The sequence below is a fragment of the Shewanella sp. SW24 genome, from assembly GCF_025653395.1.
Lineage (GTDB): Bacteria > Pseudomonadota > Gammaproteobacteria > Enterobacterales > Shewanellaceae > Shewanella > Shewanella oncorhynchi.
Map to the genome: position 1 here is coordinate 57,672 of NZ_JAKKSH010000010.1, position 57,671 is coordinate 115,342.

The 57,671-nt window shown below is 46.6% G+C and carries 46 protein-coding genes, 1 tRNA gene, 2 pseudogenes and 1 riboswitch; of the genes and pseudogenes, 21 read left to right on the forward strand and 28 right to left on the reverse strand.

What is annotated here, in order from left to right; genetic code table 11:
- Window positions 1-144 precede the first annotated feature (144 nt).
- Window positions 145-930, forward strand: a complete 786-nt coding sequence (locus tag L5M17_RS10180) for a hypothetical protein (protein ID WP_263147274.1) — start codon at window positions 145-147, stop codon at window positions 928-930.
- 732 nt (window positions 931-1,662) lie between these two features.
- Window positions 1,663-4,284 (forward strand): PKD domain-containing protein, encoded by a 2,622-nt coding sequence (locus L5M17_RS10185; protein ID WP_263147102.1) that lies wholly within the window; start codon window positions 1,663-1,665, stop codon window positions 4,282-4,284.
- Between the two features lie 388 nt (window positions 4,285-4,672).
- On the opposite strand, the pseudogene L5M17_RS10190 reads toward L5M17_RS10185, so the two are convergent.
- Together L5M17_RS10190 and L5M17_RS10195 are read right to left on the reverse strand one after the other, a co-directional pair.
- Window positions 4,673-4,954, reverse strand: a pseudogene (locus L5M17_RS10190) (GIY-YIG nuclease family protein); the annotation flags it as partial.
- 11 nt (window positions 4,955-4,965) lie between these two features.
- Entirely contained in the window at window positions 4,966-7,101 is a 2,136-nt protein-coding gene (locus tag L5M17_RS10195; RefSeq protein WP_263147107.1) for a S9 family peptidase, read from the reverse strand.
- Window positions 7,102-7,281: 180 nt separating this feature from the next.
- Window positions 7,282-7,514: riboswitch (FMN riboswitch) on the forward strand.
- A gap of 188 nt (window positions 7,515-7,702) precedes the next feature.
- Between L5M17_RS10195 and ribB the strand changes: the two genes are divergently transcribed.
- Window positions 7,703-8,356, forward strand: a complete 654-nt coding sequence (gene ribB / locus L5M17_RS10200) for a 3,4-dihydroxy-2-butanone-4-phosphate synthase (RefSeq protein WP_263147110.1) — start codon at window positions 7,703-7,705, stop codon at window positions 8,354-8,356.
- 435 nt (window positions 8,357-8,791) lie between these two features.
- The gene (locus L5M17_RS10205) at window positions 8,792-12,016 is read left to right on the forward strand and encodes an EAL domain-containing protein (RefSeq protein ID WP_263147112.1); all 3,225 of its coding nucleotides are present in this window, start codon (window positions 8,792-8,794) and stop codon (window positions 12,014-12,016) included.
- Between the two features lie 72 nt (window positions 12,017-12,088).
- Here L5M17_RS10205 and ftnA read toward each other — a convergent pair whose 3' ends face one another.
- The gene (ftnA, locus tag L5M17_RS10210) at window positions 12,089-12,625 is read right to left on the reverse strand and encodes a non-heme ferritin (RefSeq protein ID WP_263147114.1); all 537 of its coding nucleotides are present in this window, start codon (window positions 12,623-12,625) and stop codon (window positions 12,089-12,091) included.
- A gap of 349 nt (window positions 12,626-12,974) precedes the next feature.
- Here ftnA and glp point away from each other — a divergent pair, with 349 nt between their 5' ends.
- The 4 genes from glp to L5M17_RS10230 all read left to right on the forward strand — a co-directional run bounded on the left by glp (window position 12,975) and on the right by L5M17_RS10230 (window position 16,063).
- Complete coding sequence (glp, locus tag L5M17_RS10215) at window positions 12,975-14,228, forward strand: gephyrin-like molybdotransferase Glp (protein WP_168826933.1); 1,254 nt, start codon at window positions 12,975-12,977, stop codon at window positions 14,226-14,228.
- 10 nt (window positions 14,229-14,238) lie between these two features.
- A complete protein-coding gene (gene moeB / locus L5M17_RS10220) occupies window positions 14,239-15,009 on the forward strand; it encodes a molybdopterin-synthase adenylyltransferase MoeB (protein ID WP_263147117.1) in 771 nt (256 codons plus the stop codon).
- Window positions 15,010-15,137: 128 nt separating this feature from the next.
- A complete protein-coding gene (locus tag L5M17_RS10225; RefSeq protein WP_168826929.1) occupies window positions 15,138-15,800 on the forward strand; it encodes a Bax inhibitor-1 family protein in 663 nt (220 codons plus the stop codon).
- Between the two features lie 17 nt (window positions 15,801-15,817).
- The gene (locus tag L5M17_RS10230) at window positions 15,818-16,063 is read left to right on the forward strand and encodes a DUF333 domain-containing protein (RefSeq protein ID WP_263147120.1); all 246 of its coding nucleotides are present in this window, start codon (window positions 15,818-15,820) and stop codon (window positions 16,061-16,063) included.
- Between the two features lie 86 nt (window positions 16,064-16,149).
- Here L5M17_RS10230 and rlmF read toward each other — a convergent pair whose 3' ends face one another.
- Complete coding sequence (gene rlmF, locus L5M17_RS10235; RefSeq protein ID WP_263147122.1) at window positions 16,150-17,250, reverse strand: 23S rRNA (adenine(1618)-N(6))-methyltransferase RlmF; 1,101 nt, start codon at window positions 17,248-17,250, stop codon at window positions 16,150-16,152.
- Window positions 17,251-17,308: 58 nt separating this feature from the next.
- Window positions 17,309-17,737 (reverse strand): flagellar basal body-associated protein FliL, encoded by a 429-nt coding sequence (locus L5M17_RS10240; RefSeq protein WP_105250969.1) that lies wholly within the window; start codon window positions 17,735-17,737, stop codon window positions 17,309-17,311.
- A gap of 170 nt (window positions 17,738-17,907) precedes the next feature.
- On the opposite strand from L5M17_RS10240, the gene L5M17_RS10245 reads away from it, so the two are divergent.
- Window positions 17,908-18,471 (forward strand): chorismate--pyruvate lyase family protein, encoded by a 564-nt coding sequence (locus L5M17_RS10245; RefSeq protein WP_263147124.1) that lies wholly within the window; start codon window positions 17,908-17,910, stop codon window positions 18,469-18,471.
- A 117-nt stretch (window positions 18,472-18,588) separates the two neighbouring features.
- Here the strand turns inward: L5M17_RS10245 and L5M17_RS10250 are convergent, their stop codons facing one another.
- Window positions 18,589-21,168: an immune inhibitor A domain-containing protein gene (locus L5M17_RS10250; protein ID WP_263147126.1), complete on the reverse strand. Its 2,580-nt coding sequence runs from the start codon at window positions 21,166-21,168 to the stop codon at window positions 18,589-18,591.
- Window positions 21,169-21,486: 318 nt separating this feature from the next.
- On the reverse strand, window positions 21,487-22,080 hold the full coding sequence (locus tag L5M17_RS10255) for a YhgN family NAAT transporter (RefSeq protein WP_011848195.1): 594 nt from the start codon (window positions 22,078-22,080) through the stop codon (window positions 21,487-21,489).
- Window positions 22,081-22,300: 220 nt separating this feature from the next.
- Here L5M17_RS10255 and L5M17_RS10260 point away from each other — a divergent pair, with 220 nt between their 5' ends.
- Both L5M17_RS10260 and L5M17_RS10265 read left to right on the forward strand, forming a co-directional pair.
- A complete protein-coding gene (locus L5M17_RS10260) occupies window positions 22,301-23,965 on the forward strand; it encodes a metal transporter (protein ID WP_263147276.1) in 1,665 nt (554 codons plus the stop codon).
- A 61-nt stretch (window positions 23,966-24,026) separates the two neighbouring features.
- On the forward strand, window positions 24,027-24,830 hold the full coding sequence (locus L5M17_RS10265; RefSeq protein WP_263147131.1) for an NRDE family protein: 804 nt from the start codon (window positions 24,027-24,029) through the stop codon (window positions 24,828-24,830).
- A 39-nt stretch (window positions 24,831-24,869) separates the two neighbouring features.
- Here L5M17_RS10265 and L5M17_RS10270 read toward each other — a convergent pair whose 3' ends face one another.
- Window positions 24,870-25,322, reverse strand: coding sequence for a YybH family protein (locus L5M17_RS10270; protein ID WP_105250965.1), 453 nt, complete (start codon window positions 25,320-25,322; stop codon window positions 24,870-24,872).
- 133 nt (window positions 25,323-25,455) lie between these two features.
- Between L5M17_RS10270 and L5M17_RS10275 the strand changes: the two genes are divergently transcribed.
- Both L5M17_RS10275 and L5M17_RS10280 read left to right on the forward strand, forming a co-directional pair.
- Window positions 25,456-26,019, forward strand: coding sequence for a lysophospholipid acyltransferase family protein (locus tag L5M17_RS10275; RefSeq protein ID WP_263147135.1), 564 nt, complete (start codon window positions 25,456-25,458; stop codon window positions 26,017-26,019).
- Between the two features lie 26 nt (window positions 26,020-26,045).
- Window positions 26,046-26,669: a LysE family translocator gene (locus tag L5M17_RS10280; protein ID WP_263147137.1), complete on the forward strand. Its 624-nt coding sequence runs from the start codon at window positions 26,046-26,048 to the stop codon at window positions 26,667-26,669.
- Here the strand turns inward: L5M17_RS10280 and L5M17_RS10285 are convergent.
- A complete protein-coding gene (locus tag L5M17_RS10285; RefSeq protein ID WP_263147138.1) occupies window positions 26,666-27,934 on the reverse strand; it encodes a mechanosensitive ion channel family protein in 1,269 nt (422 codons plus the stop codon). The genes L5M17_RS10280 and L5M17_RS10285 overlap by 4 nt on opposite strands.
- A 209-nt stretch (window positions 27,935-28,143) precedes the next feature.
- On the opposite strand from L5M17_RS10285, the gene L5M17_RS10290 reads away from it, so the two are divergent.
- Window positions 28,144-28,722, forward strand: a complete 579-nt coding sequence (locus L5M17_RS10290; protein WP_263147141.1) for an outer membrane protein — start codon at window positions 28,144-28,146, stop codon at window positions 28,720-28,722.
- A gap of 44 nt (window positions 28,723-28,766) precedes the next feature.
- Here L5M17_RS10290 and L5M17_RS10295 read toward each other — a convergent pair whose 3' ends face one another.
- Window positions 28,767-29,159 (reverse strand): DUF1090 domain-containing protein, encoded by a 393-nt coding sequence (locus tag L5M17_RS10295; protein WP_105250960.1) that lies wholly within the window; start codon window positions 29,157-29,159, stop codon window positions 28,767-28,769.
- A 215-nt stretch (window positions 29,160-29,374) separates the two neighbouring features.
- On the opposite strand from L5M17_RS10295, the gene L5M17_RS10300 reads away from it, so the two are divergent.
- Window positions 29,375-30,004: a DUF3157 family protein gene (locus L5M17_RS10300; RefSeq protein ID WP_263147143.1), complete on the forward strand. Its 630-nt coding sequence runs from the start codon at window positions 29,375-29,377 to the stop codon at window positions 30,002-30,004.
- A gap of 139 nt (window positions 30,005-30,143) precedes the next feature.
- Window positions 30,144-31,139, forward strand: a complete 996-nt coding sequence (locus tag L5M17_RS10305; RefSeq protein ID WP_219251715.1) for a DUF481 domain-containing protein — start codon at window positions 30,144-30,146, stop codon at window positions 31,137-31,139.
- A 3-nt stretch (window positions 31,140-31,142) separates the two neighbouring features.
- Here the strand turns inward: L5M17_RS10305 and L5M17_RS10310 are convergent, their stop codons facing one another.
- Both L5M17_RS10310 and L5M17_RS10315 read right to left on the reverse strand, forming a co-directional pair.
- Window positions 31,143-31,574, reverse strand: a complete 432-nt coding sequence (locus L5M17_RS10310; protein WP_113941252.1) for a VOC family protein — start codon at window positions 31,572-31,574, stop codon at window positions 31,143-31,145.
- Window positions 31,575-31,592: 18 nt separating this feature from the next.
- On the reverse strand, window positions 31,593-32,231 hold the full coding sequence (locus L5M17_RS10315; RefSeq protein ID WP_131524607.1) for an MliC family protein: 639 nt from the start codon (window positions 32,229-32,231) through the stop codon (window positions 31,593-31,595).
- A gap of 450 nt (window positions 32,232-32,681) precedes the next feature.
- Between L5M17_RS10315 and L5M17_RS10320 the strand changes: the two genes are divergently transcribed.
- The gene (locus tag L5M17_RS10320) at window positions 32,682-34,010 is read left to right on the forward strand and encodes a M48 family metallopeptidase (RefSeq protein WP_168826895.1); all 1,329 of its coding nucleotides are present in this window, start codon (window positions 32,682-32,684) and stop codon (window positions 34,008-34,010) included.
- 128 nt (window positions 34,011-34,138) lie between these two features.
- On the opposite strand, the gene yedF is transcribed toward L5M17_RS10320, so the two are convergent.
- From yedF to fdhD, 3 genes are all read right to left on the reverse strand, one after another.
- Window positions 34,139-34,372, reverse strand: a complete 234-nt coding sequence (gene yedF / locus L5M17_RS10325; RefSeq protein ID WP_107946196.1) for a sulfurtransferase-like selenium metabolism protein YedF — start codon at window positions 34,370-34,372, stop codon at window positions 34,139-34,141.
- Window positions 34,372-35,586 carry a selenium metabolism membrane protein YedE/FdhT gene (yedE, locus tag L5M17_RS10330; RefSeq protein ID WP_107946195.1) on the reverse strand — a complete coding sequence of 405 codons (1,215 nt, stop codon included), beginning with the start codon at window positions 35,584-35,586 and terminating at the stop codon, window positions 34,372-34,374. Before yedE ends, yedF begins: the two co-directional genes overlap by 1 nt.
- A 110-nt stretch (window positions 35,587-35,696) precedes the next feature.
- Window positions 35,697-36,533 carry a formate dehydrogenase accessory sulfurtransferase FdhD gene (gene fdhD, locus L5M17_RS10335; RefSeq protein ID WP_113941247.1) on the reverse strand — a complete coding sequence of 279 codons (837 nt, stop codon included), beginning with the start codon at window positions 36,531-36,533 and terminating at the stop codon, window positions 35,697-35,699.
- Window positions 36,534-36,674: 141 nt separating this feature from the next.
- On the opposite strand from fdhD, the gene L5M17_RS10340 reads away from it, so the two are divergent.
- Window positions 36,675-36,769 (forward strand) — tRNA-Sec (locus tag L5M17_RS10340).
- Window positions 36,770-36,838: 69 nt separating this feature from the next.
- On the opposite strand, the pseudogene selB reads toward L5M17_RS10340, so the two are convergent.
- The 9 genes and pseudogenes from selB to hutC form a co-directional block, all read right to left on the reverse strand.
- A pseudogene (gene selB, locus L5M17_RS23130) lies at window positions 36,839-38,686 on the reverse strand (selenocysteine-specific translation elongation factor); the annotation flags it as partial.
- A complete protein-coding gene (gene selA / locus L5M17_RS10345) occupies window positions 38,683-40,104 on the reverse strand; it encodes an L-seryl-tRNA(Sec) selenium transferase (protein WP_263147277.1) in 1,422 nt (473 codons plus the stop codon). The pseudogene selB and the gene selA, both read right to left, overlap by 4 nt.
- A gap of 96 nt (window positions 40,105-40,200) precedes the next feature.
- Window positions 40,201-41,106: a formate dehydrogenase accessory protein FdhE gene (gene fdhE / locus L5M17_RS10350; protein ID WP_263147150.1), complete on the reverse strand. Its 906-nt coding sequence runs from the start codon at window positions 41,104-41,106 to the stop codon at window positions 40,201-40,203.
- A complete protein-coding gene (locus L5M17_RS10355) occupies window positions 41,106-41,747 on the reverse strand; it encodes a formate dehydrogenase subunit gamma (protein ID WP_006084873.1) in 642 nt (213 codons plus the stop codon). Before L5M17_RS10355 ends, fdhE begins: the two co-directional genes overlap by 1 nt.
- Window positions 41,744-42,655: a formate dehydrogenase subunit beta gene (gene fdxH / locus L5M17_RS10360; protein WP_011982053.1), complete on the reverse strand. Its 912-nt coding sequence runs from the start codon at window positions 42,653-42,655 to the stop codon at window positions 41,744-41,746. Before fdxH ends, L5M17_RS10355 begins: the two co-directional genes overlap by 4 nt.
- A gap of 2 nt (window positions 42,656-42,657) precedes the next feature.
- Window positions 42,658-45,672 (reverse strand): formate dehydrogenase-N subunit alpha, encoded by a 3,015-nt coding sequence (gene fdnG, locus L5M17_RS10365; protein WP_173496974.1) that lies wholly within the window; start codon window positions 45,670-45,672, stop codon window positions 42,658-42,660.
- 675 nt (window positions 45,673-46,347) lie between these two features.
- Window positions 46,348-47,889, reverse strand: coding sequence for a histidine ammonia-lyase (gene hutH, locus L5M17_RS10370; protein ID WP_173242519.1), 1,542 nt, complete (start codon window positions 47,887-47,889; stop codon window positions 46,348-46,350).
- A gap of 52 nt (window positions 47,890-47,941) precedes the next feature.
- Window positions 47,942-49,609: a urocanate hydratase gene (gene hutU, locus L5M17_RS10375; RefSeq protein ID WP_263147154.1), complete on the reverse strand. Its 1,668-nt coding sequence runs from the start codon at window positions 49,607-49,609 to the stop codon at window positions 47,942-47,944.
- Window positions 49,610-49,764: 155 nt separating this feature from the next.
- Window positions 49,765-50,472: a histidine utilization repressor gene (gene hutC / locus L5M17_RS10380; protein ID WP_263147157.1), complete on the reverse strand. Its 708-nt coding sequence runs from the start codon at window positions 50,470-50,472 to the stop codon at window positions 49,765-49,767.
- 173 nt (window positions 50,473-50,645) lie between these two features.
- Between hutC and hutI the strand changes: the two genes are divergently transcribed.
- Window positions 50,646-51,872, forward strand: a complete 1,227-nt coding sequence (gene hutI, locus L5M17_RS10385; protein ID WP_263147160.1) for an imidazolonepropionase — start codon at window positions 50,646-50,648, stop codon at window positions 51,870-51,872.
- 111 nt (window positions 51,873-51,983) lie between these two features.
- On the opposite strand, the gene L5M17_RS10390 is transcribed toward hutI, so the two are convergent.
- From L5M17_RS10390 to L5M17_RS10400, 3 genes are all read right to left on the reverse strand, one after another.
- Window positions 51,984-52,736: a siderophore-interacting protein gene (locus L5M17_RS10390; protein ID WP_263147162.1), complete on the reverse strand. Its 753-nt coding sequence runs from the start codon at window positions 52,734-52,736 to the stop codon at window positions 51,984-51,986.
- Window positions 52,729-53,289: a MarR family winged helix-turn-helix transcriptional regulator gene (locus L5M17_RS10395; RefSeq protein ID WP_263147165.1), complete on the reverse strand. Its 561-nt coding sequence runs from the start codon at window positions 53,287-53,289 to the stop codon at window positions 52,729-52,731. The genes L5M17_RS10390 and L5M17_RS10395 overlap by 8 nt, the downstream gene beginning before the upstream one ends.
- A gap of 434 nt (window positions 53,290-53,723) precedes the next feature.
- Window positions 53,724-54,176, reverse strand: coding sequence for a hypothetical protein (locus tag L5M17_RS10400; protein WP_212600832.1), 453 nt, complete (start codon window positions 54,174-54,176; stop codon window positions 53,724-53,726).
- A 232-nt stretch (window positions 54,177-54,408) separates the two neighbouring features.
- On the opposite strand from L5M17_RS10400, the gene L5M17_RS10405 reads away from it, so the two are divergent.
- Window positions 54,409-55,299 carry a tyrosine-type recombinase/integrase gene (locus L5M17_RS10405; RefSeq protein ID WP_012088873.1) on the forward strand — a complete coding sequence of 297 codons (891 nt, stop codon included), beginning with the start codon at window positions 54,409-54,411 and terminating at the stop codon, window positions 55,297-55,299.
- A complete protein-coding gene (locus L5M17_RS10410; protein WP_263147172.1) occupies window positions 55,296-56,381 on the forward strand; it encodes an IS91 family transposase in 1,086 nt (361 codons plus the stop codon). The genes L5M17_RS10405 and L5M17_RS10410 overlap by 4 nt, the downstream gene beginning before the upstream one ends.
- A gap of 263 nt (window positions 56,382-56,644) precedes the next feature.
- Here L5M17_RS10410 and L5M17_RS10415 read toward each other — a convergent pair whose 3' ends face one another.
- Complete coding sequence (locus L5M17_RS10415; RefSeq protein WP_212600833.1) at window positions 56,645-57,094, reverse strand: hypothetical protein; 450 nt, start codon at window positions 57,092-57,094, stop codon at window positions 56,645-56,647.
- Window positions 57,095-57,671 lie beyond the last annotated feature (577 nt).

Here is a 57,671-nt window from a genome sequence, read left to right on the forward strand (position 1 = left end):
AGTGAACCTCTGACACTTTTCAGCTTAACCAATTGATTATAAATGAAACTTAAAATTGGCATGGGCTGTGCACTATCTTACCCATCGCAAGACGACTCAGCACTCACCCAAAAAATCGAGTGCCAGATAAACAAGGAAGCTAACATGTCACTACGCCCATTTTTATTCACCCTCGCTTTTATAGTGTTTTTTACTGCTGGGGTATCGCTCACTGGCTGCATTCTTAATGTGAACGCTGCAGGCATGCCAGACTTAGACCACCAACAACGCGAACTCACACTCGATAGCCAAGACTTACAAGGCCTGATTGCAGAAACTGGCGCAGGCAGTTTGGAAATTATCGGTGTCGAAGGCCTCAGCCAAATTAAACTCGTCGCCGACATCTATAGCAATAAGGACGGCAACGATGACAGCAAAGTCATTCTCACCCTTGAGAAAAAAGCCAATAAGGCCAAGCTCAAGGCCAACTTTGAGCAAGCAGATGCTAATAATAACTCGCCCTATATAGACCTAAAACTGCAAGTCCCTGCGAACTTTACACTGGATATTGATGACAGTTCAGGGTCTATTTTGATCAGCAAGATGACGTCAGACATGAACATCAAAGACGGTTCGGGTGAACTCACTATCAAAGGTGGTAACAATATCAACATAGAGGATGGCTCAGGTGATATTGAAATCAGCCAAATCAACGGCAGCCTAACCATTGAAGATGGCTCTGGTGCCATCAAGGTGACCGATATTCGCGGCAATATCGCAATTAATGACGGCTCGGGCAACATAGAGGTCGCCAATGTGAAAAGTGCAGTGACCATCACAGACGGCTCAGGCAACATTAATGTCTTTAACACTAAGGGATTAACGATTCTTGCGGCAGGTTCTGGCGATGTGACATTTAACAAAATCGACGGCCCAGTGAGCATGCAATAACGCGCCGTTTTACCCCTCTACTCCCAAAGGTTTTACCCACTTCCCGGCGTAGAGGCTGATGTTGCAACGGTTCCCAGCCAAGATGTCAGTCTTCTACCCACCCTTTGCAGTTATTGCAATTTTGCCGCGACTCCCTGGTAGCGGCATTTTTTTCATCGTCTGAGACTTTCTCAGCCTCAATTCAGGCCAGTCGTTGGTAACGTTTTACCTATTTGTTTTTACTAGAAAAATTTAGCAATGAGTATATAAATAAGGCATTATTTTGTTTGTTAATACGTTTTAAAAAAGTCAAAGTCGTGGGGCTTCACCCCACACCCGCCCAAGGAGGACTACTCGTCCTATCCTCCTTGGATGCTCCAAGACGCCCCTAGCGAAGTTACATGCATTAGTTACTAGCTTCGTGCTTATTCGAAAATCGCTAACGCTTCCGATGGTACATCCTGTACCCCGAAAGCTAACTCGGCATCCATGCCTCGCTCACGCGATTTTCTTCAACGCCCCTCAGCAACTTCGCAGGGGAGATGAACTTCTGAACCTCCGGTACAGGCTGTTAATCCTAAAAGAGTTTTCCAGCCCTATCATTCCTGGAAAAAAATTTAACAATGGGTGTCTCGTTTAAACGTTCTGTCCCACATATGCAACTGTGCAAGCAAGCCTTTTCGTGGTTAAATTATGAGTGTTAATAAATTTAAGATTTCGCAATGGAATCAACAATCAATAAGGAAGTTAATTATGAAGTCGACATTCCCAAAATTAGCAATTTTATTAGCTATTCTTAATATAACTGCGTGTGGCGGTGGTAGTTCTGGAGGAAATGAAGAAGTAACAACTCCTCCTGTAAACCAAGCTCCTGTAATAAGCTCAACAAGCTCTGTCGTTGATGAAGCAAATAGTACAGCTATTGAAAGAAACGATAATTTTACAGTCTTATTAACAATAACAGATAGTGATGGTGATTCTATATCTGGGACTGCCGAATTGGGCAATGTAGAAGTAAACCTTGAAGAATACTCTGGTGAGCTTAATTTCACCCACCAAGCTAGCTTTGTTGCACCTGAAGCAGGTGACTATAAAGTTTCAGTTAAAGCTAATGACAGCAAAGGAGCTTCAACAACATCTAATGTTGACTTAAGTGTTCTGCCAAACACCGAAGATGTTATCTCTCATTTAGAAAATAGCGTCAGCGGATTCGTCAGTGGCGGTAGCTACGAAGGTACTGAACTACTTGGTATTTCAACAAGTGCAAGTAATGTCAACATTGGTTACCTAGACACTCCACTAAATGACAAACAATTAGCTCAAAACGAATCCCCTTATGGCGTATGTGGCTCTTCTGTCCCACACAAGCTTTTAGAAGTTCAAAAAGATACTTCAGGAGTAACCGTACCTAGCTCAGATGTAGTATATCCAATGGAATGTTTTACCACCACTCAAGCAAAAAGCGTCAATAAAAAATTATTAAAAGCTCAAACAGCAATTTCAAGCTATTCAAGCGCGGCCTCCAACTTAGAATATACAGCTCAAAATATTACGTTAACAATTGAAACTACAGTAAATGGTACTACTGTCTCATCCGCATCAACAGGATCTGGAATCACATTAGAAGGAAACATGCATGATGTGATATGTGGCAATTACACCTTATCAAAAACAAACTCGACTTATTTGCTAAATGTGAATGACATAGTTAATGATATTGATGAACTGATTGATGATAACAATAAATTTACTCTGGAATGTTCACGAACCGTTGAATTTGAAGGTACAACGTTCAACTCTAGCCTGATTGGTAAGATTGCAGGCGAAAAAGTTATAATTGATGCATTAGTTCCTGTAGGGTCTATTAATGAAATATCTTTCTCAGTCCCTTATGATAATGGTGGATTAGATGTTGGCAATATCTGTGTTTCCACTACGGTTGAAGATAATAGCAGCTACGTATCAGAAGCGCTTGAACTAACTTCCAGTGATGGATTGGCTGAAAACATTGCTTTTGGACAAAAGAATGACGCAAATCAATACTGCCTAGAACTAACAAACATTGAGGGTAGTTATCATGTAACACAAACGGTTACTGATGGCTCAGACAATAGCGTAGTCAATCAATCACAGTCCTATCAAATAGTAAAAAATCAAGCACCCACATTTAGTGTTGAAGTACCAAACTCAATTTCATTGAATACCAATCAAGGCATTATAACTCTCATTAAACAGAGTGATGTATCCGATCCTGAGGGGCACACAGTTACTTTGAGTGGTCAAATCTCAATCGACACAGATCAAGCCGCAGGAGAATATGCCTTAACCGCTTATGCAACTGATCAATATGGCGCACAAACAGAAAAGAATATCACCGTTACTCTAGCAGATAATATTCCACCTACAGCGTTACCTGTTGCAGATGCAGGTCAGGACCAATCCATAAATACAGGTACTATTGTACAATTAGATGGTACTAGCAGCTATGATGGCGATGGCGATCAATTAACTTATATTTGGTCGTTAGACTCTAAGCCATTTACTAGTTTTGCATCTTTGAATAATGCAACAACAGCAACACCTAGTATTAAAGTAGATAAGGCTGGCGAGTACCTCATTTCACTTGTCGTTAATGATGGAACAGAAGACAGCGAACCATCTTCAATTACTCTTACGGTGGTTGAAGGTGTAAACCCAATATCAGAGAATATAGATTTAATCATTGTAGCTGGAAATAAATATCATGGTTTTTCTGGTACTAATTATGATGAGGTGTTGCAAGCTCAAACAACTGCTTGCTCGAATGTGGGAGCTTTAGATATTGATAAAGAGGGTATCCTTTACTCTGTAAGTACTTATCAACCGAATGGAATGCTAGCTGTAGATCCAAGCCAACCGCTATGTATCAAAAAAGGCCCTCAGCCTAATAAAATGCATGGCTTAGCAATCGATAGTAATGGAAAATTTTGGGGAACCTCAGAGCTAGAATATACTGACGATAACCGACAACATACTAAACTTTATCAGTTAGAAAAAGATGGAACCGTGTTAAGTGAACTTTCTTTAAGTGGTGAAGAAGATGTTATTTTTGGAATTGACTATTCATCAAATGGCACTTTATATGGCATCGGATTTACAAGCAGACAGCTAGTTACAATAAATACCGATACAGGTGTAACAACGTTTGTAGCCACTATTGCTCCAAAAATTAATGTGAATGATATTGATATCGACACCAATGATGTAATAAGAGTTTTAGATAATGCTACTGGTGACCTATATGAATTAAACCTAAATGGTGAGCAGTTAAATAGAACGAATATCCCGTCACTTTGTACATCATGTGGTTGGGTATCAATAGCCACTAATAAATAAAATATAATAAAGACTGATTTGCATGTTTTTCAAGCAAATCACGGACAACTCCGAAGCAACAGAATACACATCCCCTCGGAGTTGCCGCAGGGCATTTGCGTTCGTTGCGTGAGCGAGGCATGGATGCCGAGATAGCGTCAGTCGAATCAGGGACGAGCGTCTGACGCGATAGCATAAGGACGCTTAATGCCCAAGGGGCTTTCAACTCCGTTGGGGGCGTCATGGAGCATCCAAGGAGGATAGGACGAGCAGTCCTCCTTGGTCGGGTGTGGGGTGAAGCCCCACGACTTTGACTTTGCTTTAAAACGAAGAACACATTGAAGATAAAGCTAGATGTGAAAATGGAAAGACAGAACAATCTCAGTCAGCGTAACGTGCCACTAAAATTCTAGTGTTCAAGCACACAGCCCCCAGAATCAATCAACGCCAGCTTTTGACTACGGCTTAGCTTTTTAACTGCTATTTCACGGCGCAGTGCATCGCCGTGACTGCCAACCTGCTCTTGATACATCAGGGTTAACGGACCTTTACCGCGCAGATACTTAGCGGATTTGATGCCACCCGACTGATGCTCGCTAAAGCGTCGCGCCACGTTGGTGGTGACGCCTGTATATAAATGCCCGTTCGCGCAGCGGACTAAATACAAATACCAGAGGGCTGATCCAGTCACTTGCGAATGACCTACTTCGCCATACCTAACAGACTCAAGAAGAAGGCATATTCTTGGGCTGTGTCTTGGTACTGGCGATAACGGCCACTCTTACCGCCGTGGCCAGCTTCCATATCCACATTGAATAACAACACCTTATCGTCCATCTTGTACCACTTATTCTGTACATCGCGCAGTTTAGCGACCCACTTGGCGGGTTCAAAATACTGCACTTGGGAATCATGTAAGCCTGTCGTCACTAACATGTGTGGGTATTCTTGCTCGGTGACATTGTCGTAGGGCGAGTAACTCAACATGTAATCAAAGTAAGTTTTCTCGTTCGGATTGCCCCACTCGTCGTACTCATTGGTCGTCAACGGAATCGACTCGTCCAGCATAGTCGTCACCACATCAACAAAAGGTACATGGGCTGCAAGGGCGAAATACTTATCCGGAGCTTGGTTAGCAATCGCGCCCATTAGCAAACCACCCGCGCTGCCGCCAGAGGCGACAACCTTGTTTTTATCGCCATAACCTTGTGCCGTTAATGCCGTTGTCACGTCGATAAAATCATTGAAGGTGTTTTGCTTATTCAACAGCTTACCGTCGTCATACCAAGGGCGGCCGAGCATTTCTGAGCCGCGCACGTGGGCGATGGCATACACAAAGCCGCGATCGAGCAGACTGATAACGGATGAAGAAAAATCGGGTTCAACTGTGTAACCGTAAGATCCATAACCGTATTGATACAGAGGGTTAGTGCCGTCTTTCTTGAATTTATCTTTGCGATATACCAAAGAGACAGGCACTTTCGCGCCATCACGGGCGGTAATAAACACACGTTCGGCACGATATTGGCTGGCATCGAAGCCACCTAAGACTTGATCTTGTTTCAATAAATCACGTCTATCGGGATTCACTAGCGAATATTCGTATACGGCTTCTGGCGTTGTCAGGCTAGAGTAGAAAATGCGTAACTTATTGCTGTCTTGCTGGGCATTAACATCTAACCCCATCACATAGGCAGGTTCATCAAAGCTCAACTCGAAGGGCTTTTGACCATTGAGCGGCATCACTTTAATCCGCGTCAGGCCGTTTTCACGGGTCTGAATAATCAGATAATCCTTGAGCACTAACTCGTCTTCGATACGGGCATTGGGATTATGCGCAACCACTTCTTGCCACTTAGATTTGTCCGCCGCATCTTTGATGGCAACTTTCATCAAACGGAAGTTAGTCGCCTGCCAGTTGGTGAGAATGTAATAAGTATCACCCAGCTTAGACACACTGTATTCGTGACCTTCTTCCCGCGCTAACACTGGTTTGAATAAACCTAAAGGCTCGCTGGCGTCGAGAATAGACACTTCACTCGTCGTGGTGCTTTCTTGGAACAACACAATTTGCGACTCATCTAAGGTTTTACCAAGTGAAATATAAAATGAATCGTCTTGTTCTTCATACACTAAGACATCGCTCGATTGCTTAGTACCCAGCTCGTGGCGATACACTTGATAGCCCAGCAAGGTTTTTAGATCTTTGGCGATATAGAACACATGCTTGTTGTCGTTCGCCCACACTACGCGACCTTCGGTATTTTCAAGCACGTCGGTGATCATGTCGCCCGAAGCCAAGTCTTTAAAATAGATGTGATATACACGGCGGCTGAGGACGTCTTCGCCAAAGGCCAACATGGTTTCATCAGGGCTCACACTCGCGCCGCCTAAACCATAAAACTCATGGCCCTTAGCTCGCTCGTTAACGTCGAGCATCACTTGCTCAACACCATCGGCGCCCTTACGGCTGATCAGCGGATATTCGCTGCCCTCTTGGTATCTGTGATAGTAGCTGTGCTGATGCCATTGGTACGGCACACTCGACTCATCGGCGACTAAACGCTCTGTTAACTCTTTATAAAGGCCATCTTGCAGCGGCTTTAATGGTTTGAAATAAGCAGCGGTATAACGATTCTCAGCGTTGAGATAGGCCAACACTTTAGGATCTTTGCGCTCATCATCACGCAGCCAATAGTAATCATCGGTACGCGTTACGCTATGTAAAGTCATCACATGGGGAATTTTTTCAGCAACCGGGGCAGGTACTTGCCCTTTGGAGGTCGAACAAGCGGATAACAGCATAACAATACCTAAAGTGAGTAGCAGAGAGCGCATTTATACGTCCTTGTGACGTCCATAACGACCGTCGAAGAATGCGACGGCAAGTCAATTAGCTTATGTGTTCAGTATGATAGTGGTCAGGTGTGCACTAGCGCAAACATTGAACGCGAGAAGTTGCCATTCGCGGTAAATAAGAGCAACATAACCGCGTTTTTGAGCGCAAATGGCTCAAAAGCAAATTCTCAGGGCGGGGTGAAACTCCCCACCGGCGGTAAATGGGTAACGACTAAGTGATTATTTTGCTGAGCGACACCCAAAGCCCGCGAGCGCCCGAAATCACTTTCGGGGTCAGCAGATCTGGTGCCTTAGATTTTGCCTAGTGCAAAACTGACTATTCCAGAGCCGACGGTAATGGACTGTTTTGCTTTAATGGCGACAGTGCTGAGTCCGGATGGAAGAGAATGTAAGACAACATTGTGGTATCTCAGTGCAACGCGCTTGTGTATCTCAGTGTTAGCCTCATGTTTTGCAATAACTTCACACCAAGTGAAGTGATATTGCTACAGCAAAATCGAGCCTTTTGGTTTGATTACGTTGTATTTCTGCACGCCCTGATTCTGGATATTCCAATGTCGTTTATTTAAGGATATTAACCATGAATCAGTCTTTACTTGCTCCTTTTGGTACTGCTATCGAACGCGTTGAAGCGGGTCTTAATGCCCTGCGTCAAGGCCAAGGTGTGTTAGTTGTCGATGACGAAGATAGAGAAAACGAAGGCGATTTAATTTTCGCTGCCGAGACGCTGACTAACGCTCAAATGGCCATGCTCATCCGTGAATGTAGCGGTATTGTTTGCCTGTGTTTACCCGATGCAAAAGTCAAAGCCCTCGAGTTGCCCCCTATGGTGGAAAACAACTCGAGCCAATACGGCACGGCGTTTACTGTGAGTATTGAAGCTAAAGTCGGTGTGACGACTGGCGTTTCTGCTGCAGACCGCGTGACCACCATTAAAGCGGCGATTGCCGATGGCGCTAAGCCAAGTGATCTCGCTCGTCCTGGCCATGTGTATCCACTTCGCGCCCAACCGGGTGGGGTGTTGACCCGCCGTGGTCACACTGAAGGCACTATTGATTTAATGCAACTCGCGGGTTTAAAAGCCGCTGGCGTATTGTGTGAAGTCACTAACACCGATGGCACTATGGCGCGTTTGCCCGAAATTATTGCCTTCGGTGCGCTGCACAATATACCCGTATTAACGATTGAAGATATTGTCGTTTATCGCAAATCATTGCTGGCTAATGTCGGCTAGATAACATGCCAATCGCCTGAATCTAGGGCATTGATTTAAATAGAAGGACGTTTAGCTGCGGCAAGCGTCCTTTTTATTTAAGTAGATTTACCGTTAACAATCGCGTTCCACCTAATGCACTAAAAAAACCGATAAAAGGTAAAGTTAAACAAGTCATTCTTTCGAATGATGAAATACTGCTTCACATCACAGACAAGACAAATGCTTGTTTGATAGGTGCAAAATAGGTTAATAAAAATAGTCTCTTAGCATGATATATAACAATTTGCTTAATTTCGTGACCTAGATTAGATATCCATAAACTAAAGGTCGCGGTGGCTGGCCGCCTATGTTAAATATCCTCACCCTGTGCCTAGTCCTATTTGTAACTCGGATTCAACGTTATTACGTTGAATTTTCTTTTTCTGCCTAGGTGAACGAGTGGAGTGATCTTTAATGCCGTCAGCGCTACACCATCTCAGTTTGAAGCAAAAGCTCATTCTGTTTTCGTTAGTCCCATTATTAATGATGAGCTTTTTCATTCTGACGCGCATGCATGACTTGATAAAGGAATCACACTCGGCCAAGCACAACCATCTTGCGGTACAAACGACGGTACAAATCACTGAGCTACTCTATCAGTTGCAAAACGAATATGGTCTAAGTACAAATCAGCGACCAACCGATGAAGTGCTATTACAGCAACAAGCAACTAGGTCAAAAGCACTCGATGCGTTACTGAACAGTGAGCCTTTAGAGCATCTTCTGGAGGCGCTCGACCCTAAAAGTATTGAAGCAAACAAAATGAACGCATTGTTGGATGCGCTCAAACTTACAGGCAACAAACTCGCTAACGTTCACCAAAACCACACAGACGAAACACTGAGTCAGTTTACGGAACTCTATAATCAATTCCACACTCAGCTTTTGCAGCTCATTCAGTTATTACAGTTACAAACCAACGAAATCAGTCAGTCCCGTGCCTATACCGATCTATTGAACCTACTTATGGTGCAGGAGTTGGCCGTAAAAGAACGAAGTGCCATCAATCAATTACTGCTCAGCAAATCACTCAATATTAATGATTACCGCACCATAATCTCCTTCATGTATGAATATGAGCGAGCCGTGATGCACGCAAGTAATGCATCAATTTCCGATAGAAGGTCCTTACTACAAAACCTACAAGATTCACCAGAAAATCAACGCATTCTGCAAATCAGCAAGCAAATTGAACAACAAACTCGCATTAGCGCTCTGGCACAAAATATTAATGCCTACTTAGGTTACGGTGGCTTAATGGGCAGTTTTCAGGACTATTTGCTTAAGGGCGATGAGATTTCACTGCAAAAATTTAATGCAGCACTTGCGACGATTCATCTTAATTTGGATGAACTCAGTCACGAGACTCGTTCTCTACCCGAATTTAAGGCAGCGCTGAAAACCATTGAGGACAGCATAGATCAATACCAGTTCAGCATGGTCAAGTTGCAGCAACTGCAGCAGCAAGGTTTGCCGATGACGGAGATCAAAGCCATCGCGCAAGTCCCAGCCAGTGAGGACAAATTAAGCCAAGCGATGAGCCAACTATTAATGCCGCCACATCCAATTGATAGCCAGGAGTGGTGGGATCTCACCACTCAGCGTATCAATCAACTACATTTGCTGGCGCAAAATATCACCAAGAACATGGCGCAGCAGAGCGAATATCAACAAAACCACACCTTAATCTTACTCGGCTTATACTTGTTCTCGGCTTTGTTCACCGCGACCATCACACTTTGGCTTGGACAAAAGATCATCCGCAATTTTATGGATAAGATCACTAAGATTGCCAATGACATGCAGCAAATGGCAGCAGATCCACAGCTCAATATTAATATCCAAGTCTCAGGCACAGATGAACTCGCCCGCATGGCCAGCGCCATGAACCGTATGATTAGCGAACGGCAAAAAGCGAACCACGCCCTAAGCCGCGCTGCAGCTGTGTTTGACTATTCTGCCGAAGGCATAGTGGTGACAGATGCCGACAACCATATCGAACTGGTCAACCCCGCTTTTTGCCAGATCACGGGCTATTCATTGGAAGAAGTGAAAGGCCGCAGTCCCTCCCTACTCAGCTCTAGCCGTCATCCTAAGCACTTTTATACCGCCATGTGGGAGTCACTACAAAAAGAAGGGAAATGGGAGGGTGAAGTTTGGAATAAACGCAAAGATGGCCAAGTGTATCCCGAGTATCTAGCGATTACTGTGGTGCGAAATGAGCAAGGTAAAATAATCCAACATATTGGTTTATTTATGGATATAAGTAAGCGTAAGCAATATGAGCAGGATCTTTGGTATCAGGCCAACTTCGATGGATTAACTGGGCTGCCTAATCGTAAGCTGTTCAATGAACGACTGCAGCACGAAATCCATGTGGCGCAGCATGACTCTCGCAAGCTGGCTATCTTGCTGATTGATTTGGATCAATTCAAATATATCAATGATGTACAAGGCCATGCCACTGGCGACTTATTACTTAAAGATGTCGCAAAGCGCTTAGAAGGCATTGCGGGGAAAACCGATTTTATTGCACGTATCGGTGGCGACGAGTTTGTGCTTATCTTGCCACGGCTGACTAACGAACTCGCCATAGAACACATGGCAACCCGAATCATTGAAACCTTAGGTATGCCATTTAACTTAAATGACCGCGAGATCCAGATTTCGGCCAGCTTTGGTATTGGCGTCTATCCCGAAGATGGGTTAGATACTGGCTCACTCACCCGCAATACCGAAACCGCCATGTATCAAGCCAAAGATGCGGGACGGAACAATTTTAAATACTTCACCGCGGGTATGAATCAAGCCATGTTCGCCCGGATGGAGTTAGAACAACGTCTACGCCGTGCCGTGGCACAAAATGAATTTGCCCTGCATTATCAACCTATCGTGGATATGCAAACCGGAAGTGTCTGCAGCGTCGAAGCCCTTATCCGCTGGCAAGATCCCGAGCTTGGGTTGATCCCGCCGGATCAATTTATCCCATTAGCCGAAGAAACCGGACTGATAGAGCCTATGGGCGAATGGGTGCTCAACCAAGCCATGCATGACCTGAGGCAATGGCAGAAAAGTGGCTTAAATATCAATGTCGCGATTAATGTTTCCAGCCGCCAATGTATCAATACACGCGGTATGGGGTTCGACCAAGTGTTGCAAGAGTGCTTCAACCGCCACCACGTTAACCCACGAAATGTGCATATTGAGATCACTGAAAGCATGCTGATGGGCGATGCCAGCCATTGCTTGAGCACGCTCGAGTCTATTCGTCATTTAGGCTCGCAAATCTATATCGATGACTTTGGTACGGGTTATTCTTCCCTGAGTTATCTGAAAAAATTCCCGATTTCAGTGATTAAAATCGACCGCAGCTTTGTGGAAAATGCCCTCGAAAATAACTCGAACGCCAACTTAGTCAAAGCGATTGTCATGATGGGGCAAAGCCTAGAAATGGAGTTAGTTGCTGAAGGCATAGAAACCGAAGCACAGTGGCACTTCCTACGAGATTTAGGTTGTCACTTCGCTCAAGGGTATTTGATCTCCAAACCGCTCCCCTTCAACGAGATCACTCCCTTGCTACGCATCAAGCACACAGCACTGTTGAATGATGGCTATCAAGATAAATGCGTGAATATCTAAGCTTATAAAAAATAAAACGATAAAGAGCAAAAAAGCAGCCTAGGCTGCTTTTTTGTGGCAAATAAAACGGGCTTAAGCCTGTGTTTGGCTTTGACCGTTCATTATGCTTTCGCCACCTTTAGAGGCTAGCTTAGCTAAATCTTTATCAATAAAGAACAGTGCTTTACCATCTTCGCCCACTAAACGTATCTTATCGACAATCGACTTAAACAGCTTTTCTTCTTCATGCTGCTCAGCGACATACCATTGTAAGAAGTTAAAGGTTGAGTAATCTTGATTCGAAAATGCGGCATGGGCCAAGGCATTGATCTGACGGGTAATCAACTGCTCATGCTCATAGGTTAATTCAAACAACGCCAGTAAAGAATCGAACTGTGACTGCGGCGCCGCAATCGCACCTAACAAAGGTAAGCCACCGGTTTCACTCACATACGTGAACAGACGGCGCATATGGCCCATTTCTTCATCCGCGTGCTCACGCATAAACTTAGCTGCGCCTTCAAATCCCTGATCTTCACACCACGCACTCATTTGCAGGTATAAATTTGAGGAGAAGAACTCCATATTAATTTGTTCATTCAACTTTTCGATCATAGTTGCAGACAGCATAGTAAATCCTCTTTTGCATTCGAACTGAATCATGGGGGACATTGTCATCAAGGGGGTCGACAAAAGCAACAAAATTTACCTTTGGATTTCTTGCTAAGTTAATGATTCATTGATAAAAATGATTTTCATTTGTTCATCGACTCGCGTTCAACCCTCGAATTAGCGCAGTAAATTGTGTGACTTCTAGCGAGGTTATCGCCCAAAGTGGCAGAAAAAACTGACTGGCCTATCACAGAAACTCACATGCAAATCATAGCCATCCCAGATCACCGTGGCATAATAGCCAGTCATAATCAGGTGGAAATTCATTCAGCGTCATTACGACCCATTGCATATAAGGCAGACCCTAATGTCCGTAACAGCCGATCCTTGTTCGCAACCTAGCTTAATGCATCCAGATCAAGCTATTCCCCTTTTGCTCGAGCAAGTTAGCCCAGTGTCAGACACCGAAGTCGTATTGCTTCCCCATGCCCTTGGCCGCGTCCTAGCAGAAGATTTAGCTTCCTGCATCGACCTGCCGCCCTTTAACAACTCCTCTATGGACGGCTACGCCTTCCGTTTTGTCGACTTAAATACGCAAACCAATCAGACCGCATTGCGCCTTATCGGCAGTTCCTTCGCTGGCCATGGTTTTAAAGGTGAAGCCAAACCTAATACCTGCGTGCGGATCATGACAGGCGCGCCTGTGCCTACAGGTTATGACACAGTGCAAATGCAGGAAGAAGCCGAGGTTGAAGGAGAGATTATTCATATCCGCCACCCTAGGGCACAAGGTGCCAATGTGCGTTGCCGCGGTGAAGAACTCACTCAAGGTACTAAAGTGCTCAGTGCTGGCATTCAAATTGGTGCCGCCGAACTCGGGGTGTTAGCCACTATTGGCGTTAGCCAAGTGCGAGTTTATCGTCAGCTTAAAGTGGCCTTTTTCTCCACTGGCGATGAACTGCGTCCCGTTGGCAGCGAATTAGCCCTAGGACAAATTTACGATTCAAACCGTTACTCGATCCAAGGCTTACTCAGCCGCGCTAATGTGGAATGGCTCGATTTAGGCGTAATAGCCGATGATCCTGAAGCCATACGTCAGGCATTTCGCCATGCTGCCAGCCAAGCCGACATGGTATTAACCTCGGGTGGCGTGTCGGTCGGTGAAGCGGATTTCACTAAACAAATTCTTGATGAGGAAGGCAAAATTACCTTCTGGAAACTCGCCATCAAACCAGGCAAGCCCTTTGCCATGGGCCGTATCGGCAAAGCGATATTCTGTGGTTTACCGGGGAATCCCGTGTCTTCTATGGTGACGTTTTACAAACTCGTTTGGCCAATACTGAACAAGATGCAGGGGTTAACCCCAGTTGCACCTTTGATGTTAGACGCTACGCTCACCACGCCCGTGCGTAAACAACCAGGCCGCGTCGAATATCAACGGGGCGTTTTAAGCCGTAATGCACAAGGTAAACTTGAAGTTGCCATTACCGGTAGCCAAGGTTCTGGCATGTTGACTTCGATGAGCTTAGCAAACTGTTTCGTTTTATTAGAGCAATTCCAAGGTGATACTCCCGCTGGCACCCAAGTGACGGTCGAGCCATTTAACAGCGTGCTTTGCTAGGAAAATATCAATGAATGTGCCAGAAGATATTCTCAGCGACAGCGAACTCTTAAGATACAGCCGCCAAATATCCATCAAGGCTATGGATATCGACGGTCAAGAACACCTAAAACAAGCCAAAGTGCTGATGATAGGCGCTGGCGGTTTAGGCTGTGCTGCTAGCCAGTACCTGACAGTTGCGGGTATTGGTGAGCTGACACTGGTCGATTTTGATACAGTTGAATTATCCAACTTGCAGCGCCAAGTGCTGCATCAAGATGCCAATGTCGGCCAGCCTAAAGTCGAATCGGCTAAACAGAGCCTCATGCAGCTCAATCCCTTTATTAAGATCAATATTATCAATGCTGTATTAGATGATCATGAGATTGACGCCCTAGTCGCCGATCACGGCCTAGTGCTCGACTGTACCGATAATGTCAGTGTGCGCGAGCAACTTAATCTCAGCTGTTTTAAGCATAAAGTGCCCTTAGTGTCTGCCGCGGCAATTCGGATGGAAGGCATGGTCACTGTGTTCGATTATCACAACGAAACGCCTTGTTATCATTGCTTTAGCGCCCTATTTGGCGAGCAACAACTGAGCTGCGTTGAATCGGGCATCCTCGCACCCGTGGTCGGTATGATAGGTTGTTTGCAGGCGGTTGAAGCCATCAAAGTGATTACTGGCATGGGTAAAACCTTAGCAGGACGCATTTTGATGATCGATGCAATGACGATGGAGTTTCGCGAGATGAAGTTACCGAAACAAGCCCGCTGCAATGTTTGTGGCACTGAAGAGGCTTAGGTTGTTCTCGCTTGAAAAACGGCTTTATTTACACTAGCTTAATTGCCACCGCTTAATTTGCCGTCATATAGCTCAACACTGATGACGCTTAATGGCCCGTTAAAATAAGGAAATCACAAGGAAAACATATGGATTCGGAAAACAGTGTATTTGACCGCATGACCACAGACGACCCCATAGTTGGCGCAGGTATTTACAACCTCGTTATCGGCCTCACGCTGATTTGGGGTTTTGCCGTTAACTATTGGATGGTCACCAATATCGACCCAGAGGCGATTGCCAGTGTTAATCCTTGGATTTTCTTTATCGGCTATTTTGCCTCCTGTTTCTTTGGGATTTATCTGTTCCAAAAATCGACTAATCCCGTTGTCAGTTTTATTGGCTACAACTTTGTAGTCGTGCCCTTCGGCTTAATTATCAATATGGTGGTCAGTCAATACGATCCCGAATTGGTGACCGAAGCCATTCGTATCACAGGGCTAGTGACCATAGCCATGATGTGTTTAGGCACACTCTTCCCCGCCTTTTTCCAAAAAATTTCCGGCGCACTCACGATTGCTTTATTGCTCGTTATCGTCGTCGAACTGATTGAAGTGTTTATCTTTAATACTCACCACGGCATTTTAGATTGGATAGTCGTGCTGATTTTCTGCGGTTATATTGGTTATGACTGGGGACGGGCGAATCAAATCCCTAAAACCATAGATAATGCCATCGATAGCGCCGCCGCTTTGTATATGGATATCATCAACTTGTTCCTACGGATCCTGCGGATTTTAGGGCGAAAATAACTCACCAAGGAGTGTCTATGAAAATCCAATTCCTGCTTGTTACTGCTCCACTTCTGGCGAGTGTGGTATTAGTCGGATGCAGTGATACTGAACAAGCAAAAATAGCCAATCCCGCCTCTGAGTATTGTGTCTCCATTGGTGGCAAATTAACAATTGAGAAAACCGCCGAAGGTGAACATGGGATCTGCACCTTACCCAGCGGTGAAGCAATTGAAGAGTGGGCGTTATTCCGTCGCGATCATAAGGAAGAAAAGCCACAGTAACAGTGGCTATTTTTACTTTTAATAAAAACAGGCGCCATTAGCGCCTGTTTTGTTAGCAGTACTTAATTGGGTCATACTCAACAGTCTTAACGGGCTAAGTGTTCACTGCGCCAGATTTTGCGCTTAGATGCTGACTGGAAACTCCACGCTAAAACCCGCGTAATTTTATTACCCTGCTGCATCTCAATCGTTTTCACAGTATCGACGTTCAACTGCGCTAAGGCTTGATAACAAGGTTTCAGGTTTTCCTTCTTCGACACTAGACTGGTAAACCATAAGCATTGATCTGCAAACATTTGGCTCTCACGGATCATAGTCGCTAGAAACTGTCGTTCACCGCCTTGGCACCAAAGCTCAGCCGCTTGACCGCCGAAATTCAGCTTAGGGGAAGACTTGACCAAGCCACCTCGATTGAGCTGCAGATTATTCACCTTACGCTTTGTACCTTCGCTCGCCTCAGCCATAGAGGCATGAAATGGCGGATTGCACAGGGTTAACGCAAAACGTTCTCCGGCTTGAATGATTCCCTTGAAGACCGCCTTGTCATTTGGCTGTAATCGTAAACTTATCTGCCCTTGCAGCACTGGGTTTTGCTCAATAATACTCTGCACATTACTGAGTGAATGGGCATTAATATCCGAGGCGACAAATTGCCAACCGTATACTTGGCAACCCAATATGGGATAAATACCGTTTGCGCCAGTGCCGATATCTAGTACCCTAGTTTTATCCAAAGCAAATACATCATCGCCTTCAGCTAGAAGGTCTGCTAAATAATGCAAATAATCGACTCGACCGGGAATAGGAGGACATAACGCTCCATCAGGAATATCCCAAGATTCAATCCCATAATGATGTTTCAGTAGCGCCGCATTAAGGATTTTAACTGCTAACGGATCGGCAAAATCGACCGATAAAGCCCCATAAGGCGTGGGTCGAACAAAGGCTTTTAGCTTAGGGAATGAACTCATCAGCGCCGGAAAATCATAGCCGTTCAAGTGTACATTTCGAGGATGTAAAGCTTTTTTAATCTCAGCACTAGGCCTGTTTTTGACCGACTTGGCTTTGCCTTTCACCTCAGTTCTAGCCTGCTTTGGTGCTTTAGTTTTTGCATGACCAATGTTGGCTGTACTCGTTAGGCGTTTCGCAGTCACTAATTGGACGGGTTTCACGGCAGGTTTTGACATAATAGCTCTTGTAACGCAATGGGCCGACCTGAGTCAGCCCATGGAATGGGGCAGTAAATTAATCGTACAGATAAGAGGTAAACAATAAGTTTACGATCAAGGGTTTGCCAGCTTCTTTGGTGATCAAGTTGTTGACCATTTCAAAGCACTCACGACGAATCTCTTCACGACCCGTGAGCGACTTAATCTTCTCTTCCGATTGATTGCCTAACACTTCAACAATTGCGGCTCGCAATAATGGATTATGGAGCTCAATTGTCACTAGATCATCTGGACTCTTTACCATTAACTCAACGCTAATCTTCACAAAACCCAATTTCTTGCGATTAGAAATATAGTTAGTGACAATTTCGGGTTCGAAACCATAGTAGGCATACTCACCCGTAGGTGGGGTTGCTGCAGCAGGTGCTGCTTCTTTTTCATCGGCCGCATAAACACTGAAAACACTGGTAAACAGGATCAGACAGACTGAGAGTAATTTTTTCATAGCGGCTTACGGCTCCCTAAAACAATAATGGTAATGGAAGAAACTTCCCAATCTATATAGCCAAACAACCTGAAGATGCAGTATCCGTATCTGGAAGTAGCTTGGGTATATATGCTCGCGTCGCGACATGCTAGACTGCCGACGTTTGTTTATATTGTAACGAGTATTTAATGAATGTGACTAGCTTAAGCTTTCCCTATGGTGAATCTATTCAGTGGTTTTCAGCCGATCTAACCGACAAACTCCCCAAATCGCCCTTGAAAGAATGGTTGCTTGCCACTGGCAGCCTAACGCAAAAACTCAAAACTTGCTGCGCTCAATTTGAAGTAAAGATACTAGGCGAAGGACTGCATGCTCCCTTAGAGGGCGAATATCCCCAGCAAGGTGCTGTATGGATCCGTGAAGTCTTGCTTTGCCTCGACTCGATACCTTGGGTATTTGCCAGAACCTTGATCCCTGAAAAATTAATGGCCGAGCGCAAAATGGATTTCCTTAGTTTGGGTACTCGCCCCTTAGGTGAATTGCTGTTTAGCCAAGATAACTTCATCCCCGGTAGAATCGAAGTGGCCAGCTTCGAAACCTGTAGTCGCCTTGCCCACTTAGCTGAAAGTTTAGATCAAAGTGTCGAACATGCACTCTGGGGACGCCGCCGCTATTTCCATCACGGTGAGCATGAAATGATCGTCAGCGAAATCTTTCTTCCAGCGGCCGAGCAAGCTATCCGTCAGTTGTAAACTTTAGACTTCATCCAAAGCTTAGTCAGAATTTAGCCTCAAGACAGATAAAAAATGCCTCTAGTTCAGAGGCATTTTTGTTCGGGTTTCAAACAATCAACTTAGTGGACATTTAACTTAGTGCACATTTAACTGGCGGCGCCAAGTCAATAAGCTAAGGAAGGCAAGGCTTAACCAACCTAAGCTGCCGCCACCTGAACTCTCACTGGCCGGCGGAGTTACTGGAGGCGTAACAGGTGCAACAACCGTTACCGTCGAACTGCTAATCGCCTTAGTATTTTGCGCATCTGTCACTGTAAGCTTCACAGTATAAGTGCCCGCCTTCGCATAGGTATGGATTGGCGCCGTGACAGTGCTTGTCGTGCCATCACCAAAATCCCAAGCGTAGGTTAATACTCCCATACCGCCATCAATATTACTGGTGAAGCTTACTGCTAATTGGTTGACAGTATTAGTAAAACTGACAGTTAACGGCGCTATAGCATCAGAGTTCGCATTCGCAAGACGAATAACCGCAGTACCATTATTGCTGGCTTGAGATAGTACCTGCATTGTCAACCCTAGCTGCTGCAACACCATACCTGACTGTGGCTGTAGTGGCGCGCTGTAATCTAAACTGTCATCGAACAGGCTGACAGCATCGCGATGATTGTCCTCCAAATAGAAGGTTTGATTTACTGTACTAAAGGCCGCATCACGAATTTGTACGTCGGAAGAGCGAGTGCCAATCATATTCTGGTCAGCATCAATCACGCCAATCAAGCCATGGCCAGCGTGGTCTGAAACGTTATTGTCACTATAGCTAAAATTTTCTAACCAGAGTAAAACTCCGGGATCAAAGCTTTTTGCTTTCAAACCCGCATCGACACCATTATGGCTACGCAGCTGGATAATATAACGAGACTGAGATTTGGGATCCGGACGAGAATCCTTAATCCGGCTATAGCCGTAAAACGTCATTTTATCTGCAACTTCAGCGTTATCACTATATAACTCAGTGGTATTTTGTTTAACGCTGATGTTATCGATAGTGATCCCTGACTTAGAGGTTAAATCATCGGTGACATAGTTGATCTCGACAGCAACAGATTTTCCAGAATATGCTGATAAATCATATTCTAATGTTACCCAAGCATCGCTACCATCCGCAGACGACTCGCCAGTAATAATATGACGAGCGCTATTTATCCCATTGTTCGACTTAGTGTAATTACCCGCAATGGCCACGCCATCCACTTTCACCTGCATGTAATCAAAGTCAGGCTCAATACTCCAACTGGCCTTCATACTCAGAATCAGTTTATCTGTGGTTACGGCAGATAAATTAACATTAAAAATCATGCTGTTATTCAGCATATTTCCTTGGCCAGAATAGTACTGATAACTGCCCTGATAAGGTGTTTTAAAAGGAATTAGCGTTGGAGGAAGTGGAATAGAGATCTGATTAACCGCCTGATGATTAACCGCCTCATTCAACGTCACTTCCATGCCTGATTTGGGAATGCTATCTAAGGAAATTTCACGTTCATTTAACCACTTACCTTTGTATCTTTTCTGTAGATAAGATCGAGCATAAGGACTAAAACCACTCGGCTGAGCGCCAGGAATAGCACCAGCCCAACTACCACCAGACATTAAAGACCATAGCCCCACAGGCGAACCGTCTTTCTTATCATTTTCAGAGGTATCGTACTCATCAGGCAGACCTAGATCATGGCCAAACTCGTGGGTACACACGCCCGTTGCCGCATCGATAGGCTGAATGGTATAACCGAATACTTTTTTGTTGGTACCAGTAAGCGCATAACCATTGGTTGCTTGGTCGACATAATATCGATGCGACCATATCGCACTTTCACCTAGTTTTCCGCCACCGACCTCTTCGCCTACGCTAGAGTGGAAAATCATCACATGGTCGATAATGCCATCGGGCTCATCGTAAATACCGTTACTGTTCAAATCATTTTGGTCTTCAATATCATAGCTAGCCAGCTCTGCTTCAGACATATTTGCAACAGCTTGAGATACGGCTTCTTTGACCAATTGTTCGACCTGTGAATCACTACGGGTATCTGGATCATTAGCACCATAGTATTCAGCATTTTGCGAGGCGGTATACCAGCCCTTCACATCCCCAGTAAAGGAGAAGGTTTGCCCAGAAACCGCTTGATAATATTGATACCCCGAATCTAACGTCTGCCCCTGTGGACCTTTGAAGCCCGTAGGCGAAAAGAGTAATTCCTTGTAGTGGGACGCAGGATAACTCGGGTAATACATGTCTGTATCTCCCGCTTTTAAGCCATTGTCATCATGTTTTAGATCAGCAAAATCCACTAATACTGTGAGCACTTTAACGGTTTTCTTTACATCCGCATCGGCCTGTAAACGCTGTGCAGGTGAGCGCATCATTTGCGATGATTTAGCTCTTTGTAGACGCGCATGTTCAGCTTCAACTTCGATGCGTGGCGCTTTAGGTTGTGCCAAAGTGGCGCGATGAATATAAGCTTCTATCGCCTCCTGCTTTACGCTATCACTGGCATCGGCGGCCACTTCGCCACGCTTAATCAACCAATATAAAATTCGATCTTTATTAATCACACCCGCATCTGCAGGTGTATGATTCGGAGCTGCAATACTCGCGCCGCTAATCAATGCCAACATCAGTCCAAACGCTGTTACGCCTTTTGTACTTCGCATTTTTAACATCCTTCTGTAACAGCCAACGCCATTCTATTTATTAAGACTAGTGTCTCTTTGCATTAAGACAAATTACCTTTAATGAGTAACCTACTCAGGGTTTATCCGTCTTCAAGTGATAGAGACAGATTTTTCGACATTAGCAGCACTGCACCTCAGTAACAACTTGATACACCTGTTCGCAGGTAAGATTTGCACTTTTGTCAGCAAATATTCAGCAAACCTCTGTGCTGACTCAATTCCAAGCCAAATCTCAGCCATAAAAAAAACCGCATTAACAACGTTAATACGGTTTCGTTTTGATCAAACTAGATAAAGTTAGCCAGCGGTTTTCAGATAGTTTGAAATACCGTCGAGGAACATTTGCACTGAGATCATGACCAGCACCATACCCATCAAACGCTCGACCGCTGTGAGCCCCTTTTCCCCCAGCACACGGGTGAAAAGTTTATAAAACATTAAGATCACCGCACTCGCCCCCCAAGCTGACACTAACGCTATGGTCCAATCGCCCATACGTGAGCTATCGGTATGCGCCAGTAAAATCAAGGCTGCAAGAATCGATGGGCCAGCCATCAAGGGAATAGCCATAGGCACGATAAAAGGCTCTTCTCCCGCGGCTAATCCAACGACACCACCGGGTTGGGGGAAGATCATCTTAATCGCGATCAAAAACAGAATAATACCGCCTGCAATACTCACAGATTCGGAACGAAGATTTAAGAAACTTAAAATGGCTTCACCCGCATAAAGAAAAGACAGCATGATCACTAAGGCGAAAAGTAACTCTCGGATCAGTACCTTACGACGTTTCTTGGGATCGATATGTCGCAGAATCGATGCAAAAATCGGCAAATTCCCCAAAGGGTCCATGATCAGAAACAACATTACCGCAGCAGAAAATATATCCATTTAACGTATCAACACCCAAGCCAACATAGGCCGATATTGTATAACCTTTTCTCGAGTTAGATCTGAAAGTTTCCCCGCAAAATGGCCAAAGTGAATAAAATTCTCACCTTCAAAACACAGTATAAAATGTCAGTTGAGTAAATTGCCTGCAAGTCACTGCTCACTTTGCTTTACAGCTGGTATACTATGGCGTTTTTTCAGCAAATTTTCCGTGGAATCCATGCTCTATCTTCTTGCTAGCTGTATCGCACTCTTAATTGGCCCTCTGTTTTATCGCTACTTCTCATCGAGTAGTGGCTTACAAAAGGGGCTCGATGGTTTTATATTCGTCTCATTAGGCGGATTAGTGCTGATCCACATCTTGCCAGAATTACTCGAGCATGGTGGCATGCTTGCGATCATCTTTGTACTCCTCGGCATCTGGGGGCCTACCGCCAGCGAACGCCTATTTCACCGTTATTCAGAAGTCACCCATAATTTTACGCTGTTCTTGGGTATTGGTGGCTTATTACTGCATACCATCACCGATGGCACCGCTATGGTTTTGGCGCAGCAAGACGATAACTCCATTCTGCTAGCTCTTGGTGTCATACTCCACCAATTACCCGTCGGTTTTGCAGTATGGTGGATACTAAAACCCCATCTCGGAACACGTTGGACACTCATGATCTTTGCAGCCCAGATGCTATTTACAGGCATAGGCTATTTCGCCGGTGAGCAACTACTTCCTTATTTAAATATCGATGACACTGTCTACTTACAAGCCTTTATTACTGGCACAATTCTGCATGTGGTACTACATCAACCCCATGGTCAGCATGAAAGTGATACGCAAGGCAAATATGAATACCAAGCTGGCATAGGTAGTTTGCTCGGCATCGGTTTACTCGTGATATTGCTATTAATGGATTCAGGCGGCCACGAACATGCCCACCATGATCACAGCACAGAGCAATTAATGACTTGGCTATTAAAGCTCGCACCCGTGTTGCTGCTAAGCTATGGTGCGGCTGCGCTGCGCTTTAAATTAGGTTTGACGCCGCAGGATGGCAGTTTAGCCCGCCGCTGGTTCCAACGCTTAGCAGGGCCTGAAGCCTTAGTAATCACAGCTCTACTTCTCGGTCCTTGGTTAGCGTTATTCCAATTGCTTGTAGTGTTTATTCTGAGTGCGTATTTAAGCCATGCTAACGTCACCATTACCGATCCACACACTAAATTACCCAGCAATTCACTGCGTTTCGGCTTTGCTCATTTAGTCGATCGCAGCGCACCTTGGATTTTACTTAGCCTAGTATTAGTGAATTTAATTGGCCACCCTTCAATGCCCTTAAGCAATCCATTGCTACAGGTTGTTGTGCTATTGCTTGTATTTTTACCAATGCGTTTCTGCAACTTAGGCGCCGCCGTACTCGCTCTTGCACTGGCTTATAGTGGTTGGAATCCTATCGCGATTATGATGCCGCTGATTGCAGCACCTGTGCTCAACATAGCTCAGCTTAAGTTAATGACATGGACGCAAAGGGCGATATTACTGAGTATTATTGCGCTGAGTTTAGCCGCAGCCTTACGCTTACCACTATGGTTCTCCTTATTTACCTTGCCTGAAGTCGTGAACTTAATTGCACTACTGATCCTCTCAGGGTTGTTTGCTGCCAGCTTACTGCGCTTAGGTCCACGTAAATTTTTACGCCGCTTAATGCTCAGCAAACCGGTAGCTCATGCGCATAGTCATTCGCACAGCCACGCCCATAGCCATTCCCACGAGAATACACATACTCATGAATCTAGCGCTTCGCACACAGACGAGCAGAAATCTGTTGTGACACCTAGTGCTGATAAACATGCACATGAACACGCAAAAACGGATAAGCACTCGCACCACTAACGCTGTTCATTTGTGAGCAGACAGGCTAAGTTAATCTACCTTTGGATTAATTTAGCCTGCTATGTGCATACTCTTTGTCGCCATTAATGCCCATCCTAAGTATCCCTTAATCATCTGTGCCAACCGCGATGAGTTTCATCATAGACCAACTGTGCCAGCGCATTTTTGGCCGCCGGAAGAAAACATACTCGCGGGTAAAGATCTGCAGGCCGGTGGCACTTGGTTTGGCATCAATAGACAAGGACAAATCGCAGGCGTAACCAATCTGCGCGTTCCGCAAAAGAACCCTGAAGCCATGCGGAGTCGTGGCGAGCTGATTACTATGACGCTCAACTCAGGATCGCTCGTGTGCCCTAATTGGCTCGTTGAACATAGCGACAATTATCAGCCGTTCAATCTCATCTTCGGCCAAGGTACAGACTTATATTGTTTTAACAGTATCAATAAAGACACAGTAAAACTTGCCGATGGATTTCATGCCATTAGCAATGGTGCACTCGATGATATTTGGCCGAAAATGGCGAAGGGACAGCAGGCATTAGAAGCGGCAATCAGCCAGTCCAGCAGTATAGAAGTGCAAGTACTGTTACAACTAATGAAAGACGATTCCCAGCCGCAAGATAATGAGCTGCCGAATACGGGAGTCGGGATCGAGTGGGAACGGCGTTTAGCTGCGATTTATATTCGTCACCCCGACTATGGCACCCGCTCCACCAGCATTCTGCTTGAAGATGCTGAGGGCGGTATGCATTTCACCGAAGTGAGATACGATGGCAAAGGTAGACAGCTTGGACAGCAGGATTTCCATTTAACTCTGCCCGCCGAGCCGCCCACCAAACCAGACTGTTTATTATCGCAAATCTAATTTGAACTGCTGTGCAGCACTGAGTGTAAAGGACACGGTTTAGTCTGAACTGTGGTCCATAGTGATCACCCAACGATCGTCGATTTTTTCAATCAACAGAGTAAACACGCCCGTTGGGGCATCTTTTATCCGCCGTAAATCCCAGCGCCCAACAACCATAGCGGCGTAATTACTGAGCATTTTTATTTCTTTGATAGTGAACTTCAGTTCACCAAGCGCTTCTTTATTTGGATAATTTTTCTTATAGGCAGCGAGAGTTTCTTCCCAGCCAAAACGAAACTTACCATTAGAGACAAAACGCAGTTGATCACTCTTCCAATAGCCTTGCATATAAGCATCGAGATCGCCGCGATTCCAGGCGTCTTCTTGGCCTTTAAGCATCTGCGTAATTTCATCCGTCGGCACCGCATTAACATGACAAGTCAGCAAGAGTAACAGCGCCGCAAAAACACGCTGCCAGATAACCTTGTTTAATAGTCCATTTTTCAACATAGTATCATTCCCCCACAATCAATCAGGTTAAACTGTACTATACCGAATTCAGTACAGACTATCTTGTTTAAGCCAGTTTAAAATCTAAAAAAGCTGATGATATTATTAATTTTTCGACTCTGGGCACCGAACTATGTTTACACCACTTTGCCGTTGGCTACTTAAAACTTCAGGCTGGCAGATAGAAGGCCAACTGCCCGACTGTGCTAAATACATCATCATAGTTGCGCCGCACACTAGTAACTGGGACTTCATTGTCGGCATTTTAGCCCGTGCCGCCCTAGGTATCCGCATTCACTTTCTCGGCAAACACCAACTCTTTATCCCGCCTTGGGGCTGGTTTTTCCGCGCCATTGGCGGCAGTCCGGTGGATCGGCGCAAGAATAACAACTTAGTCGATGCCGCCGTGCAGCTGTTTGAGTCAAAATCCGATTACAAGTTAGCGCTAGCGCCAGAAGGCACCCGCGGCCCAGTGACGCGCTGGAAGTGCGGCTTTTATCATATCGCCAGCAAGGCCCAAGTACCCATTACACCCGTTGGCTTAGATTTTAGCCGCCGCACTGTCGTTATCCGCACACCACTGCAACCCAGTGACGATATCGTGACCGACATGCAAGAGATTTTGAGCTTCTATCGCACCATTAAAGGCCGTCATCCCAAGGTGATCCCTGATTTTATCGCGAGTGCTAAACATTAACATTTATTCCATTTAGAGCAGCAAATATGCAACCCGAAACTTGGTTACTCTATCTCTTTGCCATTGTATTGATTGGGATTTCACCCGGTCCTATCGCTATGTTGTCTATGTCCCATGGGATCCACTTCGGCAAGATGCGCAGCATAGCCACAGGCCTTGGCAGTGTTAGCGCCGCTTTAATCTTAATGATGGCGTCAGCGGCAGGACTGGGGGCGATTATTAGCGCCTCAGAATACGGTTTTACCCTGCTCAAATGGTGCGGCGCGGCCTATTTAGTATTTTTAGGTATTAAGCTGTTATTGACGAAAAACCAAGCTCAAGCCCTTGAAGTTAGCCCGTCAGAGGGCAAAGGTACGCCTTGGCAGCTTTATAAGCAGGCGTTTCTAGTGGGGATCAGTAATCCGAAGGATTTACTGTTTTTTGCCGCGTTATTTCCGCAATTTATCAATCTTGCCGCGCCGCAATTACCGCAACTGACCATTCTTGCAGTCACTTGGGCCGTGGTGGATTTTAGCTTTGTGATGGTTTATGCCTGCATGGCCAATGTACTTGCGCCCAGCCTAAAGGCGAGCAACAAGCTGCATTGGTTTGACAGAACCAGCGGCGGTGTATTTATCACCTTAGCCGCGATTCTGCTCAGTCGAGACTAACCCTCGACCTTCACCGATTTTAAGCTGCGAATATCATTGCCGGTGGGCGCTTGGAACGCCTGCAGACCAAACTCAGGCAATATTGCAAAAACATGGTCGAAGATATCCGCTTGTATCGCCTCATAAAATGCCCAGCGAGTGTCGTTAGTGAATATATAAATCTCGATCGGTAACCCTTCAGTGGTCGGCGCTAATTGGCGTACCATTAAGGTCATTTCCTTATGGATTTTATCGTGACGCTGTAGGTATTCCTGCAGATAAGCGCGGAAAGTGCCGACGTTAGTCAAATGGCGGCCGTTCACTTTCATATCGAGATCTGACACTCTGGCATTCGACTCACGAATTTCGTTTATTTTTGCGGGGAAATATTCCTTTAAGCAATTGATCTTACTGAGACGTTCGCGCTCTTCCTCGGTCAAAAACTTTATGCTGTTGATATCGATATTGATCGCGCGTTTGATCCTGCGACCACCCGACTCAGACATACCCCGCCAGTTGCGAAACGCATCCGACACTAAGGCATAAGCAGGGATCATAGTGATGGTTTTGTCCCAGTTACGCACTTTCACTGTGGTCAGCGAGACTTCTTCTACCGCACCGTCAGCGCCGTATTTGTCCATCTGGATCCAGTCGCCTTTACTCACCATACGGTTAGCCGCTAACTGAATGCCCGCCACAAAACCTAAGATAGTGTCGCGGAACACTAACATCACAAAACCCGTTGCCACACCTAAGCCGCTGAGGAAGTACACAGGTGATTGATCGGCCAAGATTGAGATAGAAACGATAATCCCAACAAAGAATAAAAATAGCTTAGTTAACTGTACGAAACTCTTAACAGGCAAGCGCCGACTCACCAGATTCACATCTGAAATTTCATCAACCGCATCCATACCTGCATACATAGCGCGGATAATCAGCACCACTAACCAAATACTCAGTAATCGGTCGACTAGCCCGCTTAGCAGTGGATGCTCAGTCAGCGCGATTGGCACTAATAGATTAAGTACGATAGCGGGCACAAGCATGGCCAGCTTTTCAAGCACCTTATAACGCATGAATACATCGTCCCACGTCGCCTTAGAGCGCAGGATCACCATATTCACCGCACGAATCACCACGCGTCGGACAATAAAATAAGCGATGCTCGCTAACAGTAAGCAAGCAATGACCATAACTGTGGTCGATATTCCATCAGAGGGTTGGCTATCAATCCCAAAGCCCGCTAACCATGCCGAAATTTCGAGCCTTATTTCCTGATCCACAATTTCACTCCAACGTAGGCGCTAGCGCAACAAACCCATACAAAGGTAACTGCCGAGTTGACCTCGGTTAGATGTCACCCTAGAAAACACTCTAATCAAAACACAAAATATTTACAAATACTTATTTTAAAAGAGATTTTAGCATTTTGAATTGACCCCGCACACAGGAAAATGAACAATATTTCCCCTATCCCTAAGGAAACCATCCCATGTGTCGTCATTCATATACGCTAGCCTGTCTTAACATTGGACTCCTGAGCCTATGCCAACCGCTTCAAGCGGCCGAATATAGCACTTCTAAGCAATTAGTTAGGCCAGATAAATCAGACGAAACTGCCAATGCACCTTATATCGCTCTCATGCTCGATTATATTCCCGCCACAGATAATCTCTATGGCATTACAATCGCCCCCTATCATTTCGATAATAATTACCAACAATGGGGTTATTACCTAGGCTATGCCCGCAGTCGTGAAACCGATATTATCGTGCCAGAACCCGCGCAGTCCTATCGCCAAGAAAGCCTCTTCCGCTTAGGCTTAAGCTACAGCTTAACGGCAGATTTAAGCTTTTATGCCGGAGGCAGCGGCTATATCAGCACTGTGTCTTACACGAATAACATTTCACCCAAAATTGTCGATGGCAAACCCACATGGGAAGAAGATAAAACGACCCGTTGGGGCGCAGAAGCTGGGTTAAGATATCGAATCACTGAACACTTCATACTGAGTGCCGGTTATAACTCCAGCACAGAATCCACTATTTTAAGCATAGGTTACGCGGGCTAAGCTCCTAGCGATTGGGCTTGAGCTTGAACTTGGGCTTGAGCTATTTATTGCGTTAGCTCGGCTCGCGCCTTAGCAAGATCAGCCTCGACTTCGGCGACTTTATTGCGTTTCTTGTTGATTTTATCCATAGAACGACCTTCTTCTATGGCTTTGGCCAATTCGTTTTGGCGCTCGGTGAGTTTTTCCTCTAAGGCCTCAACTTTAGCGACTCGCTCGGCGTATAAGCTATCATCGTCGCAATGGGTTGAAACTTCGTCATAGGCCTTTTCAAGTCCCGCGACTTTATGCTTATTACCTGCCGCTTTTGCTTGGGCAAGTTCGGCACTAATAGCATCTAATTTCGCCGCGCAACCCACTTTCGGTGCTTCAGCAGCCAAAGTGACAGTGCTAAATGCCAATCCAATCACTAAGCCATAAATTCCATGTTTCATCTGCATCTTAATCTCCTGTTACTTTATTCATTGAGCATACCGCTCATGTACACCTATCTAATAGTGCCACAGTCAGCTAGCTCAATCTGTACTAGCGTTAAAATCTCGCCTTTAATCCACTTTATTCGTCAAAACACGACTTAGACAGTGACTAACATGCGGCAAATTGTTTATGTTAGGGCAGAATATTGACTCAGACGGATATCGGAGCCAGAAAATTAATGCACACTTCATTACGCCTTAGCGCACTTAGCTCATTGTTATTGCTAACATCATCGGTTATGGCGGCCGACGTAGCCAATATCACCCTAGAAAATGGCGCCCAAGTCAGACTCAAAGACGACTTTACCTGGGAATACGTGATCACTGAAACCAAAGCCGCGCCCAATACCCTAGCCGCTGCAGCCGTAGCAAGTGCATCGAGCAATGTTGCCAGTGTCCCAAGTGCCGCAGTTACCACTCAAACTGTTGCTGCGCCAGTCACCACATTGACCGCCACTGCGATTACCCAACCTGAGCTATTAGGCTCAACGGCAAAAGATGGGATCAAAGTCAGCTTTGCTGAAGGTCAATGGAAAGGCGACAAACTCGGACTCAGCTTCGATCTCGCCAGCACCAGCAATGAACACGTTACCTTAGTTGAAGTTGAAGCTAGCTTCTTCGCCGATAATGGTACTTTGCTCAAAACCGAAAAACTCGAAGTGTGGGAAGCCATTTTCCGTATGCCTGAGACCTATCTACGCAAAGGCGAACAGCGTAAAAGCAGCGTCATTTGGGTCGAAGGCATAGATAAATCCCAATGGCAGAAGCAGCTCATTAACCTCAAAATCACCGAAATTAACTCACGCTAACATGGCAAAGAAGTAAGGGATTGCGAACCCGTTTTCAATCCCTTATCAACACTTTTATCAAATGTTATTGCTTTGTAGAGCCTGTGTTCGAGTAGAATGACAACACTTACTCTCCCCTTATTTTGAGCCCACAAGCAAGATGCATAATCTGATATCCAATCCAGCATTGTACCTTGTTGCTACGCTCTGTAGTGTCAGCCCCTTGTGTTATGCCGACACAGTTTTTTTGCTCAATGGCGATAAAATTAGCGGTGAAATTAAAGAGTTTAACGATCAAAATCTCATCATCAACACCAGTTATACCCCTAAAATTACCATTCAACGCAGTGCCATTCTCAGCCTCGAAGTCACAGATACTAGACCTTGGAGTGTCAGTCGTTCCATACAGGACATAAGAATTCAAGCCTCTAATGAACATGGCATGGTATTAATTAATAACCAGCACACTCCCGTGAGTGAGTTGAGATTCTCGCAGCACTATGCAAACTCAGATTGGAATTTTAACGGTAGTGTAGAAACCACACTTGATGTCACCAAAAACAAGAAAAATAGTCAGAAGCTACATATCAAAGGCGATATCACAGCGGAAACCTTGCAATGGCGACATAATCTCAAGACCGAAGTGCGCTACGAAACCGAAGATGACGTGACTAAGCGCAACACCCTCGAAGGACATTATTCATTAGACTATCTACTCAATGAGCATTGGCTGTTACGTCAGGAAGATTTTTATGAAGAAGATAAACTCGGCATCGATAGCCATAGCTATTATGCAGCGCTCGGTCCTGGTTATCGCTTTTGGGGTGCTGGACGCGATAAATTAGACTTCGTCGTAACCTACAACCATTTTTGGCTTGAACAACAGTCCTTTAAACTAGAACTAAATGCTTGGGCGGCCTCACTTAACTATAAACAATATTGGTTTGGTGGCATTTTAGAGTCCTATGCCGATCTGCAAATTGCCTTCCCAGATATGCCTTCGATTGATTACATCTCAAACTCGACAGTAGGACTTAAATATCTGCTAACTCAGCGGATTTATTTGTCATTTAAATATGACTTCAATGACACTAAAACAGTGATAGGCAATACGAGAGATACCAGCTACACCTTAGGATTAGGGGTTAATTTCTAATCCTCACTCCCGATACGCTAACCTGTGTGCCATAGGATGCTCATCATTCAATTGCAGTAAATCCCATAAGTTACCGTAGAGATCTTTAAACACAGCGACTATGCCATAGTCTTGTTCTTGCGGCTCGCGCGCAAACTCCACGCCATCGGCGACCATACGGCGATAATCACGCCAAAAGTCATCGGTATTTAAAAATAAAAACACCCGACCACCCGCCTGATTACCGATAAAATCGAACTGCTCAGGTTTAGACGCCCGCGCTAACAAGATAGACGCGCCCTTAGAACCCGGTGGGGCAACAACGACCCAGCGCTTATCTTGCTCGGCTTGATAAGTGTCTTCAACTAATTCGAATTTTAATTTATTCACATAAAAATCAATCGCCTCGTCGTAATCTCTTACGACTAAGGCGATATGCACGAGAGCTTGTTTCATGGCGACCTTAAATCAATCCTATTTAGTCACCAGTTTACAGGTCATTTCTGGTGCTTCGTAGCCCCAAACTACTTTAGCTTCGCCTTGATGTTCCCATAGGCTTTCATTGCGGCCTTGATACTTAGCGCCGCTGCCGCTGGGTTGCACAAACATTAATGAAGTACTATCACCATGTTCAGCAATCAGGGTGGCAGGTTCGGTTTTAAAATAAGTCACCACTACTTCGTTAGCTGGATTGCCGTCACAGGCATAAAACACTGGGCCGGTCATGTCGACTAAACGATATTGTGCCTGCAGTTCGGCAATGCGGGTTTGATAGCTAGATTCAATACACGCGTGCTTATCGTCGCTCTTCCAGCATTCATTACGGCCTTTCACCCAACCACGTTGCATCGCCTTTAAAGTAGGAGGTTGTTCATTCTTCGCTTTTTCAAGCGCTTGGCTATAAACCTTAGCTAACTGATTATCAAGTTGGTTCAGCCCCGCATCCTTACAGACCATGTCTTCAATACTGCCAGCATTCACTTTCGTGCAGTCAAAAGAAGGTGCGTTAGCCGCCATTACTCCCGCACTTAACGCGCTAACCATCACGCCTGCGGCACAATACCATTTGAAACCCAATCGATTACTTATCATCTTATTTGTTAACTTAGCCATCTCAATTCCTTTGTATTTCTGTGGTTTGTTTCAACGCTTGCCATAACTAACCCTATATAGGCTTAACCGAGCCTGACTCAAAGCACTATGCCTTGAAGAACCATGCCTTAAAGTGCACTCATAGTGATGTGATTTACTTTTATCTCGGTTCTAACAAGACTTAACCCTCAGCCGATATGCTGCGAAAACACCTAATTCTAGTGCGCTGCGAGGAAAATGCCCAGAGACTAAGAGCCACTTACCAATCTGTGTCCGCCTGCATAATCGGACTCTCTAGCGCCAAAAAACCACAAAATCCTGATGAAATCGACCTACTCCAATTTGCGCATAGCTGATTAAACTGAATGTCAAAACGGTTAATTTTTTGCTTTGCACACGATAGTGGTTGAATTTTCGAGTAAAATTGACTACTTTCACGCCGTTTGTCTCTTCACAAGGAAAAGGATCAACATGGAACAAGTTATTACCGCAGGGAACGAGAATCCCATTCAAATGACAGATATTGTCTATTCGAAGGAAAAATCGCTGTTCACTCTGTTAGCTATTATTTCTGGGATCGTCTGGGCGGCATTGATCATAGGCACTTTTGGCATGGCGCTGCTCTATGTGTTGATGTTTTTCATTATTTATCTCTTTAGCCACTCCGCCTTTATCAGCTACTTAAAAGGCACGGCTGTCGAAATCAATGCAGAGCAATTTCCTGAATTACATAAACAATATTTAGCGTGTTGCGAACGTTTAGAAATGCGCGAGCCACCACGCGCTTACTTATTGGCAGCTGATGGCATGTTAAACGCACTGGCGACACGCTTCCTCGGTCGCAACTATATAGTGCTATTTTCATCGATTGTGGATGCGCTTGAGTCAGATAAAGATGCGCTCAACTTCTATATCGGCCACGAGTTAGGCCATATTCGCCGCAATCATATAGGTAAAGCGCCCTTCTTAGTCTTCGCCACTTGGTTACCTTTAGTAGGTGCGGCTTATTCTCGCGCCTGTGAATATACCTGCGATCTCCACGGATTACGTTGCTGCAACAGCTTACGTTCAGCCACAAATGCCGTTGCTGTGTTAGCCGCTGGTGTCGAGCAATGGAAACGTATGAATGTGGATCAATATATCCGCCAAGCCAGTGAGTCGAGTGGTTTTTGGATGTCGCTGCACGAGCTTAATGGCAGCTATCCTTGGTTGACCAAGCGCATGGCAAGAGTCCAAGCCAAAGCACAAGGAGTGGAATATGCACCGCCATCACGCAGTGCATGGGCCTATGTACTCAGCTTCTTTATGCCACGTTTAGGCACAGCAGGCGGTGGATTGATAATCTTCGCTGCGATTATTGGTATTGCTGCAGCAGTCGCGTTGCCAGCGTATAAGGACTATCAAGAGAAAATGGGTGCCACCACGAGTTATGAGGCACCAACCACGACCGAAGCCACACCAGCAGCATTGAATGTACCCGATGCGGCACTGGCCATTGCCAGTATCGACCAGCAACATCAAGCACTGGCACCGATCACTGACATCTTAGTCGGTTACTATCAAACCAACAAAGCTTGGCCAACCGAATTGGATGTGCTTGGACTCACGGACGAGCAGATTGCGACATTTAATCTGTACACAGATGGCATAGTCGGTTTTATAGGAAGCGAAGCACTCGGGGATTATCAAGGCTATGAAGTCTATCTATCGCCTCAAGTTGATGAGCAAAATAATATCACTTGGGTTTGCAGCAGCAACGGTATTCCGGATGAATATCTGCCAGTAGATTGCCAAGGCTAATCCTGAATTTGCCCAATTAGCTGAAAGAAACTTTTACTGAGGAAGCTAATTGTATTTCCTGAGGAAATAGTAAAAAGCACAAACATAAGTTTGTGCTTTTTTGTTTTCATAATCGCGAAGGTTAGTGATTAACGCTGGATCAGATAACGAATAGTCGGACCATTCTGCTCAATTTCCAGCACTTTATAACCATGATTTTTAGCGTCAAGGGGAATGTTGTTAATAGACTGCGGGCAGTCACTAATCACCTCGAGAATTTCACCGGGCTTTAACTTTGGCATAGCCTCAAGGGTAGCCACTGCGGGATAAGGGCAAGGTTCACCCACCATATCGAGTTGATAATCTGGAATATATTGAGCCATTACGCCGCCTCCGCTAGCAATTGTTCATCACGCTTCGCCTTACGAGCAAAGAAACGTTTCTCCCACAGCAACATAGCGCCAAAGGAGAGCCCCAGCAGCACATAGGTCAGCAATAATCCGCCTTTATCGCCAAAGCTGGTCAGTAAATTAACTTTGTCCCAGTTCGTTGCTAATGGCTGAGCGATATCATCCCAGTAATACGCCAGTAAGGTTGAACCCAACACGTTACCTAAGCCCACCCACCAGAAATGTACTTGGCCTTCGACTGCACGATACATCCAACCCGTTTCACAACCACCAGCCAGTACAATACCAAAACCAAACAGTAAGCCGCCGATCACCGCATTAGGGCCAGCCCACATGATCTTAGGTGGCACACCCAGTTGCACATAGCTGTAAATGCCTATCGCACTGACCGCCATGCCTAAGATAATCGCCTTCGCCATGTGAGTACGACCAGTGATCCACATATCGCGAAACGCTGAGGTAAAGCAGATTTGGGCCCGTTCGATTAATAAACCAAAACCAACACCACAGAGCATAGCAATGCCGAGTTTTGGCGCATTGAACATAGTCAATAACCCCCAACCGACGATGCCTACAAACACCAGCATACCGATACGGAAACGACGTCTAGCTTGGTTTTCGTCCTGCTTGATTGAAGTCGCTTTATTTACCTTTTTCAGTTTTATCGGAATACGGAACATCGGCAGTAAGGTAAATCTTGCACCAAAGTAAGAGCCTGCTGCGGTCGCCAAAGCAAAGAACCAAGCATGTAAAGAGAACTGCGGAATACCCGTGAAGAAGGCGGCAAGGTTACAACCCATAGCTAAACGGGCACCAAAGCCAGCAATAATGCCGCCGATCAGTGCCTGAGCAATACGGATACGGCTCTGTGGCATACGCAGTTTGACGTTATTGGCCCAAAGCGCAGCAGCAATACAACCACCAAACATACCGATAATCATCATGCCGTCGATACGATCTAGAGGAGAGCCCTGCAGACCTATCACTTTGAAATAACCCCAAGTTTCTGGTTCTGCACCTAAAAACTGCAGTAAATGACCACCCCAACGAGTGAATTCCCCAGTAACAGCCCAGAAGGTTCCGGTCAAACCAAAATAGTAAGTAGAAAGGATACCTGCAGCGATAACCGCTGGCATAGGCGCCCAAAAACGGACCAAATATTCTTGTTTAAATTGTTGCCATGTCATGTCATTACCCTAATGAACGAGACTATAAAAAATAAGCGCAATACGCTTATAACCTGTGTGCCAGAATGATTGAAGTCGTTCGACAACCTCAATCTCAAGTGGCCTCACGCTTAAATGGCTTTAGCTAAGCTGACACACTGCTGCCCCAACAGGCGATAACCGTGGGTGTAAAGCGTTGCCCTGCCATTACGGCAAAAACCGATAAGCGTGATATTGCTTTTCTCTGCTAATTCCAACGCCAGTGAAGTCACGGCGGACATAGCAAACAGAATTTGGATATTGGCACTAGCGGCCTTTTGCACCATCTCAAAACTCGCGCGACTGGTGAGCAATACGGCCACTGGACGTTCCACATTGTGAGCGGAAAAGGCGCCAATTAGCTTGTCTAGTGCGATATGCCTGCCTATATCCTCATAGGCGGCGATGATCTGTCCTTGATGGTTAAGCCCCATGGCCGCATGAGTGGCGCCCGTCAGCTTAAAATGTTGTTGATTATCTTGAATTTGCCCAAGTGCAACCTGTAAGTGTTCGATATCGAATCTGGCATCTGAGTCCACCCGCATCACAGGCTTGACGGCCTCTTCGAGCTGGGCAACACCGCACAATCCACAACCTGTGCGCCCCGCCATATTGCGCCTTTGTTGCTTGAGTTCCATAAAGCATCGTTGGTTGATTTCCACTTGGATCAACACGCCTTCACTGGTGAACTCGAGCTCCACCCCTTTGATATCATTGATATGGGAAACGATACGTTCAGATAACGTAAAACCAATAGCGAAGGCTTCTAAATCTTGAGGGCTCGCCAACATCACGGTATGCGCTATGCCGTTATAGACCAGTGCGACCCGCACTTCATTAGCTAAGTAGTCTGTCAGCTCAGATGCGTGCCCATGTTCTAACAAGATCACGTTTCTTTCTGTCACCACTTCATGTGAATGATATTCCATAGCGCCCCTTTAAAACTATAAAACCAAATAAAAACAATTAGTTTGATGACAATTTAAGACTTGTATCACAAACCCATAAACTAAATAAGAATCGCCTTGAATCATCTTTACGCATTTTCTACTATCCCTAGGTCTTCTATTGGAAGAACGTCGTCTCCGGTGAGGCGTCCGGATTTCAAATCCGGGTAGGGCTGCCAGCAGTCCTGGGTAGGTTCGACTCCTATGTTCTTCCGCCAATTCTCATGGGAAAAAAACAACTCCGCATCCCGAACTTCTCGGCTATTACTGCGATACTTCCTACGGGTAAAACCACTTCTGTCAAAGAACTCAAGCAGTTGAATACTCACCTTACGCCCAAGCCCAACCATATCTTTAAATTCTGCCGTTTCGAGCTTGCCGTGTTCTGCAATATGAGTACGCACTAAGCTGGCGTAGTAACAGATTTGCTCGCTGAGCAAATATCTGTCCTTCACCACAGCAGTAATAAATCCCTGCTGCACCAGCTGGAAACACAGCAGCCTTAATTTGGCAGGTTCTAGCGCAAGGTATTCGCCCATTTCGGTGACCCATACAGGGGCTGTTTGCTGTGCCAGCCAAGGCGCAAGCGCCTGCCAACAATGCTGCGCCTCAGCATCTAGCACTATTTTGTGTTCAGCGAGCTGCAACAAGGCACCACGCAGCACCATGCGACCTTCTTGGCAAAGCGTATCGAGCACTTTATTGGCTAATTCGGGCGGCAAAGCGCTATGGCTCATGCGTTGCAGGCGATTACATCCAAGCCCAAGTTGGTCAGGATACTGTTGATGGAACTCGTGAAGTAAAGTAATAAACTGTTGTTTTTCTTGCTCAAGTAAACTTGTCGCTATAGCAAATGCCCCAAAACGGACTAAACCCGCTTGGGCTAACAGCATAGCCAGCCCTTCGTCAGTTAATTGCCAACGCCACGCGATTTCATCAAGCTCTAGCGCCTGAGTTTGGCCGAGTAAAGCCACCACATGGGCAGGATTATCCAAGCGTGCTAATTGCAGTAATCTCGCGACTCGTTCAGGCGTACGTTTCTTACGATTAGGGACTTTCAGCGCCAACACTCGCCCCGCACCTAAAGTCTGTTTGCCCCCAATGTGTCGCAGGACAATTCGATCGTCTTGGCATAGGAGTAGCGGCTTTTCGAGTACCAACTCCGCCAGACAGAAGCCTTCTTCATCAGCTTCATTTAACAGGGAAACTCGACCTAAAGTATGATCAGCGCCATGGTGACAGTGGACATTTTGCCAATGCACCAATGACTCACTGCCTAAAAAATCGAAGGCTCGAATGTGCACAACGGGGCGGCTACAGAGCTCGGCTTGAGGCAAACTGCTCAGCCAATCGCCACGCTCTGGCTCCCTATGGTTATCGACACCCGTTAAATTGAGTGCTACGCGTGTACCCGTAACAGCCCTTTGGGCTTCTTGTCCCTGACAATGTATGCCTCGCACTCTGAGTTTGGCCTTTTGCCCTGAGCTAAAAAGACTATCCCCCACACATACGCTGCCGCTGATCACTGTGCCAGTTACGACACAACCCGCACCTTTAACACTAAAGGCGCGATCGAGCGTCATCCTAAAGCTGCTGGCATCCTCCGCCCGCTTTGACTCTTGCTCACCTAAATCAAGAATATGCGCCTTCAGCGCCGCCACACCATTGGATGCTAAGTCGGCGGTGCCATTCGCCGACACTTCAAAAACACCACTGGCCTCAATGCCATACTCGGCGAGCAAAGTGAGTCCATCGGCGACAAGCTGTGCCGCCGTGCCACTATCAACTAAATCCCGCTTAGTTAGCACTAAGGTCAAACTGTGCAAAGGTAAGAGCGCAAGAATTTGCAGATGCTGACGGGTTTGCGGCATTACGCCATCGTCACAGGCCATCACCAACAGGGCGTGTCGAGCATGACTCACGCCCACCAGCATGTTGTTGATAAATTTTTCGTGGCCGGGCACATCAATAAAAGCAAGCCGCGAACCATCTCGAAGTGGCATAAACGCATAGCCAAGATCGATCGTCATACCACGGCGTTTTTCCTCCGGCAGACGATCGGTATTCATCCCAGTCAAAGCGCGAATAAGCGTACTCTTGCCATGATCGACATGACCCGCAGTCACAATGATCACAACTGCACACCTAACGTACTCAACTCGGCGAGGAGTTCAGCTTCACTATCAAGACCGCGCAGATCTAACCTGAGTTGGTCCTGACTCATGCGGCCTATGATAGGCCGTGCCGCCTGCTTAAAATGTTGCTCTAATAGGCTTAAACTGCCACCATTGAGTGCGGTAAAACACAGCGCCACTGAGGGTAAAAAAGTATCGGGCTGCGAGCCACTGCCGACCTGTGTTTGGCACTCGACTAACTCAATGCGATAACAAGGTTCAAAGTGTGGAACCAAAGCTTGCTGTAAGCGACGACCAATCTGCCATAACGCCTCTTGGCTACGGGCAAATTTCGCCATAATAGGCAGCTCAATGTCTAAGGTTTCAGGGTTAAGATAGTGGATCAATGTCGCTTCTAACGCCGCCAAAATCAGCTTATCGCAACGCAGGGCGCGCTTTAGTGGATGACTCTGTAACTTCTTAATCAGCGACTGTTTGCCAACGATCAAACCAGACTGAGGGCCACCCAATAGTTTATCGCCGGAAAAACTGACTAGATCGACTCCATCGGCTAGCATGGCTTGGGGCGTAGGTTCTTGCTTTAGACCAAAGCGGCGCAGATCAGTCAGTGAACCGCTGCCAAGATCTGAAATGAGTGATATGCCACGCTCACGGCATAACTGACCCAGCCTTGCCTCCTCCACTGCGGCAGTAAAACCACTAATATGATAATTACTGGTGTGGACCTTCATTATCGCAGCGGTATTTTCAGTAATGGCCTGCTCATAATCCTTAAGGTGAGTCCGATTGGTGCTGCCGACCTCGACTAAGGTGCAGCCCGCTTGGCGCATAATGTCAGGGATGCGAAACGCGCCGCCAATTTCCACCAACTCACCACGGGAGACTATGACTTCTTTCCCCGCAGCCACCGCTGACAGCATCAACAACACAGCTGCGGCATTGTTATTCACAACACAACAAGCCTCGGCACCCGTTAAGCGCTGGATTAAAGCACTGATCGCATTATCCCTGTGACCACGTTCACCAGCCGCAAGCTCAAACTCCAGCGGTGTGGGGTAGCGCATAACAGAAGTGACAGCTCGAATTGCCGCTTCTGACTGCTGCGCTCGGCCAAGGTTGGTATGCAATATGGTGCCAGTGAGATTCCACACAGGTTTTAAGCTGTGGCTGTAATCATTAGACAGTTGATCAACCAAACATCTGTGCAATTGCGCAAGATCGCCACACCATGTCGGCAAACGGTGCTCGCGGCCGATTAAGCTGCGCGCCGCCTTTAACTGGGTATCCAGTGCGGCCTTTACTGCCGCTTTGCCGTAGGACTGCTGCAATACCACAAAACTAGGCTCTGCAAGTAGGCTATCCATTGAAGGCAAAGCTCGGTACAGAACTTGTAGTGTTTCAGGTGCTTGGGTCATCATCTGTGCCATTTTGTTTATATTATTGCCATTGGTTTATAAAAAGCAGGAAGGGATCAGCAACCCGACTCCCTCCCGCATTTGTTTAAGCTATGTGGCTTACGTGGTTTCATGGGCCAGTAGCAGTGGGTTCAGTGTTGTTGCACCAAAGCCCTTAGCATTTAGCTCACTGTCTAACATCAAGGTTGCGAGATCGTCTGCCGCCACATCCATAGACGGCGAGTTTTCGACGAACATCATCTTGGTATAGCCATGACATTCATCGCAGCTTTCGATCCGCACTTGAGCCTTGGCATCATCTAGCGACCAAATCGTCATCTCTTTGTCCTGACCGCAACTGGTGCAATGGGCGCGAATGTAATGCCACTCGCTTTCACACAAACTGCAATGCAGATAGCGCAAACCAGCACGGGGCTGATCGACTATCACGCTCGCCACGGGATGACATCCACATACGGGGCACATACTCTGCTGCGCCACCTTGCACGGATCCATCCGCTTGATGACCATAGGTGCCCAATGCGACCAATAAACGCCCATCGCCGCCCAGATGAATAAGCTAAAACGGGCAGGCACTTCACTGACATGCCCTTGGCGTAGTGAACGCCCCCACGAACTCAGTTGCTCGGGTGATTGCTGCATCAACAAACGCACTACCCGAGCTATGGATTCATCCACCTGCGGCAACAAATCACTTAACAGTTGCTGTAGCAGTCCTTGCCAATAGCTATCTGCCTCTGAGCCCAACAGGGAAAGCGGAGTCGCCTCATCTTTCCCCCAAGCGAGAAGCTTACCGAAGTCAGCCTCCTGCGCTAACCTGGCCTGTATAGAGACCAGACGGCGGCACAGCTCAAAGTAGTCAGCCAGCGGCGAGTCCTTGGCCAATGACAGCAAACGATGTGCCCTTCTGTGATACACAACTTGGGGATCTGCCGCTTTTAACGGTTTTAGTTCCAGCGGCGATTCGCTGCCGGGGACCAGAGGTATCTCGGCTGTATGACTCATTATTTTTTCTCCACGTCCGAATGTTCATCCAACATCACTGGGTGATGTTTACGGCACCAAGCCTTAGAGACTTTGCCGTAAAGCATGCCCGTTACCGACCCTTCCACCCACGTCGCCATCCAGAAATGCACCATCACAAAAATCAACATGATGAGCGCACAAATGGCGTGTAACAGAATGGCCCAACCCACCACAGTGGCGGAGAAATAAGGCGCAAAATAAGGCTGCCACATGATGATCCCCGTCACGGTTAAAGTGACAGACGTCAGTACAAAGGCGCGAAACAATACCTTTTGCCCTGGATTGTAATGACCGATAGGCGGGATTTTCTCCTCGTTCTCGAACATCACATCCTTAATGGCGAGCATCCAAGCGAGGTCGTGTTTTTCCCATTTGTTGTGTTTGTAGTAACGCACCAACATCAACATCAGCGGTAGACACATCATCAAGCCCGCAATGGGATGAATGAACTTCGCCAATTGCGGTGTGCCCGCTATCGCCCCCAACCATTGAAACGACGGATAAAAGAAGGAAAAGCCAGTGAGAAAGGTCACTAGACCAACCGCCACAATGAACCAATGACAGATGCGATCGAACAGCTTGTGACGCACTATCATTTCTTGCTTATCATGCTTGCTCATTTGTCGCCCTCCTCTTCCTGCTTAGCCTCTTCCTCTGGCGGTTGATAACCCGGCTGGTCCTCTTCCACTATGTTGCGACCGACGGTAATCTTATGCAGACAAGCGACAGCGGCAGTGGCAAGAATGCCCATAGTGCCTAAAGGTTTGACCCAGTCTTGCCACAGAGTCAGTGACAGCGGGATCTGCGGGTTATCAGGCATGTTGTAGCTTTCGGGCTGATTGATATCGTGCAATATCATCATCATACCCGTACCACCTACGCCCTCAGGGTTATAAAGTCCTGCCTTAGCAAAGCCCCTTTCCTTCAGTTCTTCGACCCGTTTTTGCGAGTAAAACAACATGTCCTCACGGGTGCCAAAACGCAGCGCTCCTGTGGTACAGGACTTAACACAGGAAGGTTCCAATCCCACGGCCAAACGGTCAGAGCACATAGTGCACTTGTAGGCCTTGTTATCCTTAGGATCGATTTTGGGCACATCAAAGGGACAAGCACTGGCGCAATAACCGCAGCCGATACATTTGTCCGAATCGAAGTCCACCACACCATTGGCGTGCTGGATAATCGCGCCCGAGGTCGAACAGGCCGTTAAGCAGGCAGGGTCAGCACAGTGCATACAGGCCGAGTGGGTAAATTGCCAACGCAGCTTGTTGCTTTCCATCACCTCATGGAACTCCATCAGGGTCCAACATTGGCCCGATAGCGACATAGGGTTTTGGTAACTGCCTTGGAAGGTGCCCACCTCTTCCCGTAAATCATTCCACTCAGAACACGCCACTTGGCAGGCTTTACAGCCATTACACTTAGTGGCGTCGAACAGCTTAGCGACCTTTTCTGACGAATTACGCCCCTTTGCCGCAGGCGTCACCGCTGAAGTACCGGAGCGGCGGATAATGTCTTGTGATGCCATAATCAGATCCCCTCCGCTTTAGTGATGTTAACCAAAAATGCTTTGAACTCAGGCACCTGTGTATTTGCATCCCCCACTTCCGTGGTGAGTACGTTACAGGAGTAACTCTTACGAGTGAGTGCATTATGGCTGCCGTGACGGGGTAACCCGACGGTATGGACTAACTGGCCATTTACCTTTAACGGCTGTAGCCGTTTAGTCACTAAGGCTTTGGTTTCAATGCTGCCGCGTTTAGAGCTGACAGTGACCCAATCCCCATTGGCGATACCTTTTTCTGCCGCTAACATTTCATCGATTTCAACGAAGGTTTCAGGCATAGAAATCGCAGCTAAACGAGCATGCGTAGACCAGAAGTTAAAGTGTTCAGTTACACAGTAAGTAGTTGCCACATAAGGGAAGTCCTTATGGGAACCTAAGGTTTCCTTCACACCCGGTAACATACGTACCGCAGGGTTACTGGTGACCTTGTGTAACGGGTTCAACCCAATAGGCGACTCCATCGGCTCGTAGTGCTCAGGGAACGGACCTTCGGCCAATAATTTAAGGGCGAAGAAACGACCCACACCTTCGGGTTGCATGATGAAGGGGCCAGCGGATTCCTGTGGTGTTAACTTCATATTGAAGTCGCCCACATCGATACCGTGCCACTTACCGTCAACCCACTCGACGATAGTGCGTTTTGGATCCCAAGGTTTGCCGTTGATATCGCAAGAAGCGCGGTTATACAGCACACGACGGTTTGCTGGCCAAGCAAATGCCCAACCCGGAGTAACACCTTTACCGGAAGGATCATGGTTGTCACGGCGAGCCATCAAGTTGCCTTCTTCGGTCCAAGAACCCGCATAAATCCAACAGGCGCTGGCGGTACTACCATCAGCTTTCAGTTCAGCAAAACTACTGAGCTGACGTTGAGTCACGAGATCCTTACCGTTAAGCTCGCGAGCGATTTCTTCAGCGTGCGGTGAGTGAGGATTGTGGTAATTCCAGCTCATCGCGTGCACTGGCTCAGGCAGCTTACCGCCCTCTTGTTTGTACAGTTCACGCATTGCCATTAAGACGCCAGAGAGAATCTCAGCATCTGGCTTGGCTTCACCCGGCGGGTTAGCGCCCTTCCAATGCCACTGCATCCAACGGCCAGAGTTGACGATGGAACCTTCTTCCTCGGCAAAACACGTCGTAGGTAAACGGAACACTTCCGTCATGATTTCAGCGGGATTGACTTCATTGAAGCCATCGGCATTTTGCCAGAAGGTTGCAGTTTCCGTTGCCAAGGCATCCAACACCACCATGTATTTAAGATTACTCAAGGCTTTGAGTACCTTATTACGGTTTGGCATAGAGTTAATGGCGTTAACACCTTGGATAATGTAGCCATTCACTTCGCCGTGGAAAGCCATATCTAAGTGTTTAGTAAAGTCGTACTGCTTGTCCCATTTCGGCAACCAGTCATAACCAAAGTCATTTTCAACCGTAGCGTTATCGCCCCAAAAGCTCTTCATTTGCGAAACAAAGAATTTAGGGTAATTTTGCCAATAGTTGGTTTGACCCGGACGCAGAGCGACAGGGGTATAGTTGTGGAGATAGGTTTTAAGATTAATGTCTTTTTCGTTCGGTAACTTGAGGTAACCGGGCAAGCTTTGACACAATAAACCCATATCGGTCGCGCCTTGCACGTTCGAGTGTCCTCGCAGAGCGTTAACACCACCACCCAACACCCCAATGTTACCCAGCAGCAACTGCACCATTGCCATAGAGCGAATGTTCTGCGCCCCTTTACTGTGGTGAGTCCAACCTAAGGCATACATAAAGGTTGCGGCTCTATCGTGGGTATGAGTGCTACCAATTTGTTGGCAAACGATCTCATAGTCCGCAATCGGCGTACCGGTAATATTGCTTACTGTTTCAAAGTCATAGCGTTCTACATGTTGCTTCATTAAGTTCCACACACAGCGTGGATGTTCGAAGCTAGGATCGATTTTCGCGTAACCCTGTTCGTCTAACTCGTAGTACCAAGACTCTTTATTGTAGCTATCTGTTTCTTCATCGAAACCACTGAACAGACCTTCACTAAAAGAGAAGTCTTCGCGCACTATGTAACTGGCATTGGTATAAGCCTTAACATAGTCATAGTTCACTTGTTTGGTTTCAATAAGATAGCGGATCACCCCGAGCAGGAAAGCGATATCTGTGCCCGAGCGGATCGGCGCATAGTAATCGGCCACAGCGGCGCTACGGGTGAAGCGAGGATCGACCACCAAAAGTTTAGCGTTGTTATGTTGCATAGCTTCTGTAACCCAGCCGAATCCGACAGGGTGAGCCTCTGCAGCATTACCGCCCATAATAATGATCAAATTAGAGTTTTTAATATCGATCCAGTGGTTGGTCATGGCACCACGTCCAAATGTCGGAGCAAGACTTGCTACCGTTGGAGAGTGTCAGTTACGCGCAATAGTATCGATTGCAACTAGGCCCAGTGCCCGTGCAAATTTCTGGGTGATATAGCCGCCTTCATTCGGCATCGCCGACGAGGTCATCATCCCAGTGCTAAGCCAACGGTTAACCGTCATCCCAGCAGAATTCTTTTCAATCAAGTTAGCATCACGGTCATTCTTCATCAGACGGGCGATGCGTTGGTAAGCTTCAGTCCAGCTGATACGAGTCCATTCATTACTGCCTGGCGCACGGTACTCAGGATATTTAAGACGATTAGGGCTGTTCACATAATCCACTAGACCAGCACCCTTAGGACACAAGGCCCCGCGGTTGACTGGATGGTCTGCATCCCCTTCGATATGGAAAATACTTTGTTCGGCGTTTTTGCCGTTACTTCCTTTGCTGTACATCAGCAATCCGCAACCCACTGAGCAATAGCAGCAGTTATTGCGGGTTTCTTTCGCGCTAATGAGTTTGAATTCTCGAACGGCCGCATAGGCCTTTTCGGACATCAATCCCAACGCTGAAATTGCTGAGGTGGCAGCTCCGGCAGCACACAGTCTAAAAAACTGGCGTCTGTTCATTGCGTCCTCTCACACTCTTGTCGTTATGAGTCTAGTGGTTGCTGTGGTAAAAATGGCAACCGATTGAGTGAGTCCTACTAAAGACCACACTTAATTTAAGATTATCCCCAAAGAAGAAATAGATAACAAATAATGACATGAGATCAAGATCCCAAATAAACAACCACAGAACTTAACTCCAAAAAACATTTCAAATAAAGCACCAAAAACCAACAAATGATAATAAAAGCACAATTTAAGGAATTAAAAACCAATAAACCACAAAAGACAATTTGTCCAACATGACAACCCCATATTGTCCCACACCATAGGGTTATGGTTATTAAAAATTATTATATGCATTCAAATATGCATAATGATGGCGGATAAAAACACAAAGGTAACGGTTTATAGAGGGATAGACAGCCACAAAAACTGACAATGTAAAGATTAGGGCAAAAAGTGCAGAGTCTGCGGTGTTAAACACACCAAAATGGCAAAGACAAAGATCGAGGAAAAGCAGATAAAAACCAAAGAAAAAGGCACAAGCAATCTGCCTGCACCTTAAATTTTGCCTTTTAACGCTTATTTTTAGCACATTGAGGCGCAAAATCTGGGCGCGATAACAAAAGCGCCTCAGTGCAGCCTATTCCCGCGGAGTAAACACCTGTTCAGCCATTAAACTAAAACAAACGCCTAAAAGCTGGCTAGCGTTCCTGCTGGCAGATAAGTGTTAAAGCTCGCTGTATACAACAAATCTGTCGCGGCTTCGATATCTGGCGCGAAGTATCTGTCTTTATCGTAATAAGCGACGACTTCACGTAATTCGGCTTTAGCCTTAGCCACTGCAGCACTTGGGGCTAAAGGCGCGCGGAAATCTAAACCCTGCGCCGCCGCTAACAATTCAATTGCCAGTACACCACGGGTATTTTCGCTCATATCGCGCAAGCGGCGGGCCGCAAAGGTCGCCATAGAAACATGGTCTTCTTGGTTTGCCGATGTTGGCAAGCTGTCAACTGATGCCGGATGAGCGTAGGTTTTGTTCTCAGACGCCAATGCCGCCGCCGTTACTTGGGCGATCATAAAGCCCGAGTTCACCCCGCCATTTTTCACCAGGAAAGGCGGCAATTTTGACAGGCTAGAATCGATCAATAGCGCGATACGACGCTCGGCAATAGAGCCCAGTTCAGCAATCGCAATCGCCAGATTATCCGCCGCCATAGCCACGGGTTCTGCGTGGAAGTTACCGCCCGAAATGATATCGCCCGTGTCTTGGAACACCAGTGGATTATCGGTTACGCCATTGGCCTCGGTGCCTAACACATCAGCCGCGTGACGAATTTGGGTCAAGCAAGCCCCCAGCACCTGTGGCTGACAGCGCAGTGAGTAAGGATCTTGCACCTTTTCACAATTAGCGTGACTTAGGCTTATCTCAGACTCTTCACCCAGTAGATGACGGAAGACCATGGCCGAATCGATTTGACCTTTCTGACCACGCGCCGCATGGATGCGAGGATCAAACGGGCTACGGCTGCCCATAGCGGCTTCGACGCTCATGGCACCGATCACTGAACTTGCTGCGAACAAGTCTTCGGCGTGGAACAACCCTTCCAGCGCCAGCGCAGTCGACGCTTGCGTGCCGTTAAGCAAAGCGAGTCCTTCTTTGGCCGCTAAATCGATTGGCTTAAGGCCAGCGATTTCTAAACCTTCGGCGGCAGAAATTAACTCGCCTCGATAGCTCATTTCGCCTTCGCCCAGCATAGGCAAACACATGTGCGCCAGTGGCGCTAAGTCACCCGAGGCGCCGACTGAACCTTTTTCAGGCACGCAGGGATAAACTTCGGCGTTCACTAAGCTGATTAAGAAGTTAATCACTTCTAAACGAATGCCTGAAAAACCACGGCTTAATGAGTTGATTTTTAACACCATCATCAAGCGCACTGTGGCATCTTGCATGTATTGCCCCGTGCCAGCGGCGTGTGACAACACGATAGAACGTTGCAGCAATTGCAGATCTTCGGGCGCTATCTTGGTATTGGCCAACAAGCCAAAGCCCGTGTTGATGCCGTAAACGGTGCGGCCTTCATCCAACACTTTTTGCACGATTTGCGCACTGGTGTTGATATCAGTAATCGCCTCTGGTGCGAGTTCCAGTGTCAACTTATGACGGCTGATTTCGCGCAATTGCGCTAGGCTCAAGCTGCCCGGCGTTAACACTAAGTGATTCACAGATTTCATATTTTTAGCTCCAAGCTTTTAGTTATTATTGTTATTGAGTCGTTAGCATCGGCTAGTCTTGCATAGGTAAATCGAGGCCCTGCTCCTTGGCGCAGTTTTTCGCAATCTCGTAGCCCGCATCGGCATGGCGCATCACGCCTGTCGCTGGGTCATTCCACAACACGCGGCCAACCCGTTTTGCCGCCGCATCTGTGCCGTCACACACAATGACCACACCCGAATGTTGGCTAAAGCCCATGCCGACGCCGCCGCCGTGGTGCAAAGACACCCAAGTTGCGCCGCTGGCGGTGTTGAGTAGTGCGTTCAGTAATGGCCAATCGGATACTGCATCAGAGCCGTCCAGCATAGATTCGGTTTCCCGGTTCGGGCTGGCCACTGAGCCAGAATCTAAGTGGTCGCGACCGATTACCACGGGCGCCGACAACTCACCGTTTTTAACCATTTCGTTGAAAGCTAACGCCAAGCGAGCGCGATCTTTTAAGCCCACCCAGCAAATACGCGCAGGCAGACCTTGGAAGGCAATACGTTCGCGCGCCATGTCTAACCAATTGTGCAGGTGTGGATTATCTGGGATCAGTTCTTTGACTTTAGCGTCGGTTTTGTAGATATCTTCGGGATCGCCAGATAACGCCACCCAGCGGAACGGGCCAATGCCTTCACAGAACAGTGGGCGAATATAAGCAGGTACAAAACCTGGGAAATCGAAGGCATTTTCAACGCCCATTTCAAACGCCATTTGGCGAATGTTGTTACCGTAATCGAGCGTGGCTGCGCCGGCAGTTTGCAAATCGAGCATGGCTTGTACTTGCACCGCCATCGAGGCTTTCGCCGCCTTAACCACAGCAGCTTCGTCGGTTTTACGCATGGCCGCAGCCTCAGCCATAGTCCAACCCTGCGGCAGATAACCGTTTAATGGGTCGTGTGCAGAGGTTTGGTCGGTCACCACATCAGGGGTAACGCCGCGTTTAACTAATTCAGCAAACACATCGGCGGCATTCGCTAATAAGCCCACTGATACTGGCTTACCAGCTTGGTTCGCTTCTTCAATCATGGCTAATGCTTCATCGAGCGAAGTAGCTTTTTTGTCAACATAGCGAGTACGCAGACGGAAATCGATGCGGGTTTCGTCGACTTCACAGGCTAACACTGAGAAGCCAGCCATAGTGCCCGCCAGCGTTTGTGCGCCGCCCATGCCACCTAACCCGCCAGTGAGGATCCATTTGCCTTTAGAGATACCCTCAAAGTGCTGTTTTGCGACCGACACAAAGGTCTCGTAAGTACCTTGGACTATGCCTTGAGTACCAATGTAGATCCACGAACCCGCCGTCATCTGGCCGTACATGGCCAAACCTAGCTTATCTAACTCGTTGAAATGTTCCCAGTTCGCCCAATGTGGCACTAGGTTTGAGTTAGCAATCAGTACGCGCGGTGCATCCGCATGGGTGCGAAATACGCCCACAGGTTTGCCCGATTGCACTAATAAGGTTTCGTCGTCTTCGAGGCGTTGTAAGACTTCGATGATTTTGTCGTAGCAATCCCAATCGCGGGCGGCGCGGCCAATACCGCCATAGACGACTAAGTCTTCTGGGCGCTCGGCGACATCTGGATGTAAGTTGTTCATTAACATACGCATTGGCGCTTCTGTGAGCCAACTCTTACAGCTTAATTGTGTGCCATGCGGTGCAATAATACGGCGGCTTGGGTCGTGGCGCTTATCCATTGAATTTTCCTCTTTCAACCTGTGGTGCTAACTCGTATTCGCTAAGTCGCTAATACGGGTTAGCACTATTGTTTTTATTGTGTTTTTATCTTTTAACTTATAAGGGTACAGCTATCAAAGTTACTGATTTACATCTGTTAATCACGCCACTGGCGTTACTTGCTAAAGGTTAAGTGGCCGCCGAGTTTAAAGCGGCTACCTGGGTGAACTAATTTTGCGAAACTCACGACGCCTTGGCGTGACCAAGTGCGGCGTAAAATCTGTAAACAGGGCTCAGTGGCGGGGATTTCGAGCCTTTGCTGTAATGCTTCACTGGCGATAATCGCTTCAATCGTGTGATGCGCCTCGGTCAGCGGTGCCACTTGGGACAAATATTCGTGGGGTGTCTGCTGGGTAAAATCCTGCAATAAATAATCGGGTACCAGCTCAGGATTCACATAACGCTCTTCAACTTGCAACGGTAAGCCCTGCTCGCAATGCACTAAGATCGAATGGAAGACTGTCGCACCGTGCTCAAGCCCAAGGGAAATTGCGATACTCGTACTCGCCACGACTTGTTCTAACACCCATTGCTGCACGCTATAGCCGTGGCCGCGGTCTTTTATCTCATCGGCAATATTGCGGATCGCCAACATAGACGACTGGGATTTACACCCTGCGACGAAGGTGCCTAGCCCTTGAGAACGCTCAAGCACACCGCTATCCGTCAGTTCGGTTAACGCACGTCGCGCCGTCATTCGGCTGCAGGTAAACAAATCGGCAAGCTGATTCTCAGAAGGCACGCGAGCATGCTCTTCCCACTCACCCGACTCGATAGAGGAGATAATGTATTGCTTAATTTCTGCAAACTTAGGTGTAGCCAAAACATTTCCTCAATATAAAGCGCTAGAATCTAGGTGCTATTCACTCTTTCAAACGTTCAAAATTGCGGCTACAATCCTAGCTTGTATATACAAGTAAATACAAGCCAGCTCACATAAATTTAATAAACCGTTAATCACTTGGTTAACATCTGCCAGCACAGCAAGGGGAATACATGTCTTGGGATCAGGTTTGGATAGACGTTAACTTAGCCACAATGGACCCTTCCGTATCAGCACCTTATGGTTCGATCACCAACGCGGCCATCGCAGTAAAAGATGGCAAAATTGCTTGGCTTGGCCCCCGCAGCGAACTGCCCGCCTTCGATATGTTGTCAATTCCCGTTTACAGGGGCAAAGGCGGTTGGATCACCCCAGGATTAATTGACGCCCACACCCACTTAATCTTTGCCGGTAATCGCGCCAATGAATTTGAGTTACGCCTACAGGGCGCCAGTTACGAAGAAATTGCTCGTGCAGGTGGAGGTATTATTTCAACCGTTAAAGCTTGCCGCGAAGCGGATGAAGCAGAATTATTTGAACTCGGCCGTCAGCGTTTAAACGCGCTGGCCAAAGAAGGGGTGACTACGGTTGAGATCAAATCGGGTTACGGCTTAGATACTGAAACTGAATTGAAAATCCTGCGTGTCGCCCGCGAGCTCGGCAAGCATCACCATGTAGATGTGAAGACCACATTCCTTGGCGCCCATGCGATTCCGCCAGAATATAAAGACAATAGCGACGGCTACGTCGACTTAATTATCAATAAGATGCTGCCCGCAGTGATCGCCGAAAACCTCGCCGATGCGGTAGATGTGTTCTGCGAGAATATCGCCTTTAACCTTGAGCAAACCGAACGGGTACTCAGCGCAGCCAAAGCGGCGGGCTTAGAGATTAAGCTCCATGCCGAGCAGTTAACTAATATGGGTGGCAGTGCACTGGCCGCACGTCTTGGTGCTAAGTCTGTAGATCATATCGAATATTTAGATGAGACAGGCGTAAAAGCCTTAAGTGAAAGCGGCACCTGCGCCGTACTACTGCCGGGCGCCTTTTACTTTTTGCGGGAAACCCAAAAACCACCTATCGATTTATTGCGCCAATACGGCGTACCTATGGTACTCGCCAGCGATTTTAACCCAGGTTCATCCCCCATTTGCTCAACCCTGTTGATGCTGAATATGGGCTGCACCTTGTTCCGTTTAACACCAGAAGAAGCCCTAACAGGACTCACCTTAAATGCCGCCAAAGCACTCGGAATTGAAGACACTGTTGGCAGTTTAGTCGTTGGCAAACAAGCCGATTTTTGTCTGTGGGATATCGCCACGCCTGCACAGTTGGCCTACAGCTACGGCGTCAATCCCTGCAAAGATGTAGTGAAGAATGGCAAGCTAGTTCACCAGTAGCATAGTTCCATCAATAATAGGTGCATCAATAATAGGTGCATCAGCAGCATAAACGGCATAAGCGAAGGTTAGATAAGGTCGCTCAATCAAACTTGGCGACCTTATCTGAATTTAAACACTGGCCCCATTTTCTAACAGCTCATCTTCTTGCTTTACCAGCTTATGCTCACCTTCGTTACAGCCTATTTTCCAATAGCTCGAGGTATAAAAATGACTCTTAGGCAATGCATGCGCTTGCTTAAAGTGTCTTCTTAACGCGCGCATACTATTAAATTCACAGGCAATCCATACGGCAGGCTCGCCAGCAAGCCAAGGTAATTGGGCTATTCGCTCAACCAAAGGGCGACCTTCGGGATCGGCCTCAGGATTGATCACCCAATGCAGCTCGACATGTTCAGGATGCACGAGAGGTTGAATGTCGGCTTCGCTCAATACTTCAATCACGGCATAACCCACGGCATCCTTTGGTAATTGCGCTAAGTTCACGCTAATGGCGGGTAAGGCTGTCATATCACCTGCGAGTAAAAACCAATCCGCCTCAAAGTTGATCAGTTTTTTAAGTCCGGGTCCGCCAATTTGAATGAGTTCGCCCACCTGCGCCGTTTTCGCCCAACTCGATGCGGGGCCGTCGGTATCGTGCAGCACAAAATCCACATCGATTTCATCATCGCGTTGCTGACGGATAGTGTAAGTTCGCATTAATGGACGCTCACCCGCTTGTGGGAATAACAACTTGATATAGGCACTCTCTTGATCGGCAGGAAACCCAGCCAATCCCGCACCGCCTAAGGTGATGCGTAACATATGCGGAGTGATATAAGTCGAGCGGATCACTTCTAGCTCACGTGGTGCAGGTTTATTCATTATGATTTTCTCCTATTGCGTTTTCTGCCGTTAAGCGCAACTCAATGGCTCCTTTTCCAGCCGTATCTTTTGGCTTACTAGATGGTCTTTTTTGAGTAAGGCAATCAGTTTCACTTTTGGCGGCAGCGGCATCATCCACACTTTTACTGATCCTATTGGCAAGTTTAATAAAAGTATCGACTTCGTCTGAACTGAGCGCCTGCGTCATGCGCGCCACGGTTTTACGTTCTGAGGCATTGATCTGAGTCATGATCTTTTCCCCCTCAGCCGTGGGTCGCAGCAACTGACTGCGGCCATCCTTAGGGTTATCGATTTTAGTGATCAACCCACTCTGCTGTAGCTCATTAAGAACACGGGTAATTTGTGCTTTATCCCGCTGCATACGCAGGGCGATAGACTGGGCCGTCGATTCAGGATTACGACAAACCCCCTTCAAGGCACGGATATGAGTGACAGGTAAATCAATCTTTTGTGCAGCAATATCACTACGCAATTGCTTTTTGTAGGCTTGCACTAATCTGTGCAAGGTTTCACTGAGTGACAATGAAGGCATAGAAGGCTCTCGATATAGTTGACTGTATCAACAATATCGAGATTAGTTGATTGTGTCAACTAAGTAACCCTGTACTGAGTGTGCGGCAATGTGCAAATAATCAGAAAATGATTAAGCACTGGCTTTCCAGTGACGCGCCATAAACTCATCCTTGAGGGCTCGACCGTGACATCCCTGTCACGAACGGTCCCTTACATGCCAGCGCTTAATCTCATCAACTCCCGCGCATATTAACGATCTAATTTAGCCATTAGCCTTATGCAATTTACGTTTCAGGAAACTGCGCCGCCATCACAAACTCGTTATGTTGATAATGTGGCATCATCAAGATGGCTTGAATCAGTTCTTAAGGAATTTGATTCATTTTAGGGTAAAAAAATGCCCTCCAATACCCGATAACAGGGCTTAAGGGCATGTTTTAGCGGAGTGATGAATCAGTCTGGGGTAGAGTGATTCACTGGCTCATTTTTGGAGCCAAATACATCGTATGCTGTTATTGCCGCAGCACCGACAGCTACTACTACCGCGAATATTGAAGCTATAAGCGTGTGTTTATAGCGTTGATGTTCAGCTTTTAGATTGGCTACGGCTGACGCCAAAACAGGAAACTGTATACAATGACGTTGTTTATCTACTTCAAACTCAAACAACTTAACCTCAACACCTTTGGATTGTTGATATTTGTATACATTAGCTAAGTGATAATACAATCGACCAAATACTAATTCTGGGTCGGCATGCAACTTCCCTGCAATGAACTTGCAGTCTATAGGCACATATACTTTCCCAGCTCTAATTGTTTTATCTGAATCATACAATGCGAACTCTGATTTATAGTGGTTATAAATACATTCAAGCAACTCTAAATCAGTTGGATTTTTATACACTTACAACTCTCCTCAAAAAACATAACGCCTTGCTCACAGGCGAGTAAGTTGGTGCTGTTTTTGCTGCCTTTTCTTTTAGCAAAAACCACGACAACTGTATCGAGTCCGCGTGCAGCAACTTGTTGAACGAAGCCGCTTTGCGGCAGGAACAAGATAAAACCATCCTTTTGCCCCTCATCCTAAATACTTGCTAGACGCGACCTGCTTCGGTCGCAAACCTAGGAGTATCATCATGGACATTCACGAACAACAACGCTTTGATTTACTTTATGAACAACATCTTACCAACTTAACCTTGCAAGGCAAGCGGCCTGCAACCATTGATGCCTATAGCCGAGCTATACGCCGTATTGCGGCATATTTTGACTGCTGCCCCGATACCCTGACCACCGATGATTTAAAGCGCTATTTTGCCGACTTAATTGCCTCACATTCATGGAGCACCGTCAAACTCGACCGTAACGGCTTGCAGTTTTTCTACTTTCACGTCCTCAATAAATCTTGGCAGTGGCTTAATATTGTTAAGCCACCACAGGTGAAACACCTGCCCGATATCCTGACGCCCTGCGAGGTCGCGATAGTTATCAGCCTCACGCGTCAGCTACGTTATCAGGTCTGTTTCTTAACCCTGTACAGCATGGGATTGCGCCTTGGTGAAGCAATTTCATTACAGGTCGGGGATATTGATGCGGGGCTGATGCAGGTGCATATCCGTGATGCTAAAGGTGGCAAGGATAGACTGGTGCCGTTACCTCAACGCACCTTGTTAGCCTTACGCTATTATTGGCGCACCCACCGTCATCCTCGTTGGCTATTTCCGGGTAAAGATAATCAACCTGACTCACTCATGGACAGAGGCGGGCTCCAAAAAGCCATGAAGCAAGTCATTGCCGAGTGCAACATTCATAAAGCCATCAGTCCGCACAGTCTACGCCACAGTTATGCCACCCATTTACTGGAGCAAGGACTCGATTTGCGCTCAGTGCAAACACTGCTTGGCCATCACAGCCTAAATACCACCGCCCGTTACACGCGGCTCACTGATATCACCCGTAAAAATACCTGTGAGGCAATTAACCAACTGACCAACGACTTAGCTTTGAGGTGGGAGTGTGGGTTATGAGCCAGTTTATCGATATTTTACGCCAACATCTGGCGGATTTTCGGCGGCATTATGCCCATCAAATCACCCCAGAAATGCAGGATGCTATCCATGCCATGCTCAGCTGTCGCTGTAACACGGCGAGGGTAAGCTGCTGGGGTTGTCAAACCTGCGAACAACAGCTCGAGTTTCCGCTCTCTTGCGGTCATCGCAGTTGTCCACAGTGTCAACATGGCACCACATGTGACTGGTTGAGTAAACAACAAGCTAAGTTATTACCGGTGAATTATTTTATGGTGACCTTTACCTTGCCGTTTGAATTAAGAGCCATAGCGAAGTCGCAACCCGAGCCGTTCTATCACGCCATGTTTACCGTGGCAGCGAGTGTACTCAAAGACTTTGCCGCACGCTCCCCTAAGCTCAGTGGTGACATCGGCTTCACCGGCGTACTGCATACTCACAGTCGGCGCAGAGACTACCATCCACATCTGCACTTCATTATCCCAGCAGGGAGCTACCACTCAGGCAAGCGGCAATGGCGCAAGTGTCAAACCCATTACTTATTTAACGCCTTTAATCTTGCCAAGGTGTGGCGAGCACGTTTACTGGCTTATCTGAGTGACACGCTTCAACTCACCCTACCACATCAATCCCACTCGAAATGGGTGGTCGATTGTCAGTTCGTGGGTAAAGGCGAACCTGCACTGCAATATCTGTCGCGCTACCTTTATCGGGGCGTATTACCCGACAGCAGTATTTGTCGTCATGTCGATAATCAGGTGAGTTTTACCTATCAAGACAGTCAGGCCCGCTGCCAACAAGTACGCAGCTTGCCCGCCGTCGAATTTCTGTGGTTGGTACTGCAACATGTGTTACCCAAAGGATTACGGCGAGTACGAGACTATGGCTTACTGCGAGGCAATGCCAAAAAGCTACGGCAACAAATCCAACTGATGTTGGCTGTCGCAGGTGCAGTGTTCCCCATGTTACCTGAGGTCAAACGTACCTTAGCCGTGCGCTATTGCCCTTGCTGCCATCAAGCTATGCATTTTATGGGTGTTCATATGCATCATCGACCGACAGGCGCTAATATCACCGCTTAAGGCGAGAAGTATAAGGATAACGGGTTAACCAAACAGAATGAGGACTCGATAACAGCTTGATGAACAAGTGATAAAAATATTAGCTCGTTCGCTAAGGGCGGATCATGTCTGCAAAAAAGTCTCTTTCAAAGTACGACCTTAGCACCCTCAAATTCTCAATCAGCTATTTGCATAATAAAGTGTCAACAACCAGCATCGGGCTTGTTCAACACTTGGGATAAGGTCGCGGCTACGCGCGGCCTATCCTTATTTGTTATACGCTTTTAAGTATTCAAAAAAAATTCCATTTTTTGGCTTAGTTCTTTAATTGCAGGACCAAACCAATTTGCAGCTTCCGTGGCATCTTTAGCTAACAAATCCATTACTTCGATATTATCTACCAAATCATCACGGTTCTTTTTTACTGCATTTATTTTAAATGATTTTTCATGCATCTCATCTAATAATGAATATATTGATGGTTCCGTTGAAAAAAGAAACTTTGCAGCTTCCTTTTTTTCAATGAACTCTCTTACAAGCTCCTTTGATGCACCAGAGCCTGTTAGTTCTTGGTAAAACGTCAAAGAAACTGAATAGACTTCAAATCTTTTATTGTATAAATCCAGCTTTAATTTATTTCTATTTGTTTCCAATTGCTGGTATGCAATATAAGCCAGAAATCCTGCCATTAATGTCGATATCACAAAGTCTTTGATTAAAATTAGTTCATCCATAGTGTCCCCCTTAAAGTTAGCGACAAAGTTCAATTAGCGTATAACGTCTTAGTATTTATGCGCTGCGCTGTTTACCTCATTAGACCAGTAAAAACGCGTATTGTTAACTAATTGTATTATAAATAAATTATCATATTTCTATCCAATAGACCATCTGGATAAATGCGCAAACAAATGAGCTTAAAAACACTCAAAAGCATCTACATTTAAATACAACTGTACCCATACATTGTTAGTCGATCTCTGGTAAGGCCAAACATAGGCAAATAGATAAGAATTTGTATGGCAGCAGGAGTGGGAATTTTCGGTTGAGCTAACGAGCCGAAACACGGAATGGGGCACCCGAAGCCAGCGCAAAATGGCTGTGTTTTCGCGTGTGAACCAGACTAGGCAAGTCTGATTCACGGATTTAACGAGGCTAGATGTATACGCAGGTCTTAACTAGATTAAGCACTCGCATGGATGTGACCGTCCGCGGCATGGATGCCACGTTCGAGCATACACGGACGTACTTGCTGCGAGTCACAGTAATGCGAGTGTTTAATCTCCGAGTCTGAGTTCAAGTCCATACGATTTT

What these genes read in the sequence shown, in the direction of transcription:
- L5M17_RS10410 (WP_263147172.1), top strand. Translation starts at nt 55,296, where the DNA reads ATGAGCCAGTTTATCGATATTTTACGCCAACATCTGGCGGATTTTCGG.
- L5M17_RS10305 (WP_219251715.1), top strand. Translation starts at nt 30,144, where the DNA reads ATGCATAATCTGATATCCAATCCAGCATTGTACCTTGTTGCTACGCTC.
- yedE (WP_107946195.1), bottom strand. Translation starts at nt 35,586, where the DNA reads ATGACATGGCAACAATTTAAACAAGAATATTTGGTCCGTTTTTGGGCG.
- ftnA (WP_263147114.1), bottom strand. Translation starts at nt 12,625, where the DNA reads ATGCTGTCTGCAACTATGATCGAAAAGTTGAATGAACAAATTAATATG.
- L5M17_RS10315 (WP_131524607.1), bottom strand. Translation starts at nt 32,231, where the DNA reads ATGGCTAAGTTAACAAATAAGATGATAAGTAATCGATTGGGTTTCAAA.
- L5M17_RS10250 (WP_263147126.1), bottom strand. Translation starts at nt 21,168, where the DNA reads ATGCGAAGTACAAAAGGCGTAACAGCGTTTGGACTGATGTTGGCATTG.
- selA (WP_263147277.1), bottom strand. Translation starts at nt 40,104, where the DNA reads ATGATGACCCAAGCACCTGAAACACTACAAGTTCTGTACCGAGCTTTG.
- L5M17_RS10320 (WP_168826895.1), top strand. Translation starts at nt 32,682, where the DNA reads ATGGAACAAGTTATTACCGCAGGGAACGAGAATCCCATTCAAATGACA.
- L5M17_RS10290 (WP_263147141.1), top strand. Translation starts at nt 28,144, where the DNA reads ATGTGTCGTCATTCATATACGCTAGCCTGTCTTAACATTGGACTCCTG.
- hutU (WP_263147154.1), bottom strand. Translation starts at nt 49,609, where the DNA reads ATGGATAAGCGCCACGACCCAAGCCGCCGTATTATTGCACCGCATGGC.
- fdxH (WP_011982053.1), bottom strand. Translation starts at nt 42,655, where the DNA reads ATGGCATCACAAGACATTATCCGCCGCTCCGGTACTTCAGCGGTGACG.
- L5M17_RS10260 (WP_263147276.1), top strand. Translation starts at nt 22,301, where the DNA reads ATGCTCTATCTTCTTGCTAGCTGTATCGCACTCTTAATTGGCCCTCTG.
- L5M17_RS10390 (WP_263147162.1), bottom strand. Translation starts at nt 52,736, where the DNA reads ATGAATAAACCTGCACCACGTGAGCTAGAAGTGATCCGCTCGACTTAT.
- yedF (WP_107946196.1), bottom strand. Translation starts at nt 34,372, where the DNA reads ATGGCTCAATATATTCCAGATTATCAACTCGATATGGTGGGTGAACCT.
- glp (WP_168826933.1), top strand. Translation starts at nt 12,975, where the DNA reads ATGTCCGTAACAGCCGATCCTTGTTCGCAACCTAGCTTAATGCATCCA.
- fdhE (WP_263147150.1), bottom strand. Translation starts at nt 41,106, where the DNA reads ATGAGTCATACAGCCGAGATACCTCTGGTCCCCGGCAGCGAATCGCCG.
- L5M17_RS10265 (WP_263147131.1), top strand. Translation starts at nt 24,027, where the DNA reads ATGTGCATACTCTTTGTCGCCATTAATGCCCATCCTAAGTATCCCTTA.
- L5M17_RS10205 (WP_263147112.1), top strand. Translation starts at nt 8,792, where the DNA reads ATGCCGTCAGCGCTACACCATCTCAGTTTGAAGCAAAAGCTCATTCTG.
- L5M17_RS10185 (WP_263147102.1), top strand. Translation starts at nt 1,663, where the DNA reads ATGAAGTCGACATTCCCAAAATTAGCAATTTTATTAGCTATTCTTAAT.
- moeB (WP_263147117.1), top strand. Translation starts at nt 14,239, where the DNA reads ATGAATGTGCCAGAAGATATTCTCAGCGACAGCGAACTCTTAAGATAC.
- L5M17_RS10225 (WP_168826929.1), top strand. Translation starts at nt 15,138, where the DNA reads ATGGATTCGGAAAACAGTGTATTTGACCGCATGACCACAGACGACCCC.
- L5M17_RS10195 (WP_263147107.1), bottom strand. Translation starts at nt 7,101, where the DNA reads ATGCGCTCTCTGCTACTCACTTTAGGTATTGTTATGCTGTTATCCGCT.
- L5M17_RS10395 (WP_263147165.1), bottom strand. Translation starts at nt 53,289, where the DNA reads ATGCCTTCATTGTCACTCAGTGAAACCTTGCACAGATTAGTGCAAGCC.
- L5M17_RS10255 (WP_011848195.1), bottom strand. Translation starts at nt 22,080, where the DNA reads ATGGATATATTTTCTGCTGCGGTAATGTTGTTTCTGATCATGGACCCT.
- L5M17_RS10295 (WP_105250960.1), bottom strand. Translation starts at nt 29,159, where the DNA reads ATGCAGATGAAACATGGAATTTATGGCTTAGTGATTGGATTGGCATTT.
- hutI (WP_263147160.1), top strand. Translation starts at nt 50,646, where the DNA reads ATGTCTTGGGATCAGGTTTGGATAGACGTTAACTTAGCCACAATGGAC.
- hutH (WP_173242519.1), bottom strand. Translation starts at nt 47,889, where the DNA reads ATGAAATCTGTGAATCACTTAGTGTTAACGCCGGGCAGCTTGAGCCTA.
- fdhD (WP_113941247.1), bottom strand. Translation starts at nt 36,533, where the DNA reads ATGGAATATCATTCACATGAAGTGGTGACAGAAAGAAACGTGATCTTG.
- ribB (WP_263147110.1), top strand. Translation starts at nt 7,703, where the DNA reads ATGAATCAGTCTTTACTTGCTCCTTTTGGTACTGCTATCGAACGCGTT.
- rlmF (WP_263147122.1), bottom strand. Translation starts at nt 17,250, where the DNA reads ATGTCAAAACCTGCCGTGAAACCCGTCCAATTAGTGACTGCGAAACGC.
- L5M17_RS10180 (WP_263147274.1), top strand. Translation starts at nt 145, where the DNA reads ATGTCACTACGCCCATTTTTATTCACCCTCGCTTTTATAGTGTTTTTT.
- L5M17_RS10245 (WP_263147124.1), top strand. Translation starts at nt 17,908, where the DNA reads ATGAATGTGACTAGCTTAAGCTTTCCCTATGGTGAATCTATTCAGTGG.
- L5M17_RS10240 (WP_105250969.1), bottom strand. Translation starts at nt 17,737, where the DNA reads ATGAAAAAATTACTCTCAGTCTGTCTGATCCTGTTTACCAGTGTTTTC.
- L5M17_RS10355 (WP_006084873.1), bottom strand. Translation starts at nt 41,747, where the DNA reads ATGAGCAAGCATGATAAGCAAGAAATGATAGTGCGTCACAAGCTGTTC.
- L5M17_RS10405 (WP_012088873.1), top strand. Translation starts at nt 54,409, where the DNA reads ATGGACATTCACGAACAACAACGCTTTGATTTACTTTATGAACAACAT.
- L5M17_RS10270 (WP_105250965.1), bottom strand. Translation starts at nt 25,322, where the DNA reads ATGTTGAAAAATGGACTATTAAACAAGGTTATCTGGCAGCGTGTTTTT.
- L5M17_RS10415 (WP_212600833.1), bottom strand. Translation starts at nt 57,094, where the DNA reads ATGGATGAACTAATTTTAATCAAAGACTTTGTGATATCGACATTAATG.
- L5M17_RS10300 (WP_263147143.1), top strand. Translation starts at nt 29,375, where the DNA reads ATGCACACTTCATTACGCCTTAGCGCACTTAGCTCATTGTTATTGCTA.
- L5M17_RS10310 (WP_113941252.1), bottom strand. Translation starts at nt 31,574, where the DNA reads ATGAAACAAGCTCTCGTGCATATCGCCTTAGTCGTAAGAGATTACGAC.
- L5M17_RS10230 (WP_263147120.1), top strand. Translation starts at nt 15,818, where the DNA reads ATGAAAATCCAATTCCTGCTTGTTACTGCTCCACTTCTGGCGAGTGTG.
- L5M17_RS10275 (WP_263147135.1), top strand. Translation starts at nt 25,456, where the DNA reads ATGTTTACACCACTTTGCCGTTGGCTACTTAAAACTTCAGGCTGGCAG.
- L5M17_RS10280 (WP_263147137.1), top strand. Translation starts at nt 26,046, where the DNA reads ATGCAACCCGAAACTTGGTTACTCTATCTCTTTGCCATTGTATTGATT.